The sequence below is a fragment of the Pseudomonas sp. CFBP 13710 genome (assembly GCF_014842235.1).
Taxonomy (GTDB): Bacteria; Pseudomonadota; Gammaproteobacteria; order Pseudomonadales; family Pseudomonadaceae; genus Aquipseudomonas; species Aquipseudomonas baltica.
This window is the reverse complement of sequence record NZ_JACYVJ010000006.1, coordinates 1-56592: the sequence shown is the minus strand read 5'-3', so window position 1 is coordinate 56592 and position 56592 is coordinate 1. Positions and strand designations below refer to the sequence as shown.

Here is a 56592-nt window from a genome sequence, read left to right as displayed (position 1 = left end):
CATCAATGTGCTCATGCGTACTCCTTGCGATACTCGCCCAGGGCGGATTCGAGTCGTGCCCAGTCGCCCTCGCGGGCAGGCAGGCCGAAGCGCAGGCGGCTGTCCTGCTTGAACAGCCGCACGAGGATGCCGCGACGGGCGAGGAAATCCTGCAGGCGCTCGGCCCCTTCGTACGCCACCGACTGGAACAGTGCGCAGCCGCCCTGTGGCGCCAGGTCGTGGCGCCGCAAGCATTGGGCAAGGCGCTCGCTGGCCGCGGCGCAGCGGGCGATCTGCGCCTGCTGCGACGACTGGTCGAGCAGGCAGGCCTGCCCCAGCTGGCGTGTCGGCCCGCTCACTGCCCAAGGACCGATCAGGTCGGCCAGCAGGCGCAGCAGGCGCGGCTCGCCGAGGACGAAGCCCAGCCGTACACCCGCCAGCCCGAAGAACTTGCCGAACGAGCGCAGCACGATCAACCCAGGTTGTACGCCGTAGCGAGCCAGACCGGCACGCGGCGTGTTGTCCATGAACGCTTCATCGACCACCAGCCAGCCGCCCCGGCTGTTCAGACGCGCATTCCAGGCCAGCAGGCAGTCGGCGGACAGCAGCCGGCCAGTGGGGTTGTTCGGGTTGACGACGACCAGCACGTCGAGACTGTCGATGAAGTGCTCGACCTCGTCTTCGCTGATTTCGCGCACCACATGCCCCGCTTGTCGCCAGCCCTCGGCATGTTCGGCGTAGCACGGCGACAGCACCCCTACCCGACCACTGCGACGAAGGCGTGGCAGTGTCTGAATGGCCGCTTGCGAGCCCGGCACCGGCAGCACGTGCGCGAAGCCGTAGTAGCTGCGCGCGGCGTCTTCCAGGCCGTCTTCGTTTTCCGGCAGCCGCGCCCAGGCGCGCGCTGTGATCTCGGGCAGGGGGAAAGCCCATGGCGCAATACCGGTGGACAGGTCGACCCAGTCGTCTTCGGCGATACCGTATTCGAGCACCGCCTGGCGCAAGCGCCCTCCGTGTTCAAGCATCGAGCAAGCCTCCCAGACACAGCACCAACAGCCACAGCCACACGCCGCGCTGGACCAGGTTCCAGCCGCGCTCGATGCTGTCGGCATCGGCCGGCGCACCCTCGCCCAGCACGGCCCGCTCATGCAGTTCGCCGTGATAGATAGCCGGACCGCCCAGCTGCACGCCCAATGCGCCGGCCCCTGCCGCCATCACCGGGCCGGCGTTGGGGCTGTCCCACTGCGGTGCCTGCCGGCGCCAGCAGCGCAAGGCCTGGCGGGTCTTGCCCAGCACGGCATAGGTGAGCGCAACCAGGCGCGCCGGGATGTAGTTGAGCACGTCGTCGATGCGAGCCGCCGCCCAACCGAAACGCTCGAAGCGTTCGTTGCGGTAGCCCCACATGGCGTCCAGCGTGTTGCTCAAGCGATACAGGACAACCCCGGGCGCGCCGGCCACGACGAACCAGAAGATCGCCGCGAACACCGCATCACTGCCGTTTTCCAGCACCGATTCGGTGCCGGCCCGGGCCACTGCCTCGGCGTCCAGCTCATCGGTCTGCCGGCTCACCAGATAGCCGACACGCTGACGAGCGCTGGCCAGGTCGTCGCTGCGCAGGGCCTGGGCCACGGGCATCACGTGCTCCCCCAGGCTGCGCATGCCCAGCGCCAGGTACAGCGCGCCAATCTCCACCAGCCAGCCGACCAGCGGCAGCCAGGACAGCAATGTCGCCAACAGGGTCAGGGGCACCACGGCCAGGAACCAGGCGGTGACACCATGGCTGCGCCAGCCACGCCCGGCGCGGTTGAAACGTGCTTCGATCCGGTTGGCCAGACGGCCGAAGGCAACCAGCGGATGGTGCCTGCGCGGCTCCCCCAACAGGGCATCGAGCGCCACCCCGGCCGCCGTCATCAACGCAATGCTCACAACGATTTTCCCCATTGGTTTTCGTACAGCATGTGTTCGAGCGGCTGGGGGGCAGCCCAGCCTTGAAGTTCCAGCATCGGCGCATCGTAGAAGCCTTCGACCGGCCCCAGGCACAGTACCGCCACCGGCTTGGCTCCAGCGGGCATGCCCAGTACCTCGGCCAGGGCATGGGGATCGAACAGCGACACCCAACCCATGCCCAAACCCTCGGCGCGCGCCGCCAGCCACAGGTTCTGGATGGCGCAGGACACCGAGGCCAGGTCCATTTCCGGCAAGGTCCGGCGGCCGAACACATGGCGCTCGCGATCGTCCATCAGCGCCGCCACCAGCACTTCGGCGCAGTCCGCGATCCCTTCGACCTTGAGCCGCATGAACTGGTCCGAACGCTCGCCCATGGCGTGTGCGGTGCGCAGTCGCTCTTCCTCGACCAACGCCTGGATGCGACCGCGCACACCCGCGTCGCTGATGCGAATGAATCGCCAGGGCTGCATCAGGCCGACGCTGGGCCCCTGGTGGGCGGCCGCCAGCAACCGCGCAAGCAGCTCCGGGGGGACGCTGCCGCCGGCGAAGTGACGCATGTCGCGGCGTCCGGCGATCACTCGGTAGATGGCGGCGCGCTCGCTGTCGCTGTAGGGCTCGCTCATGACGCCGCCCGATGCCCGGCTGCAGGCGCGTGATCATCGGGCGCGAACAGTGCGGCCACCGCCGCCGGATTGGACGGGAAATAGAAATGCACGTAAGAGGCCGTCATCCGTCCCTGGCGGTAAACCGCCTCGGCGCCGCGACCGCCATTGGGGCTGACGCCGCGAGCAATCGGCTGCAACTCGGTACTGGTCAGCGAGTGGTGATAAGTGTGCCCGCGCAATACCCCCTCCGGCAGCTCGACCGCCTGCAAGGCCAGGGCCGCCAAGCGCTTCTGCATGACTGCTTCGCCGGGCAGCAGACCCAGCAGTTGCGCGCGGGCCCCTTCGACGTCGGTCAGTGCGTCGAGCAAGTAGAGCATGCCGCCACATTCAGCCAGCAGCGGCTTGCCCGCGGCATGGTGAGCGCGGATATCGTCGAGCATCGAAACGTTGGCGGCCAGCGCCAAATGGTGCAGCTCGGGGTAGCCACCGGGCAGGTACAGGCTGTCGCATGGCGGCAGCCGCAGGTCGTGCAACGGCGAGAAGAACACCAGCTCGGCGCCCATGTCGCGCAACACATCCAGACTGGCGTCGTAGACGAAAGCGAACGCGGCATCGCGGGCCACACCAAGGCGCACGCCATCGAGCAGGCGCGCCACCGAGCGTTCGACCGGGGCGGCGAAGGTGACCGCAGGCGGCAAGGCCACCTGGCAGGTCTGGGCCAGGGCGGCGGCCGCGGCATCCAGGCGGGTATCCAGATCGTTGAGCTCGCTGGCCTGGACCAGCCCCAGATGGCGGCTCGGCAGTTCGATCCCGGTTTCCCGGGACAACGCGCCGTACCAGCGCAGACCCTGGGTCAGGCTGCCCTCGAGCAGTTGCGCGTGACGCACCGTGCCGACCCGGTTGGCCAGGACGCCGGCGAACGGCAGATCGGGTTGGTAACAGGCCAGGCCCAAGGCAAGAGCGCCGAACGTCTGCGCCATGGCGGTGCCATCGATCACGGCCAGCACCGGAACGCCGAAATGACGCGCCAGATCAGCGCTGGACGGCGTGCCGTCGAACAGGCCCATGACGCCTTCGATGAGGATGATGTCGGCTTCCTGCGCCGCTTCCCATAACAGCCGCCGGCTGTCCTGCTCGCCGACCATCCACATGTCCAACTGATAGACAGGCGCGCCGCTGGCGCGAGCGAGGATCATCGGATCGAGAAAGTCCGGGCCGCACTTGAACACCCGCACCCGCCGCCCCTGATTGCGATGCAGGCGCGCCAGGGCGGCGGTCACGGTGGTCTTGCCCTGCCCGGAGGCCGGGGCGGCGATCAGCACCGCCGGACACTGGCGCGGCTCGGTCATAGTTCGATGCCCTTCTGGGCACGGATGCCGGCCTGGAACGCATGCTTGACCACACCCATTTCGGTGACTGTGTCGGCCAGTTCGATCAGCTCGGGCTTGGCCCCGCGACCGGTGACGATCACATGCTGCATGGGCGGACGTGCCTGCAGATCATGCAGCACGGTGTCCAGGTCGAGATAACCATGCTTGAGGGCAATGTTGAGTTCGTCGAGCACCACCAGGCCAATGGCCGGATCGCTCATCAGTTGCCTGGAGACGTCCCAGGCAGCCTCGGCCGCCGCGATGTCTCGCTGCCGATCCTGAGTTTCCCAGGTGAACCCTTCACCCATCACGTGGTAGCGCACCTGCTCGGGAAAGCGCCGGAAGAACAGTTCCTCGCCGGTGCTGTTGCGCCCCTTGATGAACTGCACCACGCCGCACTGCAGGCCGTGGCCCATGGCTCGCGCGAGCATGCCGAACGCCGAACTGCTCTTGCCCTTGCCGTTACCGCTGAGCACCAGCAGCAAGCCACATTCGTTGGGAGAATTGGCGATGCGTTCGTCCATCACGGCTTTCTTGCGCAGCATGCGCGCCAGGTGACGTGCGTCGCGTTCGGTCGTTTCGTTCATGGTGGCTCTCCGCTACACCTGCACGCAGGCAGCATCAACGCGACACCGAGGCCGGCTGGCCGAACAGTGAACGTCAATGCCGCTCTCCCCGCGCGACAGTACATGGGTCAGGGCACGGCCCGGCGCAACGACGCCCGAGAATGAGCGCCGGCCCTGCAGCGTGCCGTAAAGGTGGACCAGGCCGGTCTCCGGGCTCACGAGCGGGGCTGTACACACCCAGGCCGCACGCCTTCCCGAATCACTTCAGTGGCATCGTGTGCAGCCTTGACTCGTCTACCGTTGCGGGGGCAGCGCCGGGATGGCGCGTCGAACGCTGCGCACCGGCTTCCCTGTTTCACTCGTCTGGATCGTCCGATCGCCGAGCACCTGGAACAGCCGCGCAGGTTAGAGGGTTGAGCCAGGAGCGTCAATTGATCCGCAGCACCTGATCCCCTGCTGCCGCTGACCGGCAACGCGGTTGAACCTTGCCAACCGCCAGTGCCTCTACCTTCTGTGAACAAAACCTCAGAGAGCCCGACCATGCACAAGACCCGCCTCGCTACATTGATTCTGCTGGCTGCCGGCCTTGCCGCCTGTGGCGAAACATCGTCATTGCAGGTCAGCGACGGGACGGGCCCCTCGCCCAAGCTGCCCGAGCCCAACAAGACGCTGATCCCTACCGTCAACATCGCGCCGGCGGTGGGCTGGCCCGAAGGTGGCAAGCCAACGGCGGCGCCCGGCACCCAGGTGGCCGCATTCGCCGCAGACCTGGACCACCCGCGCTGGCTTTACGTGCTGCCCAACGGTGACGTGCTGGTGGCGGAAACCAACTCGCCGGCCAAGCCCGACGACAGCAAGGGCATTCGCGGCTTCGTCATGGAGAAGGTGATGAGCCGGGCGGGCGCTGGCGTGCCCAGCGCCAACCGGATTTCGCTGCTGCGCGACAAGGACGGTGATGGCGTGGCCGAAACCCGTACCGTCTTCATCGCCAACCTCAATTCGCCGTTCGGCATGACCCTGGTCGGCAACGATTTCTATGTGGCGGACACCGACAAGCTGCTGCGCTTCAAATACACCGATGGCGCCACCTCGATCAGCGGCGCGGGCAAGAAAGTCGTGGACCTGCCGGGCGGCACGCTCAACCACCACTGGACCAAGAACGTCATCGCCAGCCCAGATGGCAAGAAGCTGTACGTCACCGTTGGCTCCAACAGCAACGTGGGCGAGAACGGCATGGATCAGGAACAAGGCCGCGCAGCAATCTGGGAAGTGGATGCTGCCACGGGCCAGCACCGGATTTTCGCCTCCGGCCTGCGCAACCCCAACGGCATGGCCTGGGAACCCAAGACCGGCAAGTTGTGGACGGCGGTCAACGAGCGCGACGAGATCGGCAGCGACTTGGTGCCGGATTACATCACCTCGGTCAAGGATGGCGGTTTCTACGGCTGGCCCTATAGCTATTACGGGCAGCATGTAGACGTACGCGTCGAGCCGCAGAATCCCGAACTGGTGGCCAAGGCCATCGCGCCGGACTATGCAGTCGGGCCGCATACGGCATCGCTGGGCTTGAGTTTCGCCGACGGCAGCGGATTGCCTGCCCCCTTCACTACGGGCGCACTGATCGGCCAGCATGGATCGTGGAATCGCAAGCCGCACAGCGGCTATAAAGTGGTGTTCGTGCCGTTCGTGGACGGCAAGCCGAGCGGCCAGCCCATCGACCTGCTCAGTGGCTTCCTCAATGGCGACGAGAAAGCCATGGGCCGCCCGGTTGCGGTGCTGCCCGACCACAAGGGCGGTGTGCTGGTTGCCGACGATGTGGGCAACAAGATCTGGCGAGTCACTGCCGCCAAGTGATCGAGCCAGGCCGGGGCGAGATCACTCGCCCCGTTCGGGTCACGGATTGCGCGCCAGCTGGCCGGGTTGCAGCACCCGCTTGGCGTTGAGATAGGCTTTTTGCCAATAGGGCTTGTTCAGGTAATCGAGCTTGACCGTGCCGCCGCTCGACGGGGCATGCACGAAACGCCCCTCCCCTACGTAGATACCGGCGTGACTGACTTGCGAGCCACCGCTGGTGGCAAAGAACACCAGATCACCGGACTGCAGGTGCGACTGGTCGACATCCGGCGAGCGCATCACGATCATTTCCCGCGTCGAGCGCGGCAGGGCAATGCCGGCGGCATCGCGATAAACGAAGCTGATCAGGCCGCTGCAGTCGAACCCGGAGTCGGGCGTATTGCCTCCCCAGCGGTACGGCGTGCCCACCAATCCCAAGGCCCGGAACAAGACGTCGTCGGCGGCGCCGACCATGTCGTTGTTGGGATTCATGACGATCGGGTTGATGACCTTGGGCCTGACTACCTTGGCCGGAGGCGCACTGGCACAGCCGGCAAGTACGGCGGCCAATGCGATTGAAGCGAAAACGCGTGCCTGGGTAGACATGTACCGAACCATCCTGAGCCGACTGCCGTAATAGACTAGATTCATTACCCGAAAACACAAACGGCGCTGAGATTTTCACCTCACCGCCGCTTTGTTGCGCTGCATCCGTTATTTGCTGGAGATCATCGTGGTGGGCGCCATGGCCAGGGCCCGCTTGGCCTCGATGAAAGTCTTGCTCCAGTAGCTGTCGCCCAGGCTGTCTACGCGAACGCCACCGCTGCGGCGGCTGCTGGAGTGGATGAACTGGTCATCGCCCAGGTAGATGCCGGCATGGCTGACACGACCACGGCCGTTGGTGCTGAAGAACAGCAGGTCACCGGGCTTGAGCTTGTTGCGGGCAACCAGTGGGGCCTTGACGTTGATCATCTCGCGAGTCGAGCGCGGCAGGTTCATGCCCGCCTCTTCGCGGAACAGATAGCCGATGAAACCACTGCAATCGAAACCGGAAGCCTTGTCGGTGCCGCCGAAACGGTAGCGGGTACCGATCAGGGATTTGCCACGCTCAAGGATGCTGTCGGCCAGGATCGGCAAGCTGTAGCCCTTGCTGCCGTCGAACTGGGCCAGCTCGTCTTCGGTGGCGATTTCTTCTTCGAACAGCAGCGAGGCTTTCGAAGGGGATTGATGCGGCTGGACGGCGGTGACCGGGTCCAGGACCTGCTGCTGGGAGACCGGCGCTTGCGCCGCGCAACCGACCAGAAGGGTCAACAGTGCGATGGGCACGAGGGGTGCTAAGCGATTGAGCATGGGCACGACCGTGACGAGGAATAGTGAAAGAGAGGCGACTATACCTGTATCGCGATTATTTGCAAATTCAATCGAACGAAATGTGACTCAGGAGAATTACGGTGACATCTAACGCCCCATTTTGCAGCCCCGCTCGCACCCCGTTGCACGATAATGACGCCGAATCCCCGAATTCATTGGCCGAAAGATAATCGCAAAATGCCACCATCATGACTGGACGTCTATACAGATAAGCATGCTGCAGAGGCGGACTTAGAACCAATTGGAACACCGGTGAAACAGGTCATAGAGCGGCTGAATCGACCTGCCTTTTCTACCACCCCAGCGTTTCCTTGAGGAAAGGGATGGTCAGCTTGCGCTGCGCCTGCAGCGAGGCCTGATCGAGGCGCTCGAGCAGCTCGAACAGTGCACTCATGCTGCGCGTGCCACGGGTGAGAATGAAATGGCCGACCTCGTCGGTCAGGTGCAGGCCGCGACGCGATGCACGCAGTTGCAGGGCGCGCAGTTTGTCCTCGTCGGACAGCGGGCGCATCTGGAAGATCAGGGCGAGGGTCAGGCGCGACTTCAGGTCGGCAAGCTTCACCGGCAGTTCGCGGGGCGAGTGGGAAGCGGCGATCAGCAGCCGGCGGCCACTGTCGCGAAGGCGGTTGAACAGGTGGAACAGAGCTTCTTCCCACTCCGGCTTGCCGGCCACCACATGCAGGTCATCCAGGCACACCAGCTCGTACTGGGCCAGATCATCGAGGATGCCGACGCCACGATCGAGCAGTTCGGCCAGCGGCAGGTACACCGCCGGTTCGCCCAGTTGCTCGAAACGCAGGCAGGCTGCGTGCAGCAGATGAGTGCGCCCTACCCCGTGCTTGCCCCACAGGTAGATGAGGCTTTCGGTCCAACCGGCGTCGGCTTCGCACAGGCGCTCGACGTAGCCGAGTGCCGCGGCATTGGCGCCTGGATAGTAATTGATGAAGGTCGCGTCATCCCGCAGACGCACACCTAGGGGCAGCTGAATCGGTTTCATGCTGGCTGAACAGCCCTGGGATCGAGCTGCAACGGGCCTCAATGTGAAGTGTGCAAAGTCTATACCTGCCCGGGCAGCCGCACAATGCGCAACACTGCTTGGAAAATCAAAGGTTTACAGTTTGGCTGCAGCGAGCACGCAGGGCCCGCCGCGCTCACAGGTCTGGATCCTCGGAGCCGGCGTAGATGTTCGAGTCCTTGTACAGGTCGTGCATGTGCCGCACCAGGACCATGATCACTGCAGCCACCGGCAGCGCCAGCAGCACGCCGGTGAAACCGAACAGCTCGCCGCCGGCGAGAATGGCGAAGATCACCGCCACCGGGTGCAGACCTATGCGATCGCCCACCAGCAAAGGCGTGAGCACCATGCCCTCCAGCGCCTGGCCGATCATGAATACGGCGACGATGGCGATCATGTGGAACGGGTCCAGGCCGAACTGGAACAGGCCGGCGATGATCGCCGAACCGATGCCGATGACGAAGCCCATGTACGGCACGATGGCCGCAAGCCCGGCCACGACGCCGATCAACAGGCCCAACTGCAGGCCCACCAGCATCAATCCGGTGGCGTAGATGACACCCAGGGCCAGCATCACCAGCAGCTGGCCACGCACGAACGCGCCCAGCACCTCGTGGCACTCACCCGCGAGGCGCACGATCTGCCCTTCCCGTTGCCGTGGCAGCAGACCGCGGATCTTCGCCATCATCAGGTCCCAGTCGCGCAACAGGTAGAAGGCGACTACGGGGATCAGCACGAAATTGGCCAGCCAGGCCATGAACGCGAGACCGGACGCCGTGGCCTGGGACAGGATCACCCCGACCACATCGGTGGTCTGTCCCATGTGGCTGCTGATAGCGGCCTTGATCTGGTCGAATTTCCAGAATCCTTCGGCCAGGCCCAGCCGGGTCTGCACCCATGGCAGCGCCGAATGCTGCAACCAGTCGAGCATCTGCGGGGCCATCTGGTACAGGCTGACCAACTGCTTGGCGAGCATGGGGATGAGCACCAGCAGCGCCAGCACCAACAGCAGCGTGAACAGGGCGAACACCACCACCACGCCCCAGGTGCGCGACAGCTTCCATTTCTCCAGTCGATCGACCAGCGGATCCGCCAGATAAGCCAGCAGGATACCTACCAGAAAAGGCGAGAGAATCGGATGCAGCAGGTAGAAAAACACGCAGAGCAGCAGCACTGCTCCCAGCCAGAACCAACGGCGCATATCAGTCATCGGACAGCCCAGCTATATATAGAAGAGACAAAACGGGAATTGGGTGCGACGCCAGCGCGGCGTCGCATTGGCGTCGCTGGGTTACCAGCGAAAGCTAAGGTCCGGCGCGGGCTGGGGCGCTGGCGCCGGCGCGCCGGGAGCCGCCTGGGCATCCACCGGCACCACGGGCGCCTGGTACGGCACCTCCTGCAGCTTGGCCAGGCCCAGTTGCGCGCGCAACTGCTCGGCACTGCCCGTCACGCGGTAGACGACCTTGTCGCCGTCCACCGTGCGCAGGCGCGCACCGTAGGATTCGAGCAGGCGACCCATCTGCGCGTAGCGCTCCAGGTTCATGCCTTCGACTGCCAGGGTCATTTCGCTGCTGGCGCCGGGCTTGGCCACGAAACGCGTGGCCAGGCGCTGACTCACGGCCAGCAGCACGGCATCGGCAAGGGCCGCCTGGTCGGCGCCCTCGGCCTTGCCCTGTTCGCGCTGGTTGCCCAGCCACAGGCGCCAGGTGCCCGACCATTTGCCTTCCTCCTCGCGCGCATGCACAGCCAGCAGGCCATCGGCACCGTAGCGCTCGGACGCGCCACGCAGCGCCGCCGGGTCGCTGGCTTCGAGGTTCTGTGCAGTCCCCACGCCCTGCTCGCCGAGGTCGGCCAGGGGCAGGCGCAATGGCAGACCGCGATGCTGAGCGGCGCGGCGCAGCGGCTCGGCGGCGGATTGGCCGTCACCGACCAGGCTGCTGCCCTCGACGCTGTCGCTCAACCACCAGCCCAGGATCGAAGGCCGATTGCTGCCCCAGGTCGGCAGACCCGCCGAGCGCAAGGCGGTGTCGGTGCTGGCCATGTCGAAATCGACCTGCAGTGACTCGGGCGGGCCTGCATCGTAGCCGTACTGGCTGATGATCTGCTGCGGATCCTTGCGCACGCTGGCCAGGCCTGGGCTGGCAAACGCCTTGGCGTCGCCGGTCAGGCGCAGCACCAGGGTTTCCAGCGCACGCTGGGTGGCCTGGGTACGCTCTTCGGGCGTCTGGCTGGCCACGGGCTCGCGCACCTGATACAGGTTGCTGATGGTCTCGGCGTGCAGCGGCACGCTCGACAGGGTGATGCAGGTGGCTAGCAGGTAGTGGCGCAGACGCATGGACGTTTCCCGACGGTAATAGCGGATTGAGGCTGTGACCGTACAATCGGCAAAAAGCTCAGTGGTCAAGCTCGGCGCCCAATGTAGCATGCCCGCGCGCGCCTTGGCTGCGGGCGGGCGCAAGCCGGCAATGGCACAACCGTCGAACCGCGCTGGTGACGTTCGGACAAGCCTGATAAAATCGCGCGCCTTCGTGGATCGACGACGGTCGACTCCCCCGACTCCCTCCTTTAAAGGCCTGGATCATGAGCAATAAACCCTCCGTGAGCTACAAGGACGCCGGTGTAGACATCGACGCCGGTGAAGCATTGGTCGAACGCATCAAAGGCGTCGCCAAGCGTACCGCGCGCCCCGAGGTCATGGGCGGCCTGGGCGGTTTTGGTGCCTTGTGCGAAATCCCGGCCGGCTACAAGCAGCCCGTGCTGGTGTCGGGCACCGACGGTGTGGGCACCAAGCTGCGCCTGGCACTGAACCTCAACCGCCATGAAAGCATCGGCATCGACCTGGTTGCCATGTGCGTCAACGACCTGGTGGTGTGTGGCGCCGAGCCGCTGTTCTTCCTCGACTACTACGCCACCGGCAAGCTCAACGTCGACACCGCCGCCACCGTGGTCACCGGCATCGGCGCCGGCTGCGAACTGGCCGGCTGCTCTCTGGTAGGCGGCGAGACGGCCGAGATGCCGGGCATGTATGAAGGCGAAGACTACGACCTGGCCGGCTTCTGCGTGGGTGTGGTCGAGAAGGCCGAGATCATCGACGGCAGCAAGGTCGCCAACGGCGACGCGTTGATCGCCCTGCCGTCTTCGGGCCCTCACTCCAACGGTTATTCGCTGGTGCGCAAGATCATCGAAGTCGCCGGTGCCGACATCGAGACCGTCGAGCTCGACGGCAAGCCGTTGACCGACCTGCTGATGGCACCCACGCGCATCTACGTCAAACCCCTGCTGCAACTGATCAAGGACACCGGAGCCGTCAAGGCCATGGCGCACATCACCGGCGGCGGGCTGCTCGACAATATCCCGCGGGTCCTGCCCAAGGGTGCCCAGGCCGTGGTCGACGTCGCCAGCTGGCAGCGTCCTGCGGTGTTCGACTGGCTGCAGCAGCAGGGCAACGTCGATGAGCACGAGATGCACCGGGTGCTGAACTGCGGCGTCGGCATGGTCATCTGCGTGGCCCAGGCCGATGTCGAGAAAACCCTGGCGTCCCTGCGCGCCGCCGGCGAGCAACCTTGGGTCATCGGTGGAATCGCCCAGGCCGCTGAAGGTGCCGCACAGGTCGAACTGAAGAACCTCAAGGCTCACTGATGCCTTCGACCTGTAACGTCGTGGTGCTGCTGTCGGGCACCGGCAGCAACCTGCAGGCCTTGCTCGACAGCCTGCAGGCAGGCAACCCCGCCCGCATCGCCGCGGTGGTTTCCAACCGGGCCGATGCCCTTGGCCTGCAGCGCGCACGCGATGCAGGCATCGAGGCACGCGTACTGGAGCATCAGGGGTTCGCCGACCGCGAAGCCTTCGATGCTGCCCTGATCGACCTCGTCGACCAGTACCAACCCCACCTGGTGGTCCTCGCCGGCTTCATGCGCATCCTCAGCCCGTCTTTCGTGCGTCACTACCAGGGCCGTCTGCTCAACATCCATCCCTCCCTGCTGCCGCGTCACAAGGGTCTGCATACCCACCGTCGCGCGCTCGAGGCCGGGGACCGGGAGCATGGCTGCAGCGTGCACTTCGTCACCGAGGAACTCGATGGCGGGCCACTGGTCGTACAGGCAGTGATTCCGGTACAGTCGACCGATACGCCAGACACCCTGGCGCAACGGGTGCATGCCCAGGAACACCAGATCTACCCGCTGGCAGTGCGCTGGTTCGCCGAAGGCCGTGTGCGCCTGGGCGAACAGGGTGCACTGCTCGATGGCCAGCCGTTACCGGCTTGTGGCCATTTGATTCGACTCTAGGAGTTTATATGCGTCGCGCCCTGCTCTTCGCCGTTGCCCTGCTGGCCCTTCCGCTTCACGCCGCAGAGCTCAAGCCCTTTTCCGCCAGCTACACGGCCGACTGGAAACAGCTGCCCATGAGCGGCACTGCCGAGCGCAGCCTGAGCAAAGGCGCCAACGGCGATTGGACGCTGGCATTCAAGGCCTCGATGATGATTGCCAGCCTGAGCGAAGTCAGCACCCTGCGTGTCGACAAGGAAGCCATGCTGCCCGAGACCTACAATTTCGAACGTGGCGGGCTGGGCAAGGCCCGCAAGGTCAACCTCGACTTCGACTGGGCGGCCAAGAAGGTCACCGGTACCGACCGTGGCGACCCGATCAACCTGCCCCTCAACACCGGTGTCCTGGACAAATCCACCTATCAGCTGGCTCTGCAGCACGACGTAGCCGCAGGCAAGAAGAGCATGAGCTACCAGGTGGTCGATGGCGACGAGATCGACACCTACGACTTCCGCGTGCTGGGTACCGAGAAGGTCGAGACCAAGGCAGGCCAGGTCGACGCGATCAAGGTCGAGCGCGTGCGCGATCCCACCCAAAGCAAGCGCATCACCGTGCTCTGGTTCGCCAAGGATTGGGACTACCTGCTGGTGCGCCTGCAGCAGGTCGAGACCGACGGCAAGGAGTACAACATCATGCTGCAGGACGGCACGGTGGACGGCAAATCGGTAAAAGGCAGCTGAGTGGCTGCCTTGCGGTAACGACAAGGGCCCTGCGGGGCCTTTTTTGTGGGCGGATATCCGCCACGGTTTCGGCGCAGGGAGGCGCACAGGGCGGATTCCCGCCACTTGTACAGCTATGTGACGACAACCATACGCCTGCCCAGGCCGCAGCCACCCGTGTTGTGCCATCAGTACGCAACTATGGCACGGCACCTGCAATACATTCCGCAGAGGTTTGCCACCGTGCAACTCGCCCACAACAAATCCCTCCAGACAGGAGGGTTCGTGCTTTAGGTGTCGCGAACACTCCGGAACGGGTGCCAGGCGATACACTTGAGGAACTCGCAAAATGACGACTCGTCAGCCGCTGTACAAATCGCTGTATTTCCAGGTGATCGTCGCGATCATCATCGGTATTCTGATCGGCCACTTCTACCCTCAGTTCGCGGTCAAGCTCAAGCCTTTCGGCGACGGCTTCATCAAGCTGATCAAGATGGTCATCGCCCCCATCATCTTCTGCACCGTGGTCAGCGGCATCGCCGGCATGCAGAGCATGAAGTCGGTCGGCAAGACCGGTGGCTACGCCCTGCTGTACTTCGAAGTCGTCTCGACCCTGGCGCTGATCATCGGCCTGGTCGTGGTCAACGTGGTCCAGCCCGGTGCCGGCATGCACGTCGACGTATCGACCCTGGACGCCAGCAAGATCGCCAGCTACGTTTCGGCAGGCGCTGACCAGAGCATCGTCGGCTTCATCCTCAACGTGATCCCAAACACCATCGTCGGCGCCTTCGCCAACGGCGATATCCTTCAGGTATTGATGTTCTCGGTGATCTTCGGTTTCGCCCTGCATCGCCTGGGTGCCTACGGCAAGCCGTTGCTGGACCTGATCGATCGCTTCGCCCACGCCATGTTCAACATCATCAACATGATCATGAAGCTGGCGCCGCTGGGTGCGTTCGGTGCCATGGCCTTCACCATCGGCGCCTACGGTGTAGGTTCGCTGGTGCAGCTGGGCCAGCTGATGATCTGCTTCTACGTCACCTGCGTACTGTTCGTGCTGCTGGTGCTGGGCGCCATCTGCCGCGCCCACGGCTTCAGCGTGGTCAAGGTGATCCGTTACATCCGTGAAGAACTGCTGATCGTTCTCGGCACTTCTTCCTCGGAATCGGCACTGCCTCGCATGCTGATCAAGATGGAACGCCTGGGTGCGAAGAAGTCGGTAGTAGGCCTGGTCATTCCGACTGGCTACTCGTTCAACCTGGACGGCACCTCGATCTACCTGACCATGGCCGCCGTGTTCATCGCCCAGGCGACCGACACCACCATGGACCTGACTCACCAGATCACCCTGCTGCTGGTACTGCTGCTGTCCTCCAAGGGCGCTGCCGGTGTCACCGGTTCGGGCTTCATCGTGCTGGCCGCTACTCTGTCGGCCGTTGGCCAACTGCCGGTCGCCGGCCTGGCACTGATCCTGGGTATCGACCGCTTCATGTCCGAAGCACGCGCACTGACCAACCTGGTCGGTAACGCGGTTGCCACGCTGGTGGTTGCCAAGTGGGTAGGCGAGCTGGACGAGAAAGTCCTGCAGACCGAGCTGGCTTCCGGTGGCCGCGCCATCGTCGACGGCCGTCCGGAAGACGACCTGGGCGTTGCCGAAGGCCGTGATGCCGACACCACGCCACAGAGCACTACCCTGCGCTGATCCCGTGCAGCGATAAAAAAAACCCATCTTCGGATGGGTTTTTTGTTGGATGAAATTTGTTTCACAGCACTGAACCCGCTGCGACAATCCGCCGCAGCGCCCGCCCCATGGGCGTTTGCCGATTACTGCTGTTTCGGTAAAAAACTGTTGCAGGATTCGTCTGTTTACTTAGCAAGCTACCCAACTCTATAACAAAGACCTGCACACGCCAGGTTGCAGATATTCGAGAAAGGAGCTTTCCCATGACTGTAAAAGTGACCGAACGCGACGAAGCCCATATGTCCCACGAAGGCGTGGCCGCAGGCATCCAGATCTGGGATGTCTATCAGCAGGACCTGTTGGTAGGGATGTTCCACAACGAGAACGATGCCCACAGCTACAAGAACGAACTGGAAACACTCGAAAGCCAACGCGCTTCGAATTGACCGTTCGCCGCGCAAGAAAAACCCCGCTCAGGCGGGGTTTGTCGTTTCAGGGCGTTACCACATCAGGTCGTCCGGAATCTTGTAGGCGGCGTATGGATCTTCTGCCGACTCGACTTCTTCGGTGGCCACATTGAGCATGACGATGCGCTGCGGCGCGCGCTCCTGGACCTTGAGCGCGGCCTCGCGCGGAATCACCTCATAGCCTCCGCCATGCTGCACGATCGCCAGCGAACCGTTGCTCAGCTTGCTGCGCATGAGGTTGTTGACCGACAGGCGCTTGACCTTCTTGTCGTCGACGAAGTTGTAGTAGTCCTCGGTGGTGAGCTTGGGCAGCCGGGTCGCCTCGATCAACTGCTTGACCTGCGCGGCGCGGGCCTTCTCCTCGACCTTGTCCTGCTGCTGGCGATTGAGCTCCTGGTCGCGGCGCGCCTTCTCGGCCATGGCTTGCTGGGCGATACGCTGCTGCGTGTCGTCCACCTCGACCTGGCCCTTGTTCTCCAGACGCTTCTGCTTCTGCTTGTCCTTGCTGACTTGCTTGACCTGCTTCTGGTTGACCAGTCCAGCTTTCAACAATTGGTCGCGGAGGGAAAGGCTCATGGTGTTCTGCTCACTTATAAAACGGCTCAGCCACAGCTGGGCAGATTCTGTTCCTGACGTTTGGCCTCGCCCCACAGGGCGTCCATGTCTTCCAGGGTGCAATCTTGGATGTTGGTATGGGTGTCGCGCAATGCCTGCTCGATGAAGCGGAATCGCCTGTCGAACTTGACGTTGGCACCGCGCAGGGCATTTTCCGGGTCGACCTTGAGGTGACGGGCCAGATTGACCACACTGAACAACAGGTCGCCGATTTCTTCGGCCACCGCTGGCGCATCGTCGGCGGCCATGGCCTCCAGTACCTCGTCGAGTTCTTCCCGGACCTTGTCGAGCACCGGCAGCGGTCCCGGCCAGTCAAAACCGACAACCGCGGCACGCTTCTGCAACTTGGCAGCACGCGACAACGCCGGCAGCGCTGCGGGCACGTCGTCGAGCAGCGACAGCTGCTCGCCCGCCCCACCCTTCTCGGCACGCTCCTGGGCTTTGATTTCTTCCCAGCGCTGCTTGACCTGTTGCTCGTCCAGCTGCGGCGTGTCCAGGGCCGCGTAGAGCTCGCCGGTGGGGAACACGTGGGGGTGGCGGCGAATCAGCTTGCGGGTGATGCCATCGACCACGCCATCGAACTCGAAACGGCCTTCCTCGCGCGCCAGCTGGCTGTAATAGACCACTTGGAACAGCAGGTCGCCAAGCTCGCCCTGGAGGTGCTCGAAGTCCTCGCGTTCGATGGCGTCGGCCACCTCATAGGCTTCTTCCAGGGTGAACGGCACGATGCTGGCGTAGGTTTGCTTCACATCCCACGGGCAACCGTGCTGCGGATCACGCAGCCGGGCCATGAGGTTGAGCAGGTCTTGCAGTGTGTACATGCTCGGGCTCTTTGCAAAGGTGTCGGGATCCGCCGGTTCACGGCGTCCGGTTACGGCGTGTCTCGATGATGTTCGGCAACTGCGAGATGCGTCCGAGCAGGCGTCCGAGGGCGTCGAGGCCGGGGATCTCGATGGTCAGCGACATCAAAGCAGTGTTGTCTTCCTTGTTCGAGCGGGTATTGACCGCCAACACGTTGATCCGCTCGTTGAGCAGGATCTGCGAAACGTCGCGCAGCAGGCCCGAACGGTCGTAGGCACGGATGATGATATCGACCGGATAGGTCAGCACCGGCACCGGGCCCCAGCTGACCTGAATGATCCGCTCCGGCTCGCGCCCGCCCAGTTGCAGCACCGATGCGCAGTCCTGGCGGTGGATGCTCACGCCGCGGCCCTGGGTGATGTAGCCGACGATGGCATCGCCCGGCAGCGGCTGGCAGCAGCCGGCCATCTGCGTCATCAGGTTGCCGACGCCCTGGATCTGGATATCGCCGCGCTTGCCAGGCTTGTAACCGGTGGCCTTGCGGGTGACCAGCTCCATCGGCTCGTTGCCGCGTTCGGGCTCGACCAGTTGCTGCGCCGAATTGACCAGATGCGCCAGGCGCAGGTCGCCCGCGCCGAGGGCGGCGAACATGTCCTCGGCGCCCTTGTGGTTGGCCTTTTCGGCCAGCTGGTCGAAGTCGACCTGAGGCAGGCCCAGGCGACTGAGCTCGCGCTCGAGCAGCGACTTGCCGGCGGCGACGTTCTGGTCGCGGGCCTGCAACTTGAACCAGTGGACGATCTTCGCCCGTGCGCGGGACGTGGTGACGTAGCCAAGGTTGGAGTTGAGCCAGTCACGGCTGGGCGTGCCGTGCTTGCTAGTGATGATCTCGACCTGCTCGCCGGTGTTCAGGCTGTAGTTGAGCGGGACGATGCGGCCGTTGATCTTGGCGCCGCGGCAGTTGTGACCGATCTCGGTGTGCACGCGGTAGGCGAAGTCCAGGGGCGTAGCGCCCTTGGGCAGGTCGATGGCATGACCGTCGGGGGTGAACACATAGACCCGGTCGGGCTCGATGTCGACCCGCAACTGGTCGGCGAGGCCACCGATGTCGCCCAGCTCCTCGTGCCATTCCAGCACCTGGCGCAGCCAGGAGATCTTTTCTTCGTATTGATTGGACCCGGACTTGACGTCGGTGCCCTTGTAGCGCCAGTGCGCGCAAACACCCAGCTCCGCCTCTTCGTGCATGGCGTGGGTGCGAATCTGCACTTCAAGCACCTTGCCCTCGGGGCCGATCACCGCAGTGTGCAGCGACCGATAGCCGTTCTCCTTGGGGTTGGCGATGTAGTCGTCGAACTCCTTGGGGATGTGCCGCCAGAGGGTGTGCACGATGCCCAGCGCGGTATAGCAATCGCGCATTTCCGGAACCAGCACGCGAACCGCGCGCACGTCGTAGATCTGGCTGAACTCCAGGCCCTTGCGCTGCATCTTGCGCCAGATGGAATAGATGTGTTTTGCCCGCCCGCTGATGTCGGCCTTGACCCCGGTGTCGAGCAGTTCGTTGTGCAGCTGGCTCATCACCTCGGTGATGAAACGCTCGCGATCCAGGCGGCGTTCGTGCAGCAGCTTGGCAATCTGTTTGTATTGGTCGGGCTCCAGGTAGCGGAACGACAGGTCCTCGAGTTCCCATTTGATGTGGCCGATGCCCAGTCGATGCGCCAGCGGTGCATAGATGTCGAACACCTCGCGGGCCACGCGGTTGCGCTTTTCGTCGTCGGCGCTCTTCACCGCGCGGATCGCGCAGGTACGCTCGGCCAACTTGATCAGCGCCACGCGGACATCGTCGACCATGGCCACGAGCATCTTGCGCAGGTTCTCGACCTGTACCTGCGAGCCCAGCACCATGGACTGGCGCGGGCTGAGGCTGGCGCTGATGGCCGCCATGCGCAGCACGCCGTCGATGAGCTTGGACACGGTGCTGCCGAAGCGCCGGCCGACCTCTTCCAGGCTCGCCTTGCCCTCGCGGACCGCGCGGTAGATGACCGCGGCCATGAGCGAATCCTGGTCGAGCTTGAGGTCGGCGAGAATCTCGGCGATCTCCAGCCCCGCCTGGAAACACGACGTGCCGTCGGCCCAGGAATGCTGGGCCGGGTTGCCGACCAGTTCGGCGGCCTGGGCGAACTCGCAGGCCTGCTTCAGGGCCTCGCGATCCAGCACCAGATCCACGCTGACGATATGATCCAGCCATGCATCGAGATTGATACTGCCGTCGGTGTTGATCGGCTGGCGTGCTCTCACCTGTACCATCTTGCTTACCTTTCCCTACAACACGCCGAAGCGCATCAACAGTCGCTGGCTATGACCAATGCTGGGCCGGCAATGGTCAGGCGTTTCGCGCGCCAGTCGGATTGGACGGGCCATCCTGGCCCGCTTCGAATAACGCCATGGCCTCGACATGCGCAGTTTGCGGAAACATGTCGAGGATCCCGGCTCGTTTTAGCCTGTAGCCTTGCCTCAACAATTCGACCGTATCGCGGGCCAAAGTTGCCGGGTTACAGGAGACATACACCAGACGTTGCGCACCCAGTGCGCGGATCGTGCGCACCACCTCGAAAGCACCGTCGCGAGGTGGATCCAAGAGTACCGCAGAAAAACCTTCACCCACCCACTCGGCGGCGTCCAGAGGCTGCGACAGGTCGCTCTGGTAAAAACCAGTGTTATGCAAATTGTTGCCAGCGGCATTGTCGGCAGCACGCTGCACCATGGCCGCCACGCCTTCGACCGCCACCACTTCGCGCGCGCGCTGGGCCAGGGGCAAGGCGAAGTTGCCGAGCCCGCAGAACAGATCCAGGACTCGCTCGTGGGGTTCGGGTGCCAGCCAGTCCAGCGCCTGGGCGATCATGGCATCGTTGACGGCCGCGTTGACCTGGACGAAGTCACCGGGTCGGTACGCCAGCTCGAGCCCCCAGGGGGCCAGGGCGAACCCCAGCGTTGCGCCTGCCACCAGCGGTGCCGGCTCGCCTTCGCCGTGCAGCCACAACTGCAGGCCCAGGTCTGTGCAGAAGGCCTGCAGCGCCGCCAGGTCAGTATCGGCCAGCGCGGCGGTGTGACGAAGCAGCAAGGCCAGTGCGGTACCCGCGTACAGCTCGACGTGGCCCAGCGACTGGGGTTTGACGAAGCTGCGCAGCAGCTGTGGCAACTGCTCGATGACCGGCTGCAACGCCGGCACCAGCACCTGGCACTGGCTGATGTCGACGATGTCCTGGCTGGCTGCAGCGCGAAAGCCCACGGCCAGATGACGCGTCTTGGGATCCCAGCGCACTGCCAGCCGGGCGCGTCGGCGATAGCCCAGCTCGGGCCCGCTCAACGGTGCTGCCCATTGCTCGGGCGTGACTCCGGCCACGCGCGACAACTGCTCGGCCAGCAGACCTTGCTTGAGCGCCAACTGCCGGTCGTGCGGCAGGTGCTGGAGGCTGCAGCCACCGCAGGTGCCGAAATGCGGACACGGCGCCGGGCGGCGCAGCTCGCTGGCCACGAGCACGCGCTCGCAGCGCGCTTCGACGATCTTGCCGTGGGCATTGAGCACCCGCGCCTCGACCTGCTCGCCGGTCAGGGCGCCACTGACGAACCACGTCCGGCCTTCGAAGAAGGCAATGCCGCGGCCGTCGTTGGCCAGGCGCTCGATCGACAGGCGCTGTTTCTTGCCGGTCGGTACCTGTGGCGCACGGGTGCCGCCTGTCGGCTGGAAGCGCAGGCCCGGTTTGGTTCTGGCCATCAGTTGGGCGCGTCGAAGATGCCGCTGGACAGGTAGCGGTCGCCGCGGTCGCAGATGATCGCGACGATGACCGCGTTGCTCACTTCGCGCGACAGGCGCAGCATGCCTGCCACCGCGCCGCCGGACGACACGCCGCAGAAGATGCCTTCTTCGCGCGCCAGCCTGCGGGTGGTGTCTTCGGCTTCGTGCTGGGCCATGTCGATGATCCGATCGACCCGATCGGCCTCGTAGATGCGCGGCAGGTATTCTTCCGGCCAGCGGCGGATGCCGGGAATGGCAGCCCCCTCCATGGGTTGCAGGCCAACGATCTGCACCGCGGGGTTCTGCTCCTTGAGAAAACGAGAGGTGCCCATGATGGTGCCGGTGGTGCCCATGGAACTGACGAAATGGGTAATGGTACCGGCCGTCTGCTGCCAGATCTCGGGGCCGGTGCTGCGATAGTGCGCCTCGGGGTTGTCGCCATTGGCGAACTGGTCGAGGACCTTGCCGCGCCCTTCGCGCTGCATGCGCTCGGCCAGGTCGCGCGCGCCTTCCATGCCCTGCTCGCGGGTGACCAGGATCAGCTCGGCGCCATAGGCGGTCATGGCCGCTTTGCGCTCGGCTGTCGAGTTGTCGGGCATGATCAGGATCATCTTGTAGCCCTTGATCGCCGCCGCCATGGCCAGGGCGATACCGGTATTGCCGGAGGTCGCTTCGATCAGGGTGTCGCCGGGCTGGATCTGCCCGCGGCTTTCGGCGCGGCTGATCATCGACAGCGCCGGGCGGTCCTTCACGGAACCGGCCGGGTTGTTGCCTTCCAGCTTGAGCAGCAAGGTGTTGCTGGTCTCGCCGGCCAGGCGCTGCAGGCGCACCAGCGGCGTGTTGCCGACGCAGTCGGCGATGGTTAGGTACTGCGGGGTCATGGCGTATTCGCAATCCAGACTGCGGGGGTGGCCTATCATACCGGCAAACGGCGCCTACCCATATCACGCAAAGTGCGCACCTTATAGCGCGAAAGCATAAGCAACCGGTGGGGGCACTTTTACACGCGCAAGTCCAATGCCCTTCCATGACCTTTGGTCGTTCTGGTTCAGCCCCTGGCGACCTTGCACATGCCATTGGCCCAGCGCCGCAGCGCGCGCGACTGGCGCATCGGCACGCCCCGCTGTATTTTCCCAGCATTGCTCAGTCAGAAAGGCGCCTGCGGCGTGTTGAAGAAACTCGGTATCAAAACCCGCGTGCTGTTGCTCGCGCTCATTCCGGCCACCTGCATGGCGCTGATCCTGGGGGGTTATTTCACCTGGATGCAGCAGTCCGACCTGCAGCGGCAGTTGCTGCAGCGCGGCGACATGATTTCCGAACAGCTTGCGCCGCTGGCCGCACCGGCACTGGCGGCCAAGGACCGCGAGCGCCTGGAGCGCATCGCCGCGCAATCCCTGGAGCTGACCGACGTGCGCTCGGTGACCTTCCTGGGGGCGGACAGGACCCTGCTCGCCCATGCCGGGCCGATGATGCTCAACGCGGTGCCGATCGGCAACAGCACGCACTCGCTGCAGCGCAGCGGCTTCGACGCCACGCGCTATCTGATGCCCGTGTTCGGCCGCCATCGCGACCTGGCCAGTGACGAGGTGCCCGGCGAAGTGGATCACCTGCTGGGCTGGGTCGAACTGGAACTGTCCCATGACGGCACCTTGCTGCGCGGCTACCGCAGCCTGTTCGCCAGCCTGCTGCTGATCCTCACCGGGCTGAGCATCACCGCGCTGCTTGCCGCGCACATGAGTCGCAGCATCAGTGCGCCGATTCGGCAGATCAAGGACACCGTCACGCAGATCAAGGACGGCAATCTGGAAAGTCGCGTACCGGCCATGGGCAGCCATGAAATGGACGCCCTGGCCGCCGGCATCAATCGCATGGCCGAAACCCTGCAGGACGCCCAGGAAGAACTGCAGCACAGCATCGACCAGGCCACCGAAGACGTCCGGCAGAACCTGGAAACCATCGAGATCCAGAACATCGAACTGGACCTGGCGCGCAAGGAAGCGTTGGAAGCGAGCCGGATCAAATCCGAATTCCTCGCCAACATGAGTCACGAAATCAGGACCCCACTCAACGGCATACTGGGGTTCACTCATCTACTGCAGAAAAGCGAGCTCACCCCGCGCCAGCTGGATTACCTGGGCACCATCGAGAAATCCGCAGACAGCCTGTTGGGCATCATCAATGAAATCCTCGACTTCTCGAAGATCGAGGCCGGCAAGCTGGTACTGGACAATATTCCCTTCAATCTGCGCGACCTGCTGCAGGACACCCTGACCATCCTCGCACCCGCCGCCCATGCCAAGCAGCTCGAACTGGTCAGCCTGGTCTACCGCGATACCCCGCTGTCGCTGATCGGCGACCCGCTGCGGCTCAAGCAGATCCTGACCAACCTGGTCAGCAACGCCATCAAGTTCACCCGCGAGGGCACCATCGTCGCCCGCGCCATGATGGAGGACGAGAACGAAGACAGCGTGCAACTGCGCATCAGTGTCCAGGACACCGGTATCGGCCTGTCCGGCCAGGATGTGCGGGCGTTGTTCCAGGCCTTCAGCCAGGCCGACAACTCGCTGTCGCGGCAGCCCGGCGGCACGGGCCTGGGGCTGGTGATTTCCAAGCGTCTGGTCGAGCAGATGGGCGGCGAGATCGGGGTCGACAGCACGCCCGGCGAGGGCTCGGAATTCTGGATCAGCCTCAATCTGCCCAAGGCCCGCGACGATGCCGAGGACCTGCCGTCGGCGCCCCTGCTCGGCCGTCGCATCGCGATCGTCGATGGCCATGAACTGGCGCGGCAGGCCCTGCAGCATCAGCTCGAAGACTGTGGCCTGGACGTCACCGACTTCAAGTCGCTGGACAAGCTGGTACTGGCCACCCACGCTGCGCGGCAGGCAGGCCAGCCGCTCGATCTGGCCGTGCTGGGCATCACCGCCCATGAGATATCGCCGGAACGCCTGGGCGTGCAGATTCGCGAGATCGAGCAGAGCGGCTGCCAGGTGCTGGTGCTGTGCCCGACTACCGAACAAGCGCTGTTCCATGCCGCAGTGCCCAATGCGGATCGTCAGCTGCAGGCCAAGCCAAGCTGCACGCGCCGACTGCGCCGTGCGCTGGCGGACCTGATCAACCCCAAGCAATTGCGCTACGAAAGCCCCGAGGGCAGCGGCGAGCGCGCACCGCGCGTGCTGTGCGTGGACGACAATCCGGCGAACCTGCTGCTGGTGCAGACCCTGCTCGAAGACCTCGGCGCCGAGGTGCGAGCGGTGGACAACGGCGCGGCGGCGATCAAGGCGGTACAGGAAGGCGGGCTCGACCTGGTGCTGATGGACGTGCAGATGCCGGAGATGGACGGCCGCGAAACCACCGAGCGCATCCGGCTGTGGGAAAGTGCCCAGACCGGTGCCGCCCTGCCCATCGTGGCGCTGACTGCCCATGCGATGGCCAATGAAAAGAGGGCCTTGCTGCAGAGCGGCATGGACGACTACCTGACCAAGCCCATCAGCGAACGCCAGCTGGCCCAGGTGGTGCTGAAATGGACCGGGCTGGCGCTCAGCGCGCAGTCCCTGGACAAGACCGCGGACCTGCCGCTGGAAAGCAATACCCTGCAGGTGCTCGATGCCGCCGAAGGCCTGCGCCTGGCGGCAGGCAAGGCCGATCTGGCCGCCGACATGCTGGCGATGCTGCTGGCGTCACTGCAGGCCGACCGCGAAGCGATTCAACTGGCGCGAATCAATGCCGATCAGAATGCCATGATCGAGCGGGTGCATCGCCTGCACGGCGCCACACGCTACTGCGGCGTGCCGCAACTGCGTGCGGCCTGCCTGCGCAGCGAAACCCTGCTCAAGCAGAACGATCCGGCAGCCTTGGCGGCGCTGGATGAACTGGACGACGCCATCACTCGCCTCGAGGAACAGGCCCGCGCGATGGCCTGAGGCCCCGCCGTGGCCGGCGTGCTAGCATGTCGCGTCTATTTGGAGGACCCATGGTCGAACACGATTTCCGCTTCAGTCTGCTCAACCCGCAGCACACCTTGATCGAGTGCCGCGCCCTCATGCCCGGCCGTTACCAGGTCACCGGCAATGGCGGCTCGATCCACAACACCGACACCCTGCTGGTCACCCTCAAGGGCAGCAAGGATCTTTCGATGCGCCTGGTGGTGGAGAAGGTCCGTCATCTGATCAACCCGCCTGGCCAGTGGGTGGCCGTGGCCACCGGCCCGGTGTTCGGCGAACTGGCGATCCATCAGTGGAAAGTCAATTGCGACAGCTGCGGCAAGGTCCTCGACTTCGAATTTGCGGTGGACGCCAAGCTCGGCACCAAGGCGCAGAAACCTGCAGCGGAGGCGCGCATTGCCGAACTGGGCTGGGCCAATCGCAATGGCAAGCATATCTGCCGACAGTGCCAGGCCGCCCCGGCGGGCTGAACGCGGCAGCCGCATAACGCAGTTGGGCATGTGGTGTTCGCTTTGGGGATGCAGCGGACGGTGCGGAACGTGGACTAATTGACATGGCGCCACGGCACACGAGGGCGCTTTAGCTGCACTCGCCTTTCCCTGGAGCCATAGCCCATGAAAACCGTCGCGGAACTGTTGAAGAGTAAAGTCCAGCACAACCAGCAGGTGCACACCATCGAGCCGCAACAGATGGTGTTCGATGCCCTCAAGCTCATGGCGCAGATGAATGTCGGCGCCCTGCCGGTGGTGGTCGAGGGGCGCGTGGTGGGTATCGTCAGCGAGCGCGACTATGCACGCAAGATGGTGCTGCTGGGGCGCTCGTCGATTGGCACGCCGGTCAGCGAGATCATGAGCGCCCATGTGATCACCGTGACTCCCCAACAGAACATCGATCATTGCATGGCATTGATGACCGAGGGTCGTCTGCGCCACCTGCCGGTGGTCGACAACGGCCAACTGCTGGGGCTGCTATCCATCGGTGACCTGGTCAAGGAAGCCATCGCCGAACAAGCCAGCCTGATCGAGCAGCTGCAGCAGTACATCCGCGGCGAATGAAGCAGCCAGCGTGGTAAACCCTGTGGGAGCTGTGCTACCCCTGACACACGGCAGCGCCTGCTTCGCGGGCAGAGCCCGCTCCCACAAATTTCGCGGCCCGCTCCCACACATTGATCCCACGGGCTGCCTGCGGGCAGGAATTCTGGACAAAAAAAAAGCGACCCGANGAACTACCGCTGCGCGTAACACTGAGAGAGATTGGTGGGTGATGACGGGATCGAACCGCCGACCCTCTGCTTGTAAGGCAGATGCTCTCCCGGCTGAGCTAATCACCCTTTGTCTCTCGGTGTGGCGCGCATTCTACGGAGCGACCCAAACTCTGGCAAGCACTTTTTCAAAAAAATTTTCGAGGCCTTCCAAACACTTAGCACAGGGATGGCGTCGGCTTCGCACACGGAGAATAATGCCTGCCTAATGTTGAGGAGTGCTTCACCCCATGTGGTTCAAAAACCTGCTTGTCTACCGTCTTACCCAGGATATCCCCTTCGACGCCGAGGCTTTGGAAACCGCACTGGCGACTAAACCGGCACGCCCATGTGCCAGCCAGGAACTGACCACCTATGGTTTCGTGGCGCCGTTCGGCAAAGGTGAAGACGCCCCGTTCGTGCATGTCAGCCAGGATTTCATGCTGATCGCCGCACGCAAGGAAGAGCGCATCCTGCCGGGCAGCGTCGTGCGTGACGCGGTCAAGGAGAAGGTCGAGGAGATCGAGGCCGAGCAGATGCGCAAGGTCTACAAGAAGGAACGCGACCAGATCAAGGACGAGATCATCCAGGCCTTCCTGCCGCGCGCGTTCATTCGTCGCTCGTCGACCTTCGCCGCCATTGCGCCCAAGCAAGGCTTGATCCTGGTCAACTCGGCCAGCCCGAAACGCGCCGAAGATCTGCTGTCGACCCTGCGTGAAGTGATCGGCTCGTTGCCGGTGCGCCCGCTGACCGTGAAGGTGGCGCCGACCGCGACCATGACCGAGTGGGTGAAGACGCAGAAAGCGGCCGATGACTTCCATGTTCTGGACGAGTGCGAGCTGCGCGACACCCATGAAGATGGCGGTATCGTGCGTTGCAAGCGCCAGGATTTGACCAGCGACGAGATCCAATTGCACCTGAGCACTGGCAAGCAGGTTACCCAGTTGTCACTGGCGTGGCAGGACAAGCTGTCATTCGTGCTGGATGACAAGATGGTGGTCAAGCGTTTGAAGTTCGAGGAATTGCTGCAGGATCAAGCCGAGCAGGACGGTGGCGAGGAAGCGCTGGGGCAGCTGGATGCCAGCTTTACCTTGATGATGCTGACCTTCGGTGAATTCCTGCCAGTGCTGTTCGAGGCGCTGGGCGGCGAAGAGCTGCCCCAGGGGATTTGACCGGCAGCGCGCCCTTCGCGGGCAGAGCCCGCTCCCACAGGGGTTGTGTGGTTTCTGTGGGAGTGGGCTCTGCGGTGAGTCAGGCAGACCGTGGTGTGGCTTTCGCGGCCGCGGACCGCTCCTACAGGGGGCGCGCGATTTCTGTGGGAGTGGGCTCTGCCCGCGAAGGGGCGCTGCGATGTGTCAGGCAGACCGTGGTGCGGCTTTCGCGGCCGCGGACCGCTCCTACAGGGGGTGCGCGATTTCTGTGGGAGCGAGCGCTGCCCGCGAAGGGGCGCTGCGGTGTGTCAGGCAGACCGTGGTGCGGCTTTCGCGGCCACGGACCGCTCCTACAGGGGTTTGCGGGTACCAACATGATGATTCTATATAAGAAGGAACTACCCCATGCGCGCCTTGGCCGCTTTGAGTCGCTTCGTTGGCAATACCTTTGCCTACTGGGTCCTGCTGTTCGCCATACTGGCGTTTCTGGCGCCTGAATGGTTCATCGGCCTCAAGCCGCTGATCGTGCCGCTGCTGGGCCTGGTGATGTTCGGCATGGGCCTGACCCTCAAGCTCGACGATTTTGCCGAGGTCGGGCGTCATCCGTGGCGCGTGGCGCTGGGCGTGGTTGCGCACTTCGTGATCATGCCAGGTGTCGCCTGGCTGTTGTGCCAGGTGTTCCATCTGCCGCCGGAGATCGCCGTCGGCGTGATTCTGGTCGGTTGCTGCCCGAGCGGCACCTCGTCCAACGTGATGACCTGGCTGGCCAAGGGCGACCTGGCGCTGTCGGTGGCCATCGCGGCGGTGACCACCCTGCTCGCCCCGCTGCTCACCCCTGCCCTGATCTGGCTGTTGGCTTCGGCCTGGCTGCCGGTATCGTTCATGGAAATGTTCTGGTCGATCCTGCAACTGGTCATGCTGCCGATCGTTCTGGGCGTCGTTGCCCAGAAGCTGCTCGGTGCGCGGGTCCAGCTGGCGGTCGATGTGCTGCCGCTGGTGTCGGTGGTGAGTATCGTGTTGATCGTCTGCGCCGTGGTCGCGGCCAGCCAGGCACGCATTGCCGAGTCGGGCCTGTTGATCATGGCGGTGGTGATTCTGCACAACAGTTTCGGTTTCCTGCTCGGCTACTTCACCGGCAAGCTGTTCAAGCTGCCGCTGGCGCAGCGCAAGTCATTGGCCCTGGAAGTCGGGATGCAGAACTCGGGACTGGGCGCGGCCTTGGCCAGTGCTCACTTCTCGCCGCTGGCGGCGGTGCCCAGCGCCTTGTTCAGCGTCTGGCACAATATTTCCGGAGCACTGCTCTCGACCTATTTCCGGCGCATGGAAGGCACCGAGCCGGGCGCTTTGAAGACCGAATCTTGATCCGCCGCACTTGATCCATCGAGCAAGGATGGGCAACATGGTGTTCGGCGCCGGGACGACCCGGCGCCACTTTTCCTGCAAACGGGGACGACCCCATCTTCGATGAGGGTTTTTCCATGTCCTGGTTACTGTTGTTCTTCGCCGGTCTGTTCGAAGTGTGCTGGGCCATCGGCCTGAAGTACACCGACGGCTTTACCCGCCCCCTTCCTACCGTGTTGACCGTTGCCGCCATGGCGGCGAGCCTCGGCCTGCTCGGCCTGGCCATGCGTGAGCTGCCCTTGGGCACCGCCTATGCCATCTGGACCGGGGTCGGTGCGGTGGGTACGGTAATTGCCGGTATCGTGCTGTTTGGCGAGTCGATGGCGCTGATGCGGATGGTCAGTGTGGGTCTGATCATCCTGGGGTTGGTGGGGCTGAAGGTCAGCACCTGACCCTGTAACGCTCCTGTAGGAGCGGTCTGTGGCCGCGAACCGAGCGCTGCGGTGCGTCAGCCAATTTGCGGGGCCCTTTTCGCGGGCAGTGCCCGCTCCCACAATGAGACGATGTACCCGCATTCATTGTGGGAGCGGGCTCTGCCCGCGAAGAATCCCCACCAATCGATCCATCAAGCCAGGCTTTTGCTGACCACTTCGTAGACGTCGCTGGACAGCGGGCCGGAGGCGAGAATCCGTTCAAGCTCGGCTTTCATCAGTGCCTGCCGCGCACTGTCGTACTTTCTCCAACGGGTCAGCGGCGACAGTTGCCGCGAGGCGATCTGCGGGTTCAGGGCATTGAGCTCGATCACCAAGTCGGCCAGGAAACGGTAGCCCGAGCCATCGGCCGCATGGAAGTTGATCAGGTTCTGACCCGCGAAGGCACCGATCAGCGCACGCACCTTGTTCGGGTTCTTCAGGGTGAACGCCGGATGCTGCATCAGCGCCTTCACCCGCTGCAGCCCGCCCGGCAAGCCACTGGCCGCCTGCACGCTGAACCACTGGTCCATGACCAACGGGTTGTCCTTGAAGTGTTCGGCGAACGCTTCCAATGCACGGGTCTTTTCCGCGTCAAATGGCGAATTGACCAACACTGCCAGGGCCGTCAGGCGCTCGGTCATGTTGTCGCAGGCATCATATTGTTCGAGGGTAGCGGCGAGCACTTCGGGACGTCCGCTGAGCATCAGGTAGGACAACGCGATGTTCTGCAGCGCGCGGCGGGCGAAATGCTCTTTCTCGGCCACGTACGCAGTGGCCCTGGAGACCTCGCGATTGGCCTGGTAGCGCGTCCACAGCCCATCGAACAGACCGTCGGCCAGCTGCTTGCGGGCGAATTCGCGAGCGGCATGGATCGCGTCGACATCGGCCACTTCGCTGATCTCGGCCAGATAGGCCTCGCTGGGCAGCGACAACATCTCGGCAACCATCGCCGGATCCAGTTGCGGAGTCTCCAGCACGCTGGCCAGGGCCGTGAGCAGGCGTGGATCCATCGACAACGACTCGCCGCGCTGGTACTGGCCGATCATTTCCTGCAGCACCTGGACCGACAGCTGCTGGCCGGCATCCCAGCGGTTGAAACCGTCGCTGTCGTGCTGCATGAGGAACATCAACTGGTCACGGGTATACGGGAAGATCAGTTTGACCGGCGCACTGAAGCCGCGCAGCAGCGACGGCAATGGTTGCTCGGCGATGTCGACGAAAGTGAACGTCTGCTCCGCCTCGGTCACCGCCAGCACACGGCTGGTACCGACCGCCGCGGCCTCGTCGCGCAAACGCAATGGCAGCTCCTGGCCATTGGCGTCAAGCAGGCCCAGCGCCACGGGAATCACGAACGGCAGCTTCTCGACCTTGTCCGGTGTCTCGGGGCAGCTCTGGCGCAGGGTCAGGCTGTAGGTGCGAGCCTGCGCATCGTAGCGTTCGCTGACCTGCAGCCGCGGCGTGCCCGCCTGGCTGTACCAGCGCTTGAACTGCTCGAGCTCGACACCGTTGGCGTCTTCCATCGCACTGATGAAGTCGTCGCAGGTCACGGCCTGGCCATCGTGACGCTCGAAGTACAGGTCGCTGCCCTTGCGGAAGCCTTCGGCGCCCAACAGGGTGTGCAGCATGCCGACCACTTCCGAGCCCTTCTCGTACACGGTCAAGGTGTAGAAGTTGGAGATCTCAATGAAGCTGTCGGGGCGCACCGCGTGGGCCATCGGGCCGGCATCTTCGGCGAACTGGTGGGTGCGCAGGTAGGCGACGTCCTGGATGCGCTTGACGGTCGGCGAATGCATGTCGGCGCTGAAGCCTGCATCGCGGTAGACGGTGAAGCCTTCCTTGAGCGACAGCTGGAACCAGTCGCGGCAGGTCACCCGGTTGCCCGACCAGTTGTGGAAATACTCGTGGGCGACGATCGCCTCGACGCGCTGGTGGGCGGCATCGGTGGCGGTTTCGGCGCGAGCCAGCACGGCGCTGGAGTTGAAGATGTTCAGGCCCTTGTTTTCCATGGCGCCCATGTTGAAGTCGTTGACCGCGACGATCATGAAGATGTCCAGGTCGTACTCACGGCCGTAGGCTTCTTCGTCCCAACGCATGGACTTCTTCAGGCTGGTCATGGCGTGAGCGCACTTGTCGATGTTCTCCGGCTCGACATAGATGCGCAGCGCCACATCGCGACCACTGACGGTGGTGAAGCTGTCTTCCACGCACCACAGGTCACCGGCCACCAGCGCGAACAGGTACGCCGGTTTCACGAACGGGTCTTCCCAGGTGGCCCAGTGCCGGCCATCTTCCTGGGGACCGTTGCCGACCGGATTGCCGTTGGACAGCAGGATTGGGTACTGCTGCTGGTCGGCGATCAACGTGGTGGTGAAGCGGCTCATCACGTCGGGACGGTCGAGGTAGTAGGTGATCTTGCGGAAGCCTTCGGCTTCGCACTGGGTGCAGAACATTCCGGTGGACTTGTACAGGCCTTCCAGTGCGGTGTTGGTTTCGGGGTGGATGCGCACGCTGGTGTCGACGGTGAACGCCTCGCTGCGCGGCTGCAGGGTCAGGCTGTCGGCGGTCAGCTGGTAGTCGGCGGCGCCCAGGTCGCTGTCGTCGAGCTTGACGCCGAGCAGCTCCATCAACTCGCCGTCGAGCACCAGCGGTGGCAGCCCGGCACCACGCGCCGGGTTGCGGCGCATGACCAACTGCGCGTGGACCAGGCTGTGATCGTCGAACAACTCAAAGGTCAGGTGCGTCTCGTCGATCAGATAATCGGGCGCCTGATAGTCTTTCAGGTAGATCATTTTCGGTTGTTCGGTACGCATGCGAAAACCCTTCTACTGATGCACGGCCAATTGGTAAGCCGTGTACTTGCGAATATTGATGACGCCGGAGTCGAAGATCAGGTATTGACCCTTGATGCCCAGCAACGTGCCTTCGGCGATGGGGTTCTTGTCCAGGTTGAAGCTGGCGATCTTGCTCGGGTAGGTGTGCACCGGGTAGCGGATCTCGATGGGGTCCACATCGTTCAGGGCCTGGATCGCCTGCAGGCCGAAGCGATCCTGCAGCATGTGGATACCGGCCGCGCAGCTGTCGAACAGTTGCTCGCGGATGGCCACCAGGTCCACAGCCGGGGCGTCACCCTTGAGCAGCGCGCGCCAGTTGGTGCGGTCCGCGACCTGCGAGCGGAACAGGTCTTCGACCAGCCCGGATTGCTGGCGGGTCGCCACGCGCATGATCGGCAGTGCCTGGCTGGCGCCCTGGTCGAGCCAGCGGGTAGGCAACTGGCTGGCCCGGGTGATGCCGACCTTGACCCCTGAAGAGTTGGCCAGATAGACCACATGATCGGTCATGCAGAACTGCTCGCCCCAGGCCGGATCGCGGCAGGTACCGGCGTCGTAGTGGCATTTTTCCGGAGCCATGATGCACACGTCGCACTGGGCCAGCTTGGTCATGCAGGGGTAGCAGTAGCCTTGGCTGAAACTGGTCTTGGTCTTGCGCCCGCAGTTCACGCAGTGGATGGCGCCGAGAAACTCCAGGCGCAGCTTGCTGCCGATCAAGGGATTGACGGCAATCTGCGTATCGCCCAGACGCAGCTGGTATTGCACCACTGGCGCCTCGAGCTGTGCGGACATCTTGCTGGCCGCACCGCGACCGAGCTCTTGCAGGGTGTCTTGCGCAAAGAGATCGCAGGTCAATGGATCGAATCCGACTTGAACAGGATGTTTTCGATCGGCGCGGACTTCGAGGCGCACTCTTGCGGGCCCATGTAGCCGGTACGCTGATCTTCGGGCAGGTTCTTCATTTCCCAGGCGATGATGGCCTGCAGGGTCAGTTCTTTCTGCTCGGCGGTCAGCTTGCGGCCGTCGGACCATTTGCCGATTTCGACGGCCAGCTTGAGGCTTTCGTAGATATCAGGGGTGATGTTTTCGATCATGTGGGCGAATGACGACATGCGGAGGCCTCCAATGGATGCTGGCATTTTAAACGGTGTACCGAGTGCGTAAAGCGAAATCCCGGCCCCCGGCCATAGACCGCTAGGGAACCGAGCCGGCCGGGGTCAGTCGCGCGGTGAGGAATTCCAGCAGAGCATGCACCTTGGGCAGGGCTTCACGGCTTTTCAGCCACACCAGGTTCATTGCCAGGCCGTCGGTGGCCAATGGCGCGAGCACTTCGACCAGCGCGCCGCTGTCCAGATGCCGCTGGATCAGCCAGGTCGGCAGCTGGGCGATGCCCTGCCCGGCAAGCACGGCCATTACCTGCCCTTCGCCGTCGCCAACGGCCACGTGCGGATGAATGGTCCGTCGCTCCATGTCGCCGGCCTGGCGGCCCTTGAAGTACCACGGATAGACCGTGCCATCGGTCTGCCCATAGCCAACGCAGCGATGCTGTTCCAGCTCACGCTCGCCCTGTGGCGTACCGTGCTCGTGCAGGTAGGCGGGTGCTGCGCAGAATACCAGTCGCTGACGCCCCAGGAAGCGTCGCCCGACGTTGCTCGGCCAGGCATCGGAACCCCCGATGCGCACGACGATGTCGATGCCTTCCTGGACAGGGTCGACGAAGCGGTCCGAGAACGACACGTGAGGCTGCAGCCGCGGATGCCGCGCAGCGAACTCGAGAATCAGGGGCAGCACGTGCAATCGGCCGTAGGACGCAGGCAGGTCGATGCGCAGGCGGCCATGGGGTTCGCGCTGCTCGGCGCTCATGGCCAGTTCAACCTCTTCGAGGTCGGCGAGCACGCTGGTGCAGGTGCGGTAGAACGTCTGCCCTGCCTCGGTCAGCGCCAGGCGTCGGGTGGTGCGCTGGAACAGCCGTACGCCGAGCCGCGCTTCCAGGCGCGCAACGCCTTTGCTGACCGCCGAGTTGCTGAGGTTCAGGCGTTCGGCGGCGGCGGTGAAACTGCCCAGGTCGGCGACGCTGACGAAGACGTCGATACCCTTGAGGCGCTCCGAGGAAAACATCGCATCTCCGATTGGTGAATTCAGTTCAATTCACAAGGTAATTAATGGCCGGGATTTTCCAGGACTTCCCCAATAGGCTATTACAAAATCTTTCCGGAGTTAAGTTCGATGTCTTCTTCCCACATGGCCGACGCCGCGCCGTCTGCCTCGAGCAGCAGCGCTTCCGGCGTGCAGATCCTGATCATGGCCGTAGCGGCCTTCATCATCGTGACCACCGAGTTCCTGATCGTCGGTTTGTTGCCGAGCCTGGCGCGGGACCTGGACATTTCCATTGCCCTGGCCGGTCAGGTGGTGACCCTGTTCGCATTCACCGTGATGCTGTTCGGACCGTATCTGACGGCGCGCCTGGCGCACGTCGAGCGCAAGAAACTGTTCACCCTGATTCTGCTGGTGTTCGCGGCGTCCAATGTGCTGGCGGCGGTGTCCACCAATATCTGGGTGCTGGCCATCGCTCGCTTCATCCCTGCCCTGGCGCTACCGGTATTCTGGGGCACGGCCAGTGAAACCGCCGGCCAACTGGCTGCGCCCGGACAATCCGGAAAGGCCGTGGCCAAGGTGTACCTGGGCATTTCCGCAGCGTTGGTGTTCGGCGTTCCGCTGGGCACCGTGGCCGCCGACCTGATCGGCTGGCGCGGGAGCTTTTGGGTGTTGGCCGCGGTGTCGTTGCTGATTGGCGTGTTGATGCATCTGGTGATGCCGAAACTGCCTGGCTCGCCCGCCGCCGCGGTCGGCGAGAAGCAGACCGCGATCCTGCGTCAGCCGCGCTTCCTGGCCCACGTGCTGTTGTCGGTGCTGACCTTTACCGCCATGTTCACCGCCTATACCTACCTGGCCGACATCCTCGAGCGGTTGGGTAGTGTGCCGGCAGGTCAGGTCGGTTGGTGGCTGATGGGCTTCGGCGCAGTCGGCATGCTGGGTAACCACTTGGGTGGCAGCATGGTCGACCGACGCCCGCTGGGGGCGATGGTGGTGTTTCTGCTGGTGCTGGGCGCAGGCATGACCGCTGCGGTGGCGCTGGCCGAGCAGCGCGCCTGGTTGATCGCGGCACTGATTGCCTGGGGCATCGCCTATACGGCGCTGTTTCCGATCTGCCAGGTGCGCGTGATGCAGGCTGGCGCGAAGGCCCAGGCCCTGGCGGCGTCGCTGAACATCTCGGCGGCCAATGCCGGCATTGGTCTGGGCGCTATTTTCGGTGGCCTGGGCATTCGTCAATTTGGCCTGGAATCCCTCGGCCTGCTGGCCACCGGCGTGGCGGTGCTGGCGCTGATCGTAGCCCTGCTGATGATCAAGCGCCCCGCAGCAGCCAGGTAACCACATGTCTGTAGCAGCGGCGCGAGCCGCGTCGGCGGGCAAGGCGGTGTGTCTGGATGAACGCGGTAAGGCCGGACGCGGCTTGCGCCGCTGCTACAGAGGAATGCGGTATGCAGCCTCAACGGCGATCGAATGTAGCAGCGGCGCGAGCCGCGTCGGCGGGCAAGGCGGCGTGTCTGGATGAACACGGTGAGGCCAGACGCGGCTTGCGCCGCTGCTACAGGTCGGCGGGAATTGGATGTAGCAGCGGCGCGAGCCGCGTCGGTGGGCAAGGCGGTGTGTCTGGATGAACACGGTGAGGCCAGACGCGGCTTGCGCCGCTGCTACAGGTGGGCGGGGATTGGATGTAGCAGCGGCGCGAGCCGCGTCGGCGGGCAAGGCGGCGTGTCTGGATGAACACGGTGAGGCCAGACGCGGCTTGCGCCGCTGCTACAGGTCGGCGGGGATTGGATGTAGCAGCGGCGCGAGCCGCGTCGGCTGTGGATGCAGCAAAGTGGCGGGATGCACGGTCTGAACCGGCAAGGAGTTTTTCACCATGCCCTCACTCAGTACCGACATCGAGCTGTTCTATCAGCCGCCTTTCGACTGGCAGCGCCTGCTCAGGTTCTACGGCGGACGCTCCAGCGCCTTGGTCGAGACCGTCATCGACGGCGTCTACCTGCGTACCGTCGAATGGCAGGGTGACGAAGGCCTGCTAAGTGTCCGCCAGGACCCGACCCGTGACTGCCTGATCGCGCGCATCGATGGACCGGCCAGCGTTCACCTGGCCGCGCTGGTGCCACGCCTGCGGCGCATGTTCGATCTGGATCTTGACCCGCAGCGGTTGCACGCGGCGCTGGACAGCGACCCCTGGCTTGGTCGCCTGCTGCTGCAGACGCCGGGACTGCGCGTGCCTGGCACCTGGTCGACCTTCGAGCTGATCGTGCGCACCATCGTCGGCCAGCAGGTCAGCGTCAAGGCGGCCACCACCATTGCCGGGCGTCTGGCCGAGCGGGCCGGGCGGCCGGTGGCGCTGCCACAGCACCCACAAGTCGCGTGGCAGTTTCCCACTCCCGCTGCCTTGGCCGAGGTCAACCTCGACCGCATCGGCATGCCCGGCAAGCGCGTGGCCGCGCTGCAGAACTTCGCCGCTGCAGTGGCTTGCAATCAGGTACAGATCGAAGCGTTCGTCGATGAACACACACGTACCGACCTGACGCCCCTGCGCCAAGGCCTGCTGGCACTGCCGGGCATTGGCCCGTGGACGGTCGAATATGTGGCGATGCGTGCCTGGCGCGACGCCGACGCCTGGCCGGGCAGCGATCTGGTGATCATGCAGGAGATCACGCGCGCACACCCCGAGCTGCTCAAGCCCGGTCATCAACGGCTGCGCAGCGAAGACTGGCGGCCATGGCGTGCCTACGCCGTCATGTACATCTGGAATGAGCTCATGGACCGCACCGATGGCCAGCGCGGCGGCTGACACCGGAGCGCCATGACGCCCGGGTGTCAGCCGTACGCTCAGCGCTGCAAGGGTGGCGTGCGCGGTGGAATCGCCCGGCGGTTGCCCGTGTCTTCGAAGGCCGCGGCGAACCGCAGCAGTTGCGTGTCGTCGTAGGCGCGGCCGGCGAACGTGAGACCCACCGGCATGCCGATATCGGCCATCAGGCCCATCGGCACGGTCACGGTCGGCACGCCCAAATGGCGGATCGCCAGATTGCCGTTGGCCACCCACACACCATTGCTCCAGGCAATGTCCGCCGCGGCCGGGTCGACGTCGGCATTGGCCGGCGCCACATCGGCGACGGTTGGGAACACCACGGCATCCAGCTGCAGTGCCTGCAACCAGTCTTCCAGGTCGATCTTGCGGGTGTGTTCCAGTGCACGCAGGCCGTCGGCGAGGGTGTCGATCCGGTCCCACGGGGTGATGCCCCGCTCGGCCATCTTCACGTACTCGTCCATACCGGCGGCCAGGTCGCCTTCGCGGTTGGGCAGCGTGCCGGGGTCGTGCGGAAAGATCAGCGGCCCATCGACGTCCACCAGACGGTTGAGCGCCGGGTCGCCATTGGCGCGCAGGAAATCGTCGAACGCCCAGGCGGTCAGGTCCCACAGCTCATGGTGAAGGAACGCCGGGTCGACGATGCCGCGGTTGAACACGGTTGGCGCACCCGGTCGGTCGCCTTCGCAATTGGACACCAGAGGGAAGTCCACTTCCACGACTTCGGCGCCGGCAGCCTCGAGGGCGCGCCGTGCCTGCTGCCACAGTTCGATCACCGAGGCACGGGTGTGGATGCGCTGCCCGGTCGGGCCGCCGATGCCCGGTTGCTCCGCCGTGCCCGCCAGCGGGTCGGCATTGATGTACATGCGCGGAACGCCGAAACGCTTGCCCGCCAGTGCCTCGGCGGGCGCGGCCAGCTCCAAGTAGGACGCCGGGCGCACGCTGGCGACCTGGGGTATCGGCACCCAGGGTTGCAGGCGCCACAGGTCGCCCCGGGTGTCGGGGTCGTCGGCGACCACCACGTCGAGGATTTCCAGCAGATCGGCCATGGTGCGAGCAAATGGCACAACCACGTCCATGGTCGGCGTCAGTGGCCAGTTGCCGCGCACCGAGATGATCCCGCGCGAGGGTGTGTAGGCGCACAGACCATTGTTGGACGCCGGACCGCGCCCGCTGGACCAGGTTTCCTCGGCCAGGCCGAAGGCCGCGAAACTGGCGGCGGTCGCGGTGCCGGCGCCATTCGACGAGCCGGACGCGAAAGGCGCCGTGAGAAAGTCGGCGTTGTACGGGCTTTCGGCGCGTCCATAGACACCGCGCTGCATGCCCCCATTGGCCATCGGCGGCATGTTGGTCTTGCCCAGGCAGATCGCCCCGGCAGCGCGCAGGCGCTCGACGGTGAACGCATCGCGCTGCGCCACCAGCCTGGCGAAGGCCGGGCTGCCGGAAGCGGCGGTTAGGCCCTTGACCAGGTAGCTGTCCTTGGCCGTGTAGGGGATGCCATCGAGCGGCCCCAGTGGCTGGCCACTGGCGCGGCGCGCATCGGCTGCGCGGGCTTCGGCCAGCGCCGTGGGGTTCGGCACCACCAGCGCGTTCAGCGCGGTGGGCGTGTCGGCGCCGTCGTAGGCAGCGATGCGCTGCAGATAGGCCTGGACCAGCTCGACAGCGGTGGTCTGGCCGCTTTCCAGCGCGGCGCGCAGTTGCGCGATGGAAACCTCGGTGACTTCGATCATGCTGCTCTCCTGCACGATCAGCCCTTGGCTGCCATGGCGGTGACTTCCACGCGCATGCCTGTGGCAGCGAGCGCGGTGATGCCCACCGCCGCACGCACCGGCCAGGGCTTGGCGAAAAAGCGCTGGTAGACCTCGTTGAACGCGGGACGATCGGCCATGTCGGTCAGGTAGATGGTCAGGTGCAGGACGCGATCGAGCGAACTGCCCGCCGCCTCCAGCGCCACCTTCAGCGCCTGCAGCGTGCATTCGCTCTGCACGGTGATGCTGCCCAGCTCCAAGCTGCCGTCGGCGCGGGTCGGGATCTGGGTAGTCACCAGCAGGCCGCCGAAGCCTGCAACGTCCGAGGAAATCGACTCGGGGTCGGGGTCTGGCAGGAACGTGATGTCGGAATGGGCCATGGGAGGCTCCTGAAATGAGGGATGGCAATGGCCGGCATGTTACCGCCCGGCCATTGCAAATTGAAACGGCGTGAAGCTCAACCCACCAGGTGCAGGAAGTGCATGTGCCGCTCGTAGTGGTCGAGAATGTCGCCGATCACCTCGTCGCGAGACCAGCCCATCACGTCGTGATCCTGGCCACCCTCGCGCAGATGCACTTCGGCGCGGAAGTACTTGCGCTCTTCGCCCGGCGGCCCGCTCATGACGAAGCTGGGTGTGGCATAGGCATGGGGCCTGATCTCGTAGATGAAAGCGGTGTCGGTAGGACCGACGCTCAGGCGCACGCCGCCCTCCTCGCCATCTTCCACGGTGCAGTCGTAACCCTGCAGGCGCCATTCCTCGGCAACGCCAAGGCACGCCGGACGTGCCACGTCCTCGATGAAACGAACCACGTGGGCACGCCGCGGAAACATCGCCAGGGTACGCAGGCGGCGCTGCCAGGTGCCGCCGGTACGCGGCGTGCTTGGCGAGATAGCCAGCGCCTGGTGACGCAGGTCACGCTTGGTGGCGTCGAGCTTGAGCGCCTTGAGCAGGCCGCGCATGCTCAGCAGCAAAGCCAGGGTAAAGGGCAGCGCGCTGGCGATGGTTGCGGTCTGCAAGGCCTTGAGGCCGTCGGCCAGCAGCAGCGCGATCGCCACCAGGCCCATGCTCGAGGCCCAGAAGATGCGCTGGCGCACGGGGGTGTTTTCCGAACCGCCGGACGCAAGCATGTCGACCACCATGGCGCCGGAGTCGGCGGACGTCACGAAGAACACCACCACCATGATGATCGCCAGCGCGCTGATCACCCCGGAAAACGGGAAGTGCTGGAGAAACGCGAACAGTGCCAGGGAGGTGTCCTTGTCCACGGCAATGCCCAGGTCCACCATGCCCTGCTCGAGGATCATGTGGATCGCGGTGTTGCCGAACACGGTCATCCACAGCAGGGTGAACGCGGTAGGCACCAGCAGCACGCCGGTGACGAATTCACGAATGGTGCGGCCGCGCGAGATGCGCGCGATGAACAGCCCCACGAACGGCGACCAGGCCAGCCACCAGCCCCAGTAGAACAGGGTCCAGCCGCCGATCCAGTCGGTGGGCTGGTAGGCATTGAGGTTGAGCGTGCGGCTGACGATTTCGCTCAGGTACCCGCCGGTGTTCTGCACGAAGGTCTGCAGGATCAGCACGGTGGGGCCGAGAATCATCACCATGGCCATCAACAGCACAGCCAGCCCGAGGTTGAGCTCGGACAACCGGCGGATGCCCTTGTCCAGCCCGGACACCACCGAAAGAGTGGCCAGCGCCGTGGTGCCGATGATCAGCGCGATCTGGATCGGGATCGACACCGGCACGCCGAACAGCGCGTTGAGGCCGGTGTTGATCTGCGCCACGCCGAAGCCCAGCGAAGTGGCGACACCCAGCACCGTACCGATGATGGCGAAGATGTCCACAGCATGCCCGATGGGGCCGTAGATGCGCTCGCCGATCAGCGGATAGAGTGCTGAACGCAGCGTCAGCGGCAGGCCGTGGCGAAAGCTGAAATAGGCCAGGATCAAGGCGACGATGGCGTAGATGGCCCAGGCGTGCAGTCCCCAATGGAAGAAGGTGATTTTCATCGCCTCGCCCGCCGCAGCGACCGTGGCACCCTCCCCGTAGGGCGGATTGAGGAAATGCATGACCGGCTCGGCGACGCCGAAGAACATCAGGCCGATGCCCATGCCTGCCGAAAAGAGCATGGCAAACCAGGTCATGCTGCTGTAGTCCGGGGTGCTGTGGTCCGGGCCCAGCTTGATGTCGCCGTAGCGACTCACGCCCAGGAACACCACGGTGCCCAGGATGATCGCCACGGCCAGGATGTAGAACCAGCTGACGTTGGTGAAGATCCAGTCTTGCACCACGGCAAAGAAGGTCTGCGCCTGCCGCGGCATCAGGCTGGCGAACAGCACCAGCAGCAACAGCAAGATGGCCGATATCCAGAATACCGGTGGATTAAGGGTCGAGGGTTTGACGGGGTCTGACTTCACAGTCATCGAAAAGCTCCTGGTGGGACGTGCAGCGCTTGCCTGCGGTGGAAAGTGTAGGTGTGACCGCACTGGGCTCTCGAGGTTTAGCGGACAGGAAAATCAGTCACCCGTTTGCGGTTGATGTATTTGCAAACATATTCATCCGTGCACTTGGGCAACGTCGTCCAAGCCTTCCGGTCTATCACTGAACAGGCGTTCGCGACGACGCTGCGTGACTATCTATTGGAGGATTCGATGGCATTTGTCGACAGCTATGTGAAGGAGATCATCGCACTGGAAGTGGCGCTCTTTCATGCGCGGGTACGTCTGCAGGCAGCGACCGACGAAGAGGCGCTGCACGATCTGCGCATTGCCGTACGGCGCATTCGCAGCCTGTTGATACCGGTTCGTGCGCTGCCGGCGCTGCAACCGCTGCTGAGTGCAGCCAAGAACGTGGGCCGCTTCACCACGCCCACCCGCGATCTGGAAGTCATGGTGCAGGAGCTGGAGCGGCGTGGCTTGCACGGCGCGGCCGACAAACGTCGCGCGCGGCTTGCAGGCGAGCATCGGGTGATCGTCGACCATTCGAGCCTGAACGCCCTGTTCAGTGCGCTGGACACCTGGTCGGCCGCGTTCCGCGCCAGCGAACTGGGCAGCCACTCGCGAGCGTTCGAAAAGCTCGTGATCAAGACCCTCGACAAGCACGTGCGCAAGCTGCGGCACGCCTTGAAGGATGCCGAGTTCGACCGCCACGAACTGCGGATCCTGGTCAAGCGCACGCGCTACCTGATCCAGGCATTCGGAGACCTGTCGCCGCTGTCGCCCAAGGCGGAGAAATCCCTCAAGGCGGTGCAGTCGGCACTGGGCTCGTGGCACGACCATCACCAGTGGTGCATCAAGGTCAAGGTCGAGCCCGACCTGCAGCCGCTGCAGCGGGTCTGGGAAGAGGCGTCGGCTACGGAGCTGGCCAAGGCCGAAGTGGAGATGCGCAAGCTGGCGCGGCTGCTGCCCAAGGGCAAGTAGCGCCAGCTGGCGGCGGGGCGCTCGCTCAAGCCGCCTTGATGCGCGCGGTGACCTGAGCCAGTTCCGCCGACAATTGATGCAGGTGGCTGCTGGCAGCCTGGGTGCGCTCGACGCTGCCCTGGTTGGTGGTGGCGATGGCGGTGATTTCAACCAGATTCTGCGCGATGTCTTCGACCACCGCGTTCTGTTCCTCGGCAGCGGTGGCAATCTGCCGGTTCATGTCCCTGATCGACTCGATGGTCTGGGTGATGCGGGTCAGGGTCTGACCCGCCGCCACCACTTGCTCGGCGCCCTCGTCGCTGCGCTTCTGCCCGCTTTCGATGGCCTGCACGGCGTTCACCGCGCCGGTCTGCACGGTGTCGATGATCTGGTGGATTTCCTGGGTGGAGGCGGCGGTGCGCTGCGCCAGGGTACGCACTTCGTCGGCCACAACGGCAAACCCGCGGCCGGCATCGCCCGCGCGCGCGGCTTCGATGGCGGCGTTGAGCGCGAGCAGATTGGTCTGGTCGGCAATGCCGCGGATGACTTCCAATACCTTGCCGATGCGGCCACTGTCGTCGCGCAACTGACGAATGACATCGCCGGTCACGGCAATTTCACCGCGCATGCGGGTGATGGTATGGATGGTGGCTTGCATCGCCTGCTCGCCGTCCTGGGCTTCGCGGTCGGCGTCATCCGCCGCAGTGGCTGCGCCAGCGGCGTGGCGTGCGACTTCCTGGGCGGTCGCAGACATTTCCTGCATCGCCGTGGCCACCTGGTCGGTGCGTTCGAACTGCTCGCTGGTGCCTTGCAGCATGACTGCAGCGATGGTGTTGAGCTCGCCGCTGGCCTGGTCCAGATTGGCCGTGCTGCGCTGCAGGCGGGTGAAGGTGTCGACGAGGAAATCACGCAGGGTGTTCGCGGCCACGGCCAGGCGACCCAGCTCGTCACGACGATGGCTGACCACGCGCTCGGCCAGATGGCCCTGGCTCAGACGCGCCACGTAGTCGATCAGATCGCGTACCGGGGTGACCAGGTTGCGGTTGACCAGCCACAGGCTCAGGGCCGTGATCAACAGGCCCGACACCAGCATGATGGCGATGCCCCAGATGATCGCCTGGTGGCCTCGGTGGTTGATCAGCAGCGATTGTTCGTCGGCGAGTGTACGCAGTTCGCTGACCAGGGCATTGAGCTGCTCGCTGGTGGCGCGGTCGACGCCTGCCACGGCGCGGTCACCGCTGGCAGCATCGGCGCCGCTGGCCAGGAAGGCGTCGTGCCCCTTGCGATAGGCCGCACCCAGCACTGCGTGTTCGGCGCGCAGGCGTTGCGCATTCTGGCTGATGCCCGCGGGCACCCCCGGCAGCTCGCCGAGCGCTTGCAAGGTCGCCGCCACCGCGCGCTCCTGCTCCTCGAACTGCGCCCAATACTTGTCCGCCGCCTTGGCATCCTTCCCGCGCAGCAGCACGTTCTTCCACTCCTGCACCTGGGTCTTGAACTGGACGTTGGCCCGGTCCACCAGTTCAGTGGCACGCAGGGGGCCCGCCACCAGCGCCGTGTAGTCATCCAGGCTGGCCGCCAGAAACTTGAAGCTGCCCAGGGCAATCAGCAGCAGGATCAGCAACCCACTGGCCAGCAGCGCCAGGACCTGTGCGCGCAGAGACGTTTTGAACATGACAGACCTCGAGAAGGGAAACCCTGCGAAAGCATGGGCTGGCGTTGTATCGGCCACTCGAGGCGATTGCTTGAATGAAGATCGCGGCGGCCGACGGCCGACGGCCGGTGGCGTCTGGCTCGGGCCATTGCGCTGGGCTGCGCATGCGCCGCGTAAAATATTTCGACACGAAGCCTGGTGAACTAACAGTTGGCGTCGGCGATCCCTTGCTATGCGCACCCTGCGCCCCTGACGAGCCGGTACACCCGTGCCGATGTTGTCCAACGATGAGGAACAATCGTGACCACTTCTACCCAACTCGCCTATCGACACAGGCCAGGCCCGCTGCATGCGATTTTTCTGGCCGGCACCGTGCCGCTGTTTCTCGGCGCCCTGCTCAGTGATATCGCCTACTACCAAAGCTACCAGATCCAATGGAGCAACTTCGCTGCCTGGCTCATCGCCGGGGGTTTGGTGTTCTGCGGACTGGCGCTGGTCTTCGCCTTGATCAATCTGGTCCGTGCCGAGCACAAGGGCGGACGTGCGGTGCTGTATTTTCTGCTGTTGCTGGTCACGTGGGTGCTGGGGCTGGTGAACGCCTTCGAGCATGCCAAGGATGCCTGGGCGGTGATGCCGACCGGGTTGGTCATGTCGGTGGTGGTGACCGTACTGTCGCTGGTAGCGGCATGGGTCGGTTTGAGCAATCTGCGTTCGGGAGGTGTTCGATGAAATATTCAGGCGCATTGACGGCCTTGAGCGTGGCGCTGCTGCTCGCCGGCTGCGGCAGCGAAGCCGACAGCACCCAGGCACGCGGGCCCGACCCGAAGTTGCCGGAAGCGCAGCGCGGCCTGCTGCCGAGCATGAAGATCGCCGAGCCGGTGGCGTGGGGGGACAGCAAGCCGACCGTGCCGCAAGGCTATACCATCAGCGCGATCGCCACCGACCTGGCCATCCCGCGGCAGACCCTGGTCTTGCCCAACGGCGACATCCTGGTGGCCGAGGGTCGCGGTGGCAGCGCCGCCAAGCTCAAGCCCAAGGATGTGATCGCCAGCTATATCAAGGCCCAGGGCAATACCCAGGTCAAAGGCGGCAACCGCCTGACCCTGCTGCGCGACGCCGATGGCGACGGCACCTATGAGCTGAAAACGGTGTTCGCGGAAAACCTCAACGCGCCCTACGGCCTGGCCTATGCCAACGGCAAACTGTACGTGGCCAACCAGGATGCCCTGGTGCGCTTCGACTACACCGACGGGCAGACCAAAGCCAGCGCGGCACCGACCAAACTGGCCGACCTGCCGTCGGCGATCAACCACCACTGGACCAAGTCGCTGGCCATCAGTGACGACGCGCGCTACCTGTACGTCGGCATCGGCTCCAACAGCAACGTGACCGAACGCGGCATGGAGGTCGAGATCGACCGCGCCATGGTCTGGCAGATCGATGCGCAGACCGGTGCGCACAAGCCCTACGCGACCGGTATACGCAACCCGACGGCGCTGACCATTCAGCCGGGGACCGGCCAGTTGTGGGCGGTGGTCAACGAGCGTGACGAACTGGGCCCGGACCTGGTGCCCGACTACCTGAGTTCGGTACGTGAAGGCCAGTTCTATGGCTGGCCGTACAGCTACTGGGGCCAGAACGTCGATTCCCGCGCTCAGCCGCAAAACCCGGCGAAAGTCGCCGCTGCGGTCAAGCCCGACTACAGCCTGGGCTCCCACGTGGCTGCACTGGGTGTGGACTTCTCGATCCCGGCCATGGGCGAGAAATTTGCTCAGGGTGCATTCGTCGGTGAGCACGGCAGCTGGAACCGCGACAATCCCGTGGGCTACAAGGTGATCTTCGTGCCGTTCGCCGGTGACAAACCCGCCGGCGAGCCGATCGACTTCGCTACCGGCTTCCGCGGCGACGACGGCAAGACCCGCGGCCGCCCTGTCGGTGTAACGGTCGATCCGCGCGGTGCGCTGATCATCGCCGACGACCTGGCCAACACCATCTGGCGGGTCACCCCCAACCGTTGAGGCCGGCCTGGGGGCGCCCTGCCCTTGGATGATCTGGATCTGCGCGGCACCCGCCGCGCAGATCTTCTATTGCAACCGCGTTCACTTACTCGCTCATCAGCGCCAAGGCGCTCGCCAAGGCATGCATGTCGGCCGGCGTGGTGTTGATGCCTGGCGTCACCCGTATGCAGGGCCCGCACGCCGAGCCAGCGCGGGCCACCGTGAAGATATTGAACTGCGCCAGCAACTGGTCGATCTTGCCTTGTTGGTCCTCGACGTCGCGAAAGCGGAACGAGGCGATGCCGCACGCCAGGCGCGGATCGTCCGGCGTGAGCACTTCAATGCCGGGCAGCGCACGTGCCGCCGGCAACCAGAGGTCGCGCAGGTAGCGCAGGCGTGCACCTTTCACCTGCCAGCCGCCGAGCGCCTCATGTTCGGCAAACACGGTCGGCAGGCTCATCAGCGCGGGCACATTGGGCGTGCCATAGGGTGTGAGGCAGCGTATGTCGTCGGCCGGGTAGCTGGGGTTGCCCATGTCCGGCGCGAAATCAACCAGGCGCTCGCGGCGTACGTGAATGACCCCGAGGCTGAGCGGCGCGCCGATCCATTTCTGCAAATTGAAGCCGGCCATTTCCACGCCCATGTCGGCCAGATCGACCTCCATCTGGCCCAGTGAGTGTGCGCCGTCGAGAATCACGTCGATCCCATGCGCCCGGGCTTCGGTGGCGATGGTTTTGACCGGCATGACCAGGCCGGTGCGATGAGTGACGTGGGTCAACGCCATGAGCTTGAGCCGTGGGTGGGTGGCGAACGCCTCGCGGTAGCTGTGCAGCAGGCCGTCGTGGGTTGCAGGGTGGGCATGGACCAGGGTGACCAGCTCGACCCCGCGCGCCTGCTGCAGCCAGTCGAAAGCGCCCTGTACCGAGCCGTAGTCCAGGTCGCTGATCAGCACCTGGTCGCCCGGCTGCAGACGCTGGTAATTGCGGATCAGGGAATAGAGGGCTTCCGACGCGCTGCGGGCGAAAGCCAGCTCGTCGGCGGGTACCCCCATCAGCTCGGCGAGTTGCTGGCGGATGGCTTCGGCCTGGTGCTTGTCGAAATGCTCACGGACCTGCACCGAGTTGCCGCGGTTTACCTGCCTGATCGCATCTTCATAGGCCTGTACCACGCCCTCGCTCATGCGCCCGAAATAGCCGCCATCGAGGTTGATTGGCCCATCGTCGCGCGGGTAGCGCGCTGCAACGTCCTTCCAAAAGGTTTCATCCATGGCCAGTTCGGCAGGGCTTTGCGTTACGCAGGGCATGACAGCGCTCTCGGTTGGAAAAGTCTGTGAGCATCGCCGCGCCGCTCGCGCGATGCAAGCGTCGGCGCCGACCGTCGCCGGGCATGAGTACAGCGCCAATGGTTATTTGACCATTCGTTCAAGAATCCCTAGGGTAGCCAGCTTCATTTTTGTCCGAGATGCCCATGACCACCCGTTCCAAGCTTCCGCCAACCGTCTACCTGTTGGGTTTGACGATTTTCTCGCTGGTGACTGCCGAGTTCATGGTGGCGGGCATGATGCCTGCCCTGGCCTCGGCGTTTTCCGTGAGCCTGGCCCAGGTCGGCAACCTGATCGCCCTGTATGCGCTGGGCATGGCCTTGGGCGGACCGCCGGTCACGGTTCTGCTGCTGTCGCGCGGGATCAGCAATCAGCGCGCCCTGGTCGGGCTGCTGGCGGTGTATGTGCTGGCTGGCGCCTTGGCCGCGGCGGCGCCCACCTATACGGTGCTGGCACTGGCCCGGATCGTCATGGGGGTTTCCAGCGCGGCCTGCATCGGCCTGTGCATGACCCTGTGCGCGGGGTTGGTCAGCCTGCAGGACCGCGGCCGGGCCATTTCGGTGGTGCTGGCCGGGCTAATGCTGTCGCCGGTGGCCGGCGTGCCGGCGACCGCCTGGGTCGAACATCACTATGGCTGGCGTGCCAGTGCCTGGTTGGTAGTGGCGCTGGCCTCGCTGTGCACGGTGCTGGTTGCCACCCGCCTGCCTCGCGCCGAGGCTGGAGACGAGCCGTCGCTGGGCAGCCAGTGGATCAGCCTGAAGAATCGCAGCCTGTGGGGTGCCTATGTAACCAGCGGACTGATCATCGGCGCCACCTTCGCCGCCTTCAGCTATTGCACGCCGATCCTCATCGAGGAAGTCGGTGTGGCGCCCGCCCAGGTGGCGCCGTTGCTGGCGCTGTACGGCGTGGCCAACGTGCTCGGCAACATGGTGGTAGGGCGCATCGCCGATCGGCACACCTACGCGGCGCTGGGTTGGGGCCTGGCGCTGCTGGTAATGGCCCTGGGCGGATTCGCCCTGGCCGGCCAGGTGTTCTGGCTGAACCTGGGCTGCTTCCTCACCGTCGGCCTGACCGGGGTGGCATTGAATCCGGCCATGGTCGCGCGGGTGATGAAAGCCGCCGAGCCCGGCGCACTGGTCAATACCCTGCACACCTCGGTCATCACTGCCGGGCTGGCACTGGGCAGCTGGGCCGGCGGCGCGGTGATCGATGCCGGGCTGGGCCTGCGAGCGCCCCTTTGGGTGGGCGCAGGCATGGCGCTGCTGGGCCTGCTCAGCCTGCTGCGACCCTGGTATCACGCTTCGCCAGCGGCCGCTGCGCGCTAGCCCCCAGGTCGGTTACAGCGGCTTGGCCAACACCCCTGCCGGGGCATGGTCGGCCGCCGTGGCTGGTTCGCCCTGGTCCAGTTCACGCGACACCGACAGGCGTTCCTCAGCGATGCGCTGGACCAGATTGAGCGCGCGCTCGGCGCTGCCCAGCAATGCCAGAATCGCGCCGCGTTCATCCCAGCCAAGCTTCTGTTCGCCCTGCAGGCAACGTTCGCGCAAGGCCAGCAAGTCCTTGGCGTGGGCATTCGGCAGGTAGACCCCTTGCGGCCCCTTGCGCACTGCCGGCTCGACGATATCGAGGATGGCGTCGATGATCTTGCGCGCGTTGGCGCTGAACACCTGACGCTCGATGCGGCGGGTGATCTGCGACAGGGTTCGGGTCAGGCTCGCGCTGAAATCCTCTTCCTCGATGAGGCTGGCCAGCAGGTTGGTCTGGCGCGCAGTCAGATCGTTCTTGAACATCTGCGCGGTGTAGCCGCGGATCTCCTGGCTGAGGGTGTCCAGCGCGTGCTCATGTTCCGTGGCGTTCTTCAGCGCCTGGGACTGGCCACGCGCCGCATCCAGCAGCAAACCCATGCCTTGGCCATGGCGGGTCAGTTCCTGGCTGACCGCCGCGACACCGGTGTTCACGCTGGCCAGCGCGGCGCGGTCGAGATAGCGCGGCACGGCATAGTCCTCCTCGTCGCTGCGGCTGGCGCCGATGCGCGACAGGACGCGGTCGAACACGCCGATGAAGGGAAACATCAGCGCCGTGTTGAAGATATTGAAGCCGATTGAATAGAGCCCCACTGCCACGGGCACCAGCGGGAAGCTTTCCTTGCCGTCGACCATTTCCGAGCGGGTGACGTCCATGCCGAACAGGCCCATGGCGCCTTGCAGGATGTCCATGGACAGGAAGAACAGCGGAAACATCACTGCCACGCCGATGAAGTTGAAGGCGATGTGCGCGTAAGCGGCGCGCTTGGCGTTCTTCGACAGGTTCAGCGAAGCCAGCCATGAGGTGACGGTGGTGCCCAGGTCGGCGCCCAGGGAGAACGCGACGGCGGTCTGCCAGTCCAGGATGCCCGCGGCGCCCAGGCCCATGACGATGCCGATGGTGGCCGAGGACGAATGGATCATCGCGGTGATGCCCGCGGCAGTCAGCACGCAGATGGCCAGCCCGGTATAGCTGTCGGCCTGCAGACTGGAAATGACCGACATCACCTCGGGCAGGCCGCGCAGGGGTTTGAGGCCGCCGGTGAGCAGGTTCAGGCCATAGAAGATCAGCGAGAAGCCAATGATGGCCAGCGCCAGGTGACGGGTTTTCTCGCTTTTGCTGAACACGTAGACCAGGGCGAACACCCCGGCGAAGATCAGTCCCAGCGGACCCAGCGGCATGGCGATCAGGCCGTTGCCCAGGGTGGTGCCGATGTTGGCCCCCATGATCACGCTGATGGCGGGTCGCAGGCCGACCACGCCGGCGTTGACCAGGCCAACCACCATGACCGTCATGGCCGTGCTCGACTGCAGCACGCCGGTGATCACCGTGCCGGCGGCCAGGCCTTTCACCGGTGTGCCGGCCAGCTTCGCGAGCCAGGCGCGCATGCGGTTGGCCGCCAGGTTGTTGATGCCATCGGACATGAACTCCAGGCCGAGCATGAAGATGCCCAGACCACCGATGACGGGGACCAGCAGGTCTTTGAAGATATCGATTTCCATGGCGGCTCTTTGCGGTAGGGAAGAAGGCCGGCGCCCGGGGTGTGATGATCGAAGCTAGACATGAAATGTGACATATGGGTGACGCGTCGGGCCTGTAGGCCCTGGCCGCGACCACCGGTACCTTCGGGACCCCGTAGGAGCGGTCATCGGCCGCGAATGGAGCGCCACGGATCGGCTGATGCATCGTGGCGCCGGGTTCGCGGCCGATGACCGCTCCTACAAACCAGCGAGCAATTCGCAGAAAGGAAGGTGGTTTTTTTGATAAGCCTGCGCCATGTGTAGGAATTTTCTGAGACAATAGTGCTAACGATTCGCATTAACCTTGTCTGGCCAGGAAGCTTTACATGTCACGCCCTACCCCGCTGCAACGCCCCCACGCTCCGCGCAATCTGTTGGCAGTGGCCATCTGCATGGCCACGATGGCCCCGGCACTGGCCGCCGATGGCACCCAGACCCAAGGACAGACGGCCCCGGGCGTCATCGAATTGGGTGCCAGCCAGATCACCTCGGATTCGTTCCAGCTGGGCAGCTTCACCGAAGGCTCGCAGTCCTACACCACCGGCGCCATGGCAACCGCCACCAAGCTGCCGCTGAGCCTGCGCGAAACGCCGCAATCGGTGACCGTGATCACCCGTCAGCGCATGGATGACCAGGCCATGACCAGCATCAACGATGCGGTGCGCGCCACCCCGGGCCTGTTCCTCAACTATGCCAACGGCCCCGGCCGCCAGGCCTATTCGGCGCGCGGCTTCGACATCGACAACCTGATGTACGACGGCATACCCAGCGGCTATTCGGGCGTCACCATCGGTGCCCAGCCCAACCTGGCCATGTTCGATCGGGTCGAGGTCGTGCGCGGCGCGACAGGGCTGGTGACCGGTGCCGGCAACCCCTCGGCGGCGATCAACCTGGTGCGCAAACGGCCATTGGCCGAGCAGAAGGTGACCTTGACCGGCGCTGCCGGCAGCCACGACGACTACCGTGGCGAGATCGACGCGTCCAGCCCGCTCAACGAGGCCGGCACGCTGCGGGGCCGAGTGGTGGGTTCGTACCGAGACGCAAACAGTTTCATCGACGGCGTCGAAGAGGACCACGGCCTGTTCTACGCCGTCACCGAGGCGGACCTGGGCGAAGACACCCTGCTGACCCTCGGTTTCTCCCATCAGAAAGACAAGACCAACTACTTCTGGGGCTCCTCGATGATCGGCCAGGACGGCCATCATCTGGACCTGCCGCGTTCCTACAATCCGGGTACCGACTGGGAAAACAAGGACCAGGAAATCAATACCGTGTTCGCCGAAGTGCGCCAGCGCCTGGCCAACGACTGGAACCTGCAGGTCAACGCCAACTACGCCGAGCAGAACGGCTTGTTCTCCGGCTCTTATCAGTCGCGCTGGGTCAACAACACGCTGGCACGTACCGTCTACCAGTCCGCCCACGACGAAAACCAGGCCGGCCTCGATGCCTTTGCCAGCGGCCCGTTCCAGGCGTTCGGGCGGACCCACGAACTGGTGGTGGGGGCCAGCAAGCGCATCTACGACATGACCACCCACAACTACGACCCGTACGACACCAACTGGCCGATCGACGCCGGCAAGCCGAACTTCACCCACACCGACAACGGCCGCGAAGTCACTACCCAGGATGGCGTGTACCTGACCACGCGGCTGAGCCTTGCCGACCCGCTGAAGCTGATCCTGGGGGGTCGGGTAGACTGGTACGACTATGACAATCGCGACGGCGAAGGCGACTACAAGGTGACTCGCAACGTCACCCGCTACGCTGGCCTGATCTATACGCTGGACGACCACCATTCGGTGTACGCCAGCTACAGCGATATCTTCACGCCGCAGAGCGCGCAGGACACCAGCGGCACGCCGGTCAAGCCGATCGTGGGCAAGAACTACGAAATCGGCATCAAGGGCGAGTACTTCGACGGCGCCTTGAACGCCAGCCTGGCGTTGTTCCGGGTCGACCAGGAAAACCGCGCGGTGCAGATCTTCGTCGACAACTGCCCGCAACTCAGCTGCTACGAAGCCTCGGGCGAGGTGCGCAGCCAGGGTATCGACTTCGAGCTGCAAGGGGCGCTGACCGATAACTGGCAGGTGGGCGGTGGCTACACCTACGCGCGGGTCCACACGCTCAAGGACAACGCGAACCCACAGAATGAAAACCAGCGTTTCGACACCGACATTCCCGAGCACCTGTTCAAGGTCACCACCAGCTACCGCTTCCAGGGCCCGTTGGAAAAACTGCGCGTGGGCGGCACCTTGTCCTGGCAGAGCCGCCTGTACAACGACATCGACCTGGCCGACGGCAGCCGCTACCGCCTGGAACAGGGTGGCTATGCCATCACCGACCTGATGGCCGGCTATCAGGTCAACCGCAACCTGGACCTGCAGTTGAATGCCAACAACGTGTTCGACCGCAAGTACTACAATGCCATCGCCAACTCGACCAGCTATGGCGGCGACAGCTACGGCAATCCGCGCAACCTGATGCTGACGGCCAAGTACAGCTTCTGATCGGGCGCAACAAGCGGGTCGATGAGCCGTACTGGTATCATCGCCCCACTTTCCGCTTGGGCCACGCCATGAATCGCCGCAAGAAAATCAAACAGCTGTTGCAGGCACACGCCAAGAAGGCCAGCGCCAAGCTGGCGCCACAGAGCAAGGACCGCTACATCAGCAAGGCCGATCGGGCGAAGCTGGCGCTCGAGGCGGATGCCCCGAGCCCGGCCGCCGAGCAGGACTGACGCGAGTTCGGGTAGCGCGTCATGGGCAATGCGGCGGCAGTGTGCGGTCGCCTGTCAGGGCGCAGGGTCGCTATCCATGAACGCCCCCGAGAACGTTCGACCGCAGTGCCGGGTCCTATCGGTACGATCCTTGTTCCGGGCGGTGCAGCATGGCGTTGATACCCGATCTATCCAGTGGCGCCTGCGCGCTGATCTGTGGTGCCAGTCAGGGCATCGGCTTGGCGTTGTGCGAGCAGTTGTTGCAGCGTGAGGATGTCGCCCAGGTGTTTGCGGTCTCCCGCGAGGCCACCACGAGCGCCGAGCTGGCGGTGTTGGCTGAGCGCCATGGATCGCGGTTGATTACCTACGATTGCGATGCGCGCGATGAGCAGGCGCTGCAGCGGCTGGCCAGTGCAGTAGCGGGCGATTGCAGTCATTTGCACCTGGTGATCAGCACGCTGGGCATTCTGCATCAGGACGGCGCGCGGCCGGAAAAAGGTCTGGCGCAACTGGAGCTGAGCAGTCTGCAGGCCAGTTTTGCCACCAATGCCTTTGCGCCGGTGCTGCTGCTCAAGCATCTGCTGCCGTTGTTGCGCAGACAGCCGGCCACCTTCGCGGCGCTGTCGGCCCGGGTCGGTTCGATCGGCGACAACCGTCTGGGTGGCTGGTACAGCTATCGCGCCAGCAAGGCGGCGCTCAACCAGTTGCTGCGCACCGCCAGCATCGAGCTCAAGCGTTTGAACCCCGCCGCCACGGTCCTGGCCTTGCACCCGGGCACCACCGACACCCGCTTGTCCCAGCCCTTTCAAGCCAACGTGCCGGCCGGCAAATTGTTCGACCCCGATTTCGCCGCGCGCTGCCTGCTCGAATTGATCGGCCAGCACGGACCGACGCAGACCGGCAGCTTCTGGGCCTGGGATGGGCAACCCATACAGTGGTGAGTCCGACGCACCGCGTGGGCTGTGACACGGCTTGCGCCGCTACTACGAGGGATTCAGGGATTCGATCCAGTCGATGTGTTCGGCCAGCTCCAACCGTTTGCTTTCGAGCCCGCTCTGCCGGGCGTGGGCCAGGCGTTCGAGGGTGCGGCGCTTGAGGTGCAGCAGGCGCTGCCACTTGGCCAGGAACGCCGGCGTGCGCTGCTGCAGTTGCAAGGGCCCGAAAAACAGTTCCTGTGGACTGTACGTGACCGACTCGCCAGGCTCGGCGACGATGATCTCGTAGTCGAAGCGGTTTTCCCGCAGCACCTCTTCATGGCGGATGCCATAGCCATTGTCCATCAACCACTGCCGCAGGTGGCGTTCACCGCCATTGGGCTGCAGGATCAACCGCTCGCGAATGCTCAAACGCGCCTTGCCCGCCTGCAGAATGTCGCGAATGGTTTCGCCGCCCATCCCGCACAAGGTCACCGCCGAGATCCGGTCGCTCGCCTCGATTGCCGCCAGGCCGTCGGCCTGACGCACGCTGATGCAATGCGCCAGCCCGTTCTCGTCAACGCTGCGCCGGGCCGCCAGAAACGGCGTCAGGGCGACCTCCCCGACCACGGCCCGAGGGACGATGCCACGCAGGACCAAGGCCACCGGCAGGTAGGCATGATCCGAACCAATGTCAGCCAGACGCGCGCCGGCGGGGACCTGAGCGGCGACCTGCTCCAGGCGGTGAGACAAGCTCTGCGGGTTCACGAGGCAACGATTCTCCAGGTTCAACGCGTGCCGTTCAGGCCCGCATGGGCGGGCATTCTGGCGAGCACGCCGGGGTATTTCAACTCATCCGGCAGGATCCTGCGCAGCGCGTGCCGCCAGCAGGCGGACGACCCATTCACGGCTGTATGCCAGCGCCCGCGCGGCCATGGGCGTGGGGAAGTGGATGAAGCCATGGGGCGAGGCCGGCAACAGGCGCAGCTCCACGCTGGCCACCCTGCCCCAGCGTTCGGCCATCAGCAGGGTATCGTCGCGCAATGGGTCCAGTTCACCGACGAACATCAGCGCCGGCGGCAGTCCATCAAGGTCGCCATGCAGCGGCGACAGCGACGGTTGCCGCCGTTGCTCGTCGTCCAGGCCGGGGGTTAGCCGACGGAAGGCCTCGAGCATGCCTGGCCCGTCCAGCACCAGGGTTTCGGGGCCCGCATCGCGCACGCTGGGCGTGCCGGTCAGGTCGAATACTCCGTAATACAGCAGCGCCCCGCACACGCGCTGCAGCAACGCCGGCCATCGCTTGAGCTGCAGCAGCGTGGCCGCTGCCAGGTGGCCACCGGCGGACTCACCGACCATGATCACCGGCAGGCCCTCGAGCTCGGGAAAGCCGCCACCGAGCACGCAGCGCGTGGCCGCCAGGCAGTCGTCGAGCAAACCCTGCAGCGGGGTCGACACGGCCAGCCGGTAGTCCACCGAGACCACCGCCACGTCACAGGCCTGAACCAGGGCGATGTTCACGTCATCGTTCATCTGCGCGTTGCCGATCACCCAGCCGCCACCATGGAAATCCAGCACCAAGCCCTTGGCAGGCCCCTGCGGGCGGATGATGCGCACCCTCACCGGAACGGCATCGGCGCTGACCAGCACGCGGTTCTCGATGGCCAGGCCATGGTTGACAGGCTTCAGCGCCTTGCCCAGCTGGCCGGCACGCAGCAGGGTCTGGATCAGCATTGGCGTGACGCGGTTGCGGATGCGGAACCGCGGCAGGCGCTCGAGGGTCTTGTTGAAGCGCTGCGCCTGCGCGATCTGCGCTGCATCGAACGACCAGCTTTGCTTGGTCTCCACCTGGAGTGTCCTCAGTGCGTAGGTATGTATCGGATATGGATGGGCTGAGGTCGACGCGGTTCCCATGCGAGCAGGTAGCGCCATTAGCGACTATGCTGGCCGTCCAGGAGCCTGCCATTGAAAGTCATCGGATCGTTGCCATGGGTCATCTGAACCGCACTTGCGGATTGCTGTTCAAGTCTGTCTGCGGTCTGCTGCTGTGCAGCGCCCTCCTCCCGGTTGCCTGGGCCGCGCACCCGCGCACCTTCGATCTGTACATGCCCGAGGCGCCGCCGCTGAGCATGGCGGGCGATGCGGGCCAGCAAGGTATCGTCTCTGACGCCGCTCGGCAGGCCATGACGCTGGCGGGTTATCACATGAATATCAATGTGCTGCCCTGGCTTCGCGCGCAACGGACTGTGCAGCACGGGCAGGACATGCTTATCGTGCCGCTGTCGCGAACTCCCGACAGGGAAACCAGCTACACCTGGATCGCCCCGATCATGAGCATGGACCGGGCGTTTTTCACCCTCGACAAGCGCGTCGACAGCTTTGCCCAGGCACGTCGGACCTATCGACGGATCGCCGTGGGCATGGGCAGTGCGCAGGAGCGCAAGCTGTACGACGAAGGGTTCGATGCGTCGCAGATCTACCCGTTGCGCATCGGTGAGAATCCGGCGCAGATGCTGCTGCTGGGGCGGGTCGATGCCTGGTTCAACGGGGTGCCGGAATCGCAGTACATCTGGCGCCAGGTTTCCAAGCAGCCGCTGCTGATGAGCCCGGTGCTGATGACCACGGACCTGTACCTGGCGTGTTCGAAGACATGCTCGCCGCGCGTGGTGAGCAGTTTGCGCAAGGCGGTGGAGACGCTGCACCGCAACGGCTCCATCCAGCGTCTGCTGGACCATTACCTGCCTGCCGCGCCTTGAAGACGGTGTAGCCTTTTTCCGTAGGAGCGGCCCGTGGCCGCGAAGGGCGCAGCGCGGTGGATCAGACAGTCCGCAGCGCGTTCTTCACGGCCGATGACCGCTCCTACGGGCGGCTGAGTTTTCCGTAGGAGCGGCCCGTGG

General features: G+C 64.5%; 50 protein-coding genes, 1 tRNA gene and 1 riboswitch (1 of these 52 only partly in view). Of the genes, 22 read left to right on the top strand and 29 right to left on the bottom strand.

The window, feature by feature from the left end:
* The 6 genes in view from IFT44_RS14715 to cobO are tightly spaced (each overlapping or abutting the next) and all read right to left on the bottom strand, a layout consistent with a single transcriptional unit that may run on beyond the window.
* Positions 1 to 15: the start of a cobyric acid synthase gene (locus IFT44_RS14715; RefSeq protein WP_192176126.1), read on the bottom strand. The gene continues 1452 nt to the left of window position 1, outside the view; the window shows 15 of its 1467 coding nt (coding positions 1–15); its start codon is at positions 13 to 15; its stop codon lies off the left edge, out of view.
* A complete protein-coding gene (cobD, locus tag IFT44_RS14710; protein ID WP_192176125.1) occupies positions 12 to 1004 on the bottom strand; it encodes a threonine-phosphate decarboxylase CobD in 993 nt (330 codons plus the stop codon). The genes IFT44_RS14715 and cobD overlap by 4 nt, the downstream gene beginning before the upstream one ends.
* On the bottom strand, positions 997 to 1905 hold the full coding sequence (gene cbiB, locus IFT44_RS14705) for an adenosylcobinamide-phosphate synthase CbiB (RefSeq protein WP_446730957.1): 909 nt from the start codon (positions 1903 to 1905) through the stop codon (positions 997 to 999). The genes cobD and cbiB overlap by 8 nt, the downstream gene beginning before the upstream one ends.
* Positions 1902 to 2549: a 5,6-dimethylbenzimidazole synthase gene (bluB, locus tag IFT44_RS14700; RefSeq protein WP_192176123.1), complete on the bottom strand. Its 648-nt coding sequence runs from the start codon at positions 2547 to 2549 to the stop codon at positions 1902 to 1904. Before bluB ends, cbiB begins: the two co-directional genes overlap by 4 nt.
* The gene (locus tag IFT44_RS14695) at positions 2546 to 3880 is read right to left on the bottom strand and encodes a cobyrinate a,c-diamide synthase (protein WP_192176122.1); all 1335 of its coding nucleotides are present in this window, start codon (positions 3878 to 3880) and stop codon (positions 2546 to 2548) included. The genes bluB and IFT44_RS14695 overlap by 4 nt, the downstream gene beginning before the upstream one ends.
* Positions 3877 to 4488 (bottom strand): cob(I)yrinic acid a,c-diamide adenosyltransferase, encoded by a 612-nt coding sequence (cobO, locus tag IFT44_RS14690; RefSeq protein ID WP_192057433.1) that lies wholly within the window; start codon positions 4486 to 4488, stop codon positions 3877 to 3879. Before cobO ends, IFT44_RS14695 begins: the two co-directional genes overlap by 4 nt.
* A 162-nt stretch (positions 4489 to 4650) precedes the next feature.
* Positions 4651 to 4873, bottom strand: a riboswitch (cobalamin riboswitch).
* A gap of 134 nt (positions 4874 to 5007) precedes the next feature.
* Here cobO and IFT44_RS14685 point away from each other — a divergent pair.
* Positions 5008 to 6321, top strand: coding sequence for a PQQ-dependent sugar dehydrogenase (locus IFT44_RS14685; RefSeq protein WP_192057434.1), 1314 nt, complete (start codon positions 5008 to 5010; stop codon positions 6319 to 6321).
* Between the two features lie 39 nt (positions 6322 to 6360).
* Here the strand turns inward: IFT44_RS14685 and IFT44_RS14680 are convergent, their stop codons facing one another.
* The 5 genes from IFT44_RS14680 to IFT44_RS14660 all read right to left on the bottom strand — a co-directional run bounded on the left by IFT44_RS14680 (position 6361) and on the right by IFT44_RS14660 (position 11021).
* Positions 6361 to 6906, bottom strand: coding sequence for a C40 family peptidase (locus tag IFT44_RS14680; RefSeq protein ID WP_122478911.1), 546 nt, complete (start codon positions 6904 to 6906; stop codon positions 6361 to 6363).
* 108 nt (positions 6907 to 7014) lie between these two features.
* A complete protein-coding gene (locus tag IFT44_RS14675) occupies positions 7015 to 7650 on the bottom strand; it encodes a C40 family peptidase (RefSeq protein ID WP_122478913.1) in 636 nt (211 codons plus the stop codon).
* A gap of 313 nt (positions 7651 to 7963) precedes the next feature.
* Positions 7964 to 8668, bottom strand: coding sequence for a DnaA regulatory inactivator Hda (hda, locus tag IFT44_RS14670; RefSeq protein WP_122478914.1), 705 nt, complete (start codon positions 8666 to 8668; stop codon positions 7964 to 7966).
* Positions 8669 to 8822: 154 nt separating this feature from the next.
* Positions 8823 to 9896, bottom strand: coding sequence for an AI-2E family transporter (locus tag IFT44_RS14665; RefSeq protein ID WP_122478916.1), 1074 nt, complete (start codon positions 9894 to 9896; stop codon positions 8823 to 8825).
* Between the two features lie 81 nt (positions 9897 to 9977).
* Complete coding sequence (locus tag IFT44_RS14660; protein ID WP_192176121.1) at positions 9978 to 11021, bottom strand: DUF2066 domain-containing protein; 1044 nt, start codon at positions 11019 to 11021, stop codon at positions 9978 to 9980.
* 245 nt (positions 11022 to 11266) lie between these two features.
* On the opposite strand from IFT44_RS14660, the gene purM reads away from it, so the two are divergent.
* The 5 genes from purM to IFT44_RS14635 all read left to right on the top strand — a co-directional run bounded on the left by purM (position 11267) and on the right by IFT44_RS14635 (position 15797).
* On the top strand, positions 11267 to 12325 hold the full coding sequence (purM, locus tag IFT44_RS14655) for a phosphoribosylformylglycinamidine cyclo-ligase (RefSeq protein WP_192176120.1): 1059 nt from the start codon (positions 11267 to 11269) through the stop codon (positions 12323 to 12325).
* Entirely contained in the window at positions 12325 to 12972 is a 648-nt protein-coding gene (gene purN, locus IFT44_RS14650) for a phosphoribosylglycinamide formyltransferase (protein WP_122713029.1), read from the top strand. The genes purM and purN overlap by 1 nt, the downstream gene beginning before the upstream one ends.
* 8 nt (positions 12973 to 12980) lie before the next feature.
* Complete coding sequence (locus IFT44_RS14645) at positions 12981 to 13691, top strand: DUF3108 domain-containing protein (protein WP_122478924.1); 711 nt, start codon at positions 12981 to 12983, stop codon at positions 13689 to 13691.
* 328 nt (positions 13692 to 14019) lie between these two features.
* Complete coding sequence (locus IFT44_RS14640; protein ID WP_122478926.1) at positions 14020 to 15372, top strand: dicarboxylate/amino acid:cation symporter; 1353 nt, start codon at positions 14020 to 14022, stop codon at positions 15370 to 15372.
* A gap of 242 nt (positions 15373 to 15614) precedes the next feature.
* Entirely contained in the window at positions 15615 to 15797 is a 183-nt protein-coding gene (locus IFT44_RS14635) for a hypothetical protein (RefSeq protein WP_122478927.1), read from the top strand.
* Between the two features lie 54 nt (positions 15798 to 15851).
* Here the strand turns inward: IFT44_RS14635 and IFT44_RS14630 are convergent, their stop codons facing one another.
* The 5 genes from IFT44_RS14630 to cysM all read right to left on the bottom strand — a co-directional run bounded on the left by IFT44_RS14630 (position 15852) and on the right by cysM (position 21905).
* Positions 15852 to 16394, bottom strand: coding sequence for a DUF2058 domain-containing protein (locus IFT44_RS14630; RefSeq protein ID WP_122797447.1), 543 nt, complete (start codon positions 16392 to 16394; stop codon positions 15852 to 15854).
* Positions 16395 to 16420: 26 nt separating this feature from the next.
* Positions 16421 to 17254 (bottom strand): nucleoside triphosphate pyrophosphohydrolase, encoded by an 834-nt coding sequence (mazG, locus tag IFT44_RS14625; protein ID WP_122478930.1) that lies wholly within the window; start codon positions 17252 to 17254, stop codon positions 16421 to 16423.
* Between the two features lie 37 nt (positions 17255 to 17291).
* Complete coding sequence (gene relA, locus IFT44_RS14620; protein WP_122478932.1) at positions 17292 to 19535, bottom strand: GTP diphosphokinase; 2244 nt, start codon at positions 19533 to 19535, stop codon at positions 17292 to 17294.
* A 76-nt stretch (positions 19536 to 19611) separates the two neighbouring features.
* Entirely contained in the window at positions 19612 to 21003 is a 1392-nt protein-coding gene (gene rlmD, locus IFT44_RS14615) for a 23S rRNA (uracil(1939)-C(5))-methyltransferase RlmD (protein WP_192176119.1), read from the bottom strand.
* The gene (cysM, locus tag IFT44_RS14610) at positions 21003 to 21905 is read right to left on the bottom strand and encodes a cysteine synthase CysM (RefSeq protein ID WP_192176180.1); all 903 of its coding nucleotides are present in this window, start codon (positions 21903 to 21905) and stop codon (positions 21003 to 21005) included. The genes rlmD and cysM overlap by 1 nt, the downstream gene beginning before the upstream one ends.
* A 285-nt stretch (positions 21906 to 22190) precedes the next feature.
* On the opposite strand from cysM, the gene IFT44_RS14605 reads away from it, so the two are divergent.
* The 3 genes from IFT44_RS14605 (at position 22191) to IFT44_RS14595 (ending at position 26020) form a co-directional block, all read left to right on the top strand.
* Positions 22191 to 24944 carry a response regulator gene (locus tag IFT44_RS14605; protein WP_122479694.1) on the top strand — a complete coding sequence of 918 codons (2754 nt, stop codon included), beginning with the start codon at positions 22191 to 22193 and terminating at the stop codon, positions 24942 to 24944.
* Positions 24945 to 24994: 50 nt separating this feature from the next.
* On the top strand, positions 24995 to 25435 hold the full coding sequence (locus IFT44_RS14600) for a hypothetical protein (RefSeq protein ID WP_185793755.1): 441 nt from the start codon (positions 24995 to 24997) through the stop codon (positions 25433 to 25435).
* A 144-nt stretch (positions 25436 to 25579) separates the two neighbouring features.
* Positions 25580 to 26020 carry a CBS domain-containing protein gene (locus IFT44_RS14595; RefSeq protein WP_122478939.1) on the top strand — a complete coding sequence of 147 codons (441 nt, stop codon included), beginning with the start codon at positions 25580 to 25582 and terminating at the stop codon, positions 26018 to 26020.
* Between the two features lie 199 nt (positions 26021 to 26219).
* Here the strand turns inward: IFT44_RS14595 and IFT44_RS14590 are convergent.
* A tRNA-Val gene (locus tag IFT44_RS14590) sits at positions 26220 to 26295 on the bottom strand.
* A 161-nt stretch (positions 26296 to 26456) separates the two neighbouring features.
* Between IFT44_RS14590 and rdgC the strand changes: the two genes are divergently transcribed.
* The 3 genes from rdgC to sugE all read left to right on the top strand — a co-directional run bounded on the left by rdgC (position 26457) and on the right by sugE (position 29149).
* Positions 26457 to 27377 (top strand): recombination-associated protein RdgC, encoded by a 921-nt coding sequence (rdgC, locus tag IFT44_RS14585; RefSeq protein ID WP_185793756.1) that lies wholly within the window; start codon positions 26457 to 26459, stop codon positions 27375 to 27377.
* A 384-nt stretch (positions 27378 to 27761) separates the two neighbouring features.
* Positions 27762 to 28718: a bile acid:sodium symporter family protein gene (locus tag IFT44_RS14580; protein ID WP_122478943.1), complete on the top strand. Its 957-nt coding sequence runs from the start codon at positions 27762 to 27764 to the stop codon at positions 28716 to 28718.
* Between the two features lie 116 nt (positions 28719 to 28834).
* Positions 28835 to 29149 carry a quaternary ammonium compound efflux SMR transporter SugE gene (gene sugE, locus IFT44_RS14575; protein ID WP_122478945.1) on the top strand — a complete coding sequence of 105 codons (315 nt, stop codon included), beginning with the start codon at positions 28835 to 28837 and terminating at the stop codon, positions 29147 to 29149.
* Positions 29150 to 29322: 173 nt separating this feature from the next.
* Here the strand turns inward: sugE and pepN are convergent, their stop codons facing one another.
* From pepN to IFT44_RS14555, 4 genes are all read right to left on the bottom strand, one after another.
* Complete coding sequence (gene pepN, locus IFT44_RS14570; protein ID WP_192176118.1) at positions 29323 to 31980, bottom strand: aminopeptidase N; 2658 nt, start codon at positions 31978 to 31980, stop codon at positions 29323 to 29325.
* A gap of 12 nt (positions 31981 to 31992) precedes the next feature.
* Entirely contained in the window at positions 31993 to 32823 is an 831-nt protein-coding gene (locus IFT44_RS14565; protein WP_122479695.1) for a DUF2797 domain-containing protein, read from the bottom strand.
* 26 nt (positions 32824 to 32849) lie between these two features.
* Positions 32850 to 33110, bottom strand: coding sequence for a YeaC family protein (locus IFT44_RS14560; protein ID WP_122478948.1), 261 nt, complete (start codon positions 33108 to 33110; stop codon positions 32850 to 32852).
* 82 nt (positions 33111 to 33192) lie between these two features.
* Positions 33193 to 34116 carry a LysR family transcriptional regulator gene (locus tag IFT44_RS14555; RefSeq protein WP_122478950.1) on the bottom strand — a complete coding sequence of 308 codons (924 nt, stop codon included), beginning with the start codon at positions 34114 to 34116 and terminating at the stop codon, positions 33193 to 33195.
* A 108-nt stretch (positions 34117 to 34224) separates the two neighbouring features.
* On the opposite strand from IFT44_RS14555, the gene IFT44_RS14550 reads away from it, so the two are divergent.
* Positions 34225 to 35427, top strand: a complete 1203-nt coding sequence (locus IFT44_RS14550) for an MFS transporter (protein ID WP_192176117.1) — start codon at positions 34225 to 34227, stop codon at positions 35425 to 35427.
* Between the two features lie 535 nt (positions 35428 to 35962).
* Positions 35963 to 36889 carry a DNA-3-methyladenine glycosylase family protein gene (locus IFT44_RS14545; protein ID WP_185793761.1) on the top strand — a complete coding sequence of 309 codons (927 nt, stop codon included), beginning with the start codon at positions 35963 to 35965 and terminating at the stop codon, positions 36887 to 36889.
* A gap of 38 nt (positions 36890 to 36927) precedes the next feature.
* On the opposite strand, the gene IFT44_RS14540 is transcribed toward IFT44_RS14545, so the two are convergent.
* The 3 genes from IFT44_RS14540 to IFT44_RS14530 all read right to left on the bottom strand — a co-directional run bounded on the left by IFT44_RS14540 (position 36928) and on the right by IFT44_RS14530 (position 41080).
* Positions 36928 to 38634 carry an amidase gene (locus IFT44_RS14540; RefSeq protein WP_192176116.1) on the bottom strand — a complete coding sequence of 569 codons (1707 nt, stop codon included), beginning with the start codon at positions 38632 to 38634 and terminating at the stop codon, positions 36928 to 36930.
* Positions 38635 to 38651: 17 nt separating this feature from the next.
* Complete coding sequence (locus IFT44_RS14535; RefSeq protein WP_192176115.1) at positions 38652 to 39032, bottom strand: RidA family protein; 381 nt, start codon at positions 39030 to 39032, stop codon at positions 38652 to 38654.
* A gap of 77 nt (positions 39033 to 39109) precedes the next feature.
* Positions 39110 to 41080 (bottom strand): BCCT family transporter, encoded by a 1971-nt coding sequence (locus IFT44_RS14530; protein ID WP_192054075.1) that lies wholly within the window; start codon positions 41078 to 41080, stop codon positions 39110 to 39112.
* Between the two features lie 228 nt (positions 41081 to 41308).
* Here IFT44_RS14530 and IFT44_RS14525 point away from each other — a divergent pair, with 228 nt between their 5' ends.
* Positions 41309 to 42076, top strand: coding sequence for a CHAD domain-containing protein (locus IFT44_RS14525; protein ID WP_192176114.1), 768 nt, complete (start codon positions 41309 to 41311; stop codon positions 42074 to 42076).
* A 25-nt stretch (positions 42077 to 42101) separates the two neighbouring features.
* On the opposite strand, the gene IFT44_RS21380 is transcribed toward IFT44_RS14525, so the two are convergent.
* The gene (locus IFT44_RS21380; protein WP_446730958.1) at positions 42102 to 43142 is read right to left on the bottom strand and encodes a methyl-accepting chemotaxis protein; all 1041 of its coding nucleotides are present in this window, start codon (positions 43140 to 43142) and stop codon (positions 42102 to 42104) included.
* Positions 43143 to 44006: 864 nt separating this feature from the next.
* On the opposite strand from IFT44_RS21380, the gene IFT44_RS14515 reads away from it, so the two are divergent.
* Together IFT44_RS14515 and IFT44_RS14510 are read left to right on the top strand one after the other, a co-directional pair.
* The gene (locus IFT44_RS14515) at positions 44007 to 44435 is read left to right on the top strand and encodes a DUF2231 domain-containing protein (protein WP_122713049.1); all 429 of its coding nucleotides are present in this window, start codon (positions 44007 to 44009) and stop codon (positions 44433 to 44435) included.
* Complete coding sequence (locus IFT44_RS14510; RefSeq protein WP_192176112.1) at positions 44432 to 45724, top strand: PQQ-dependent sugar dehydrogenase; 1293 nt, start codon at positions 44432 to 44434, stop codon at positions 45722 to 45724. Before IFT44_RS14515 ends, IFT44_RS14510 begins: the two co-directional genes overlap by 4 nt.
* 85 nt (positions 45725 to 45809) lie before the next feature.
* On the opposite strand, the gene IFT44_RS14505 is transcribed toward IFT44_RS14510, so the two are convergent.
* Entirely contained in the window at positions 45810 to 46970 is a 1161-nt protein-coding gene (locus IFT44_RS14505) for an aminotransferase class V-fold PLP-dependent enzyme (protein WP_244652172.1), read from the bottom strand.
* A 200-nt stretch (positions 46971 to 47170) separates the two neighbouring features.
* On the opposite strand from IFT44_RS14505, the gene IFT44_RS14500 reads away from it, so the two are divergent.
* Positions 47171 to 48349: an MFS transporter gene (locus IFT44_RS14500; RefSeq protein WP_192103714.1), complete on the top strand. Its 1179-nt coding sequence runs from the start codon at positions 47171 to 47173 to the stop codon at positions 48347 to 48349.
* Between the two features lie 12 nt (positions 48350 to 48361).
* Here IFT44_RS14500 and IFT44_RS14495 read toward each other — a convergent pair whose 3' ends face one another.
* Complete coding sequence (locus tag IFT44_RS14495) at positions 48362 to 50050, bottom strand: Na/Pi cotransporter family protein (protein WP_122478967.1); 1689 nt, start codon at positions 50048 to 50050, stop codon at positions 48362 to 48364.
* Between the two features lie 344 nt (positions 50051 to 50394).
* Here IFT44_RS14495 and IFT44_RS14490 point away from each other — a divergent pair, with 344 nt between their 5' ends.
* The 3 genes from IFT44_RS14490 to IFT44_RS14480 all read left to right on the top strand — a co-directional run bounded on the left by IFT44_RS14490 (position 50395) and on the right by IFT44_RS14480 (position 53725).
* On the top strand, positions 50395 to 52575 hold the full coding sequence (locus tag IFT44_RS14490; RefSeq protein ID WP_192054063.1) for a TonB-dependent siderophore receptor: 2181 nt from the start codon (positions 50395 to 50397) through the stop codon (positions 52573 to 52575).
* 68 nt (positions 52576 to 52643) lie between these two features.
* Positions 52644 to 52805 carry a DUF2986 domain-containing protein gene (locus IFT44_RS14485; RefSeq protein ID WP_185793771.1) on the top strand — a complete coding sequence of 54 codons (162 nt, stop codon included), beginning with the start codon at positions 52644 to 52646 and terminating at the stop codon, positions 52803 to 52805.
* A gap of 149 nt (positions 52806 to 52954) precedes the next feature.
* Positions 52955 to 53725 carry an SDR family NAD(P)-dependent oxidoreductase gene (locus IFT44_RS14480; RefSeq protein WP_192103716.1) on the top strand — a complete coding sequence of 257 codons (771 nt, stop codon included), beginning with the start codon at positions 52955 to 52957 and terminating at the stop codon, positions 53723 to 53725.
* 42 nt (positions 53726 to 53767) lie between these two features.
* Here IFT44_RS14480 and IFT44_RS14475 read toward each other — a convergent pair whose 3' ends face one another.
* Positions 53768 to 54466 (bottom strand): tRNA (adenine(22)-N(1))-methyltransferase TrmK, encoded by a 699-nt coding sequence (locus IFT44_RS14475; protein WP_192103719.1) that lies wholly within the window; start codon positions 54464 to 54466, stop codon positions 53768 to 53770.
* An 84-nt stretch (positions 54467 to 54550) separates the two neighbouring features.
* Entirely contained in the window at positions 54551 to 55543 is a 993-nt protein-coding gene (locus tag IFT44_RS14470; RefSeq protein ID WP_342214292.1) for an alpha/beta hydrolase, read from the bottom strand.
* A 140-nt stretch (positions 55544 to 55683) separates the two neighbouring features.
* On the opposite strand from IFT44_RS14470, the gene IFT44_RS14465 reads away from it, so the two are divergent.
* On the top strand, positions 55684 to 56451 hold the full coding sequence (locus IFT44_RS14465) for a substrate-binding periplasmic protein (protein WP_192176111.1): 768 nt from the start codon (positions 55684 to 55686) through the stop codon (positions 56449 to 56451).
* Positions 56452 to 56592: the final 141 nt, after the last annotated feature.

Coding starts and splice junctions, on each gene's coding strand:
- IFT44_RS14645 (WP_122478924.1), top strand. CDS start 12,981: ATGCGTCGCGCCCTGCTCTTCGCCGTTGCCCTGCTGGCCCTTCCGCTT.
- IFT44_RS14545 (WP_185793761.1), top strand. CDS start 35,963: ATGCCCTCACTCAGTACCGACATCGAGCTGTTCTATCAGCCGCCTTTC.
- cobD (WP_192176125.1), bottom strand. CDS start 1,004: ATGCTTGAACACGGAGGGCGCTTGCGCCAGGCGGTGCTCGAATACGGT.
- IFT44_RS14530 (WP_192054075.1), bottom strand. CDS start 41,080: ATGACTGTGAAGTCAGACCCCGTCAAACCCTCGACCCTTAATCCACCG.
- rlmD (WP_192176119.1), bottom strand. CDS start 21,003: ATGGCCAGAACCAAACCGGGCCTGCGCTTCCAGCCGACAGGCGGCACC.
- cysM (WP_192176180.1), bottom strand. CDS start 21,905: ATGACCCCGCAGTACCTAACCATCGCCGACTGCGTCGGCAACACGCCG.
- IFT44_RS14665 (WP_122478916.1), bottom strand. CDS start 9,896: ATGACTGATATGCGCCGTTGGTTCTGGCTGGGAGCAGTGCTGCTGCTC.
- IFT44_RS14680 (WP_122478911.1), bottom strand. CDS start 6,906: ATGTCTACCCAGGCACGCGTTTTCGCTTCAATCGCATTGGCCGCCGTA.
- IFT44_RS14490 (WP_192054063.1), top strand. CDS start 50,395: ATGTCACGCCCTACCCCGCTGCAACGCCCCCACGCTCCGCGCAATCTG.
- purN (WP_122713029.1), top strand. CDS start 12,325: ATGCCTTCGACCTGTAACGTCGTGGTGCTGCTGTCGGGCACCGGCAGC.
- IFT44_RS14500 (WP_192103714.1), top strand. CDS start 47,171: ATGACCACCCGTTCCAAGCTTCCGCCAACCGTCTACCTGTTGGGTTTG.
- IFT44_RS14695 (WP_192176122.1), bottom strand. CDS start 3,880: ATGACCGAGCCGCGCCAGTGTCCGGCGGTGCTGATCGCCGCCCCGGCC.
- IFT44_RS14580 (WP_122478943.1), top strand. CDS start 27,762: ATGCGCGCCTTGGCCGCTTTGAGTCGCTTCGTTGGCAATACCTTTGCC.
- IFT44_RS14685 (WP_192057434.1), top strand. CDS start 5,008: ATGCACAAGACCCGCCTCGCTACATTGATTCTGCTGGCTGCCGGCCTT.
- IFT44_RS14630 (WP_122797447.1), bottom strand. CDS start 16,394: ATGAGCCTTTCCCTCCGCGACCAATTGTTGAAAGCTGGACTGGTCAAC.
- IFT44_RS14560 (WP_122478948.1), bottom strand. CDS start 33,110: ATGTCGTCATTCGCCCACATGATCGAAAACATCACCCCTGATATCTAC.
- cobO (WP_192057433.1), bottom strand. CDS start 4,488: ATGAACGAAACGACCGAACGCGACGCACGTCACCTGGCGCGCATGCTG.
- IFT44_RS14495 (WP_122478967.1), bottom strand. CDS start 50,050: ATGGAAATCGATATCTTCAAAGACCTGCTGGTCCCCGTCATCGGTGGT.
- bluB (WP_192176123.1), bottom strand. CDS start 2,549: ATGAGCGAGCCCTACAGCGACAGCGAGCGCGCCGCCATCTACCGAGTG.
- hda (WP_122478914.1), bottom strand. CDS start 8,668: ATGAAACCGATTCAGCTGCCCCTAGGTGTGCGTCTGCGGGATGACGCG.
- IFT44_RS14550 (WP_192176117.1), top strand. CDS start 34,225: ATGTCTTCTTCCCACATGGCCGACGCCGCGCCGTCTGCCTCGAGCAGC.
- purM (WP_192176120.1), top strand. CDS start 11,267: ATGAGCAATAAACCCTCCGTGAGCTACAAGGACGCCGGTGTAGACATC.
- rdgC (WP_185793756.1), top strand. CDS start 26,457: ATGTGGTTCAAAAACCTGCTTGTCTACCGTCTTACCCAGGATATCCCC.
- IFT44_RS14640 (WP_122478926.1), top strand. CDS start 14,020: ATGACGACTCGTCAGCCGCTGTACAAATCGCTGTATTTCCAGGTGATC.
- IFT44_RS14660 (WP_192176121.1), bottom strand. CDS start 11,021: ATGCGTCTGCGCCACTACCTGCTAGCCACCTGCATCACCCTGTCGAGC.
- mazG (WP_122478930.1), bottom strand. CDS start 17,254: ATGTACACACTGCAAGACCTGCTCAACCTCATGGCCCGGCTGCGTGAT.
- IFT44_RS14480 (WP_192103716.1), top strand. CDS start 52,955: ATGGCGTTGATACCCGATCTATCCAGTGGCGCCTGCGCGCTGATCTGT.
- IFT44_RS14485 (WP_185793771.1), top strand. CDS start 52,644: ATGAATCGCCGCAAGAAAATCAAACAGCTGTTGCAGGCACACGCCAAG.
- IFT44_RS14525 (WP_192176114.1), top strand. CDS start 41,309: ATGGCATTTGTCGACAGCTATGTGAAGGAGATCATCGCACTGGAAGTG.
- IFT44_RS14635 (WP_122478927.1), top strand. CDS start 15,615: ATGACTGTAAAAGTGACCGAACGCGACGAAGCCCATATGTCCCACGAA.
- IFT44_RS14600 (WP_185793755.1), top strand. CDS start 24,995: ATGGTCGAACACGATTTCCGCTTCAGTCTGCTCAACCCGCAGCACACC.
- relA (WP_122478932.1), bottom strand. CDS start 19,535: ATGGTACAGGTGAGAGCACGCCAGCCGATCAACACCGACGGCAGTATC.
- IFT44_RS14595 (WP_122478939.1), top strand. CDS start 25,580: ATGAAAACCGTCGCGGAACTGTTGAAGAGTAAAGTCCAGCACAACCAG.
- IFT44_RS14555 (WP_122478950.1), bottom strand. CDS start 34,116: ATGTTTTCCTCGGAGCGCCTCAAGGGTATCGACGTCTTCGTCAGCGTC.
- IFT44_RS14510 (WP_192176112.1), top strand. CDS start 44,432: ATGAAATATTCAGGCGCATTGACGGCCTTGAGCGTGGCGCTGCTGCTC.
- IFT44_RS14535 (WP_192176115.1), bottom strand. CDS start 39,032: ATGGCCCATTCCGACATCACGTTCCTGCCAGACCCCGACCCCGAGTCG.
- IFT44_RS14540 (WP_192176116.1), bottom strand. CDS start 38,634: ATGATCGAAGTCACCGAGGTTTCCATCGCGCAACTGCGCGCCGCGCTG.
- pepN (WP_192176118.1), bottom strand. CDS start 31,980: ATGCGTACCGAACAACCGAAAATGATCTACCTGAAAGACTATCAGGCG.
- IFT44_RS14505 (WP_244652172.1), bottom strand. CDS start 46,970: ATGGATGAAACCTTTTGGAAGGACGTTGCAGCGCGCTACCCGCGCGAC.
- sugE (WP_122478945.1), top strand. CDS start 28,835: ATGTCCTGGTTACTGTTGTTCTTCGCCGGTCTGTTCGAAGTGTGCTGG.
- IFT44_RS14465 (WP_192176111.1), top strand. CDS start 55,684: ATGGGTCATCTGAACCGCACTTGCGGATTGCTGTTCAAGTCTGTCTGC.
- IFT44_RS14675 (WP_122478913.1), bottom strand. CDS start 7,650: ATGCTCAATCGCTTAGCACCCCTCGTGCCCATCGCACTGTTGACCCTT.